The organism is Dysgonomonas sp. 216 (genome assembly GCF_010501065.1).
GTDB lineage: Bacteria > Bacteroidota > Bacteroidia > Bacteroidales > Dysgonomonadaceae > QVMM01.
The window spans coordinates 1-57,671 of record NZ_QVMM01000020.1; the positions used below are offsets into that span (position 1 = coordinate 1).

At 36.8% G+C, this 57,671-nt stretch carries 51 protein-coding genes and 1 pseudogene (1 of these 52 running past the window's edge); 21 read left to right on the plus strand and 31 right to left on the minus strand.

The annotated features are described in order from the left end of the window. Nucleotides 1–139: 139 nt before the first annotated feature. Nucleotides 140–1,201, minus strand: a complete 1,062-nt coding sequence (locus D0T53_RS11235) for a hypothetical protein (RefSeq protein ID WP_163267925.1) — start codon at nucleotides 1,199–1,201, stop codon at nucleotides 140–142. A gap of 287 nt (nucleotides 1,202–1,488) precedes the next feature. Here D0T53_RS11235 and D0T53_RS11240 point away from each other — a divergent pair, with 287 nt between their 5' ends. Next, nucleotides 1,489–2,355: an energy transducer TonB gene (locus D0T53_RS11240; protein ID WP_163267927.1), complete on the plus strand. Its 867-nt coding sequence runs from the start codon at nucleotides 1,489–1,491 to the stop codon at nucleotides 2,353–2,355. Between the two features lie 73 nt (nucleotides 2,356–2,428). Here the strand turns inward: D0T53_RS11240 and D0T53_RS11245 are convergent, their stop codons facing one another. Both D0T53_RS11245 and tsaB read right to left on the minus strand, forming a co-directional pair. Then, nucleotides 2,429–2,623 carry a CDGSH iron-sulfur domain-containing protein gene (locus D0T53_RS11245; RefSeq protein WP_163267929.1) on the minus strand — a complete coding sequence of 65 codons (195 nt, stop codon included), beginning with the start codon at nucleotides 2,621–2,623 and terminating at the stop codon, nucleotides 2,429–2,431. Nucleotides 2,624–2,705: 82 nt separating this feature from the next. After that, nucleotides 2,706–3,398, minus strand: coding sequence for a tRNA (adenosine(37)-N6)-threonylcarbamoyltransferase complex dimerization subunit type 1 TsaB (gene tsaB, locus D0T53_RS11250; RefSeq protein WP_163267931.1), 693 nt, complete (start codon nucleotides 3,396–3,398; stop codon nucleotides 2,706–2,708). A gap of 167 nt (nucleotides 3,399–3,565) precedes the next feature. On the opposite strand from tsaB, the gene D0T53_RS11255 reads away from it, so the two are divergent. The 7 genes from D0T53_RS11255 to tpx all read left to right on the plus strand — a co-directional run bounded on the left by D0T53_RS11255 (nucleotide 3,566) and on the right by tpx (nucleotide 11,817). Then, nucleotides 3,566–4,741 carry a Xaa-Pro peptidase family protein gene (locus D0T53_RS11255; protein WP_163267933.1) on the plus strand — a complete coding sequence of 392 codons (1,176 nt, stop codon included), beginning with the start codon at nucleotides 3,566–3,568 and terminating at the stop codon, nucleotides 4,739–4,741. A gap of 11 nt (nucleotides 4,742–4,752) precedes the next feature. Further along, nucleotides 4,753–5,595: a dihydropteroate synthase gene (folP, locus tag D0T53_RS11260; RefSeq protein WP_163267935.1), complete on the plus strand. Its 843-nt coding sequence runs from the start codon at nucleotides 4,753–4,755 to the stop codon at nucleotides 5,593–5,595. Nucleotides 5,596–5,614: 19 nt separating this feature from the next. Next, nucleotides 5,615–6,397 (plus strand): diadenylate cyclase CdaA, encoded by a 783-nt coding sequence (gene cdaA, locus D0T53_RS11265; RefSeq protein ID WP_163267937.1) that lies wholly within the window; start codon nucleotides 5,615–5,617, stop codon nucleotides 6,395–6,397. Nucleotides 6,398–6,536: 139 nt separating this feature from the next. Continuing rightward, nucleotides 6,537–7,184, plus strand: a complete 648-nt coding sequence (locus D0T53_RS11270) for a hypothetical protein (RefSeq protein ID WP_163267939.1) — start codon at nucleotides 6,537–6,539, stop codon at nucleotides 7,182–7,184. A gap of 198 nt (nucleotides 7,185–7,382) precedes the next feature. Next, nucleotides 7,383–8,363 (plus strand): lytic transglycosylase domain-containing protein, encoded by a 981-nt coding sequence (locus D0T53_RS11275; protein WP_163267941.1) that lies wholly within the window; start codon nucleotides 7,383–7,385, stop codon nucleotides 8,361–8,363. Nucleotides 8,364–8,381: 18 nt separating this feature from the next. Further along, nucleotides 8,382–11,210, plus strand: a complete 2,829-nt coding sequence (gene uvrA, locus D0T53_RS11280) for an excinuclease ABC subunit UvrA (RefSeq protein ID WP_163267943.1) — start codon at nucleotides 8,382–8,384, stop codon at nucleotides 11,208–11,210. A 106-nt stretch (nucleotides 11,211–11,316) separates the two neighbouring features. Beyond that, on the plus strand, nucleotides 11,317–11,817 hold the full coding sequence (tpx, locus tag D0T53_RS11285) for a thiol peroxidase (protein WP_163267945.1): 501 nt from the start codon (nucleotides 11,317–11,319) through the stop codon (nucleotides 11,815–11,817). Between the two features lie 252 nt (nucleotides 11,818–12,069). Here tpx and D0T53_RS11290 read toward each other — a convergent pair whose 3' ends face one another. Together D0T53_RS11290 and recJ are read right to left on the minus strand one after the other, a co-directional pair. Then, nucleotides 12,070–12,471, minus strand: a complete 402-nt coding sequence (locus tag D0T53_RS11290) for a thioesterase family protein (RefSeq protein ID WP_163267947.1) — start codon at nucleotides 12,469–12,471, stop codon at nucleotides 12,070–12,072. 12 nt (nucleotides 12,472–12,483) lie between these two features. Continuing rightward, nucleotides 12,484–14,205, minus strand: a complete 1,722-nt coding sequence (recJ, locus tag D0T53_RS11295; RefSeq protein ID WP_163267949.1) for a single-stranded-DNA-specific exonuclease RecJ — start codon at nucleotides 14,203–14,205, stop codon at nucleotides 12,484–12,486. A gap of 411 nt (nucleotides 14,206–14,616) precedes the next feature. Between recJ and D0T53_RS11300 the strand changes: the two genes are divergently transcribed. Then, nucleotides 14,617–15,333 carry a pirin family protein gene (locus D0T53_RS11300; RefSeq protein WP_163267951.1) on the plus strand — a complete coding sequence of 239 codons (717 nt, stop codon included), beginning with the start codon at nucleotides 14,617–14,619 and terminating at the stop codon, nucleotides 15,331–15,333. A 102-nt stretch (nucleotides 15,334–15,435) separates the two neighbouring features. Here the strand turns inward: D0T53_RS11300 and D0T53_RS11305 are convergent, their stop codons facing one another. Continuing rightward, on the minus strand, nucleotides 15,436–16,707 hold the full coding sequence (locus D0T53_RS11305; protein ID WP_163267952.1) for a DUF2851 family protein: 1,272 nt from the start codon (nucleotides 16,705–16,707) through the stop codon (nucleotides 15,436–15,438). Nucleotides 16,708–16,954: 247 nt separating this feature from the next. On the opposite strand from D0T53_RS11305, the gene D0T53_RS11310 reads away from it, so the two are divergent. Next, nucleotides 16,955–17,608 (plus strand): YceI family protein, encoded by a 654-nt coding sequence (locus D0T53_RS11310; RefSeq protein WP_163267954.1) that lies wholly within the window; start codon nucleotides 16,955–16,957, stop codon nucleotides 17,606–17,608. 213 nt (nucleotides 17,609–17,821) lie between these two features. Here D0T53_RS11310 and D0T53_RS11315 read toward each other — a convergent pair whose 3' ends face one another. The 23 genes and pseudogenes from D0T53_RS11315 to D0T53_RS11420 all read right to left on the minus strand — a co-directional run bounded on the left by D0T53_RS11315 (nucleotide 17,822) and on the right by D0T53_RS11420 (nucleotide 39,556). Next, a complete protein-coding gene (locus D0T53_RS11315; protein ID WP_163267956.1) occupies nucleotides 17,822–18,454 on the minus strand; it encodes a peroxiredoxin in 633 nt (210 codons plus the stop codon). A 120-nt stretch (nucleotides 18,455–18,574) separates the two neighbouring features. Then, nucleotides 18,575–19,222, minus strand: a complete 648-nt coding sequence (locus D0T53_RS11320) for a trimeric intracellular cation channel family protein (RefSeq protein ID WP_163267958.1) — start codon at nucleotides 19,220–19,222, stop codon at nucleotides 18,575–18,577. Nucleotides 19,223–19,263: 41 nt separating this feature from the next. Continuing rightward, on the minus strand, nucleotides 19,264–20,343 hold the full coding sequence (gene mnmA / locus D0T53_RS11325) for a tRNA 2-thiouridine(34) synthase MnmA (protein ID WP_163267960.1): 1,080 nt from the start codon (nucleotides 20,341–20,343) through the stop codon (nucleotides 19,264–19,266). Between the two features lie 26 nt (nucleotides 20,344–20,369). Further along, nucleotides 20,370–20,873, minus strand: coding sequence for a hypothetical protein (locus D0T53_RS11330; protein WP_163267962.1), 504 nt, complete (start codon nucleotides 20,871–20,873; stop codon nucleotides 20,370–20,372). 240 nt (nucleotides 20,874–21,113) lie between these two features. Next, nucleotides 21,114–21,941 carry an ion transporter gene (locus tag D0T53_RS11335; protein ID WP_163267964.1) on the minus strand — a complete coding sequence of 276 codons (828 nt, stop codon included), beginning with the start codon at nucleotides 21,939–21,941 and terminating at the stop codon, nucleotides 21,114–21,116. Nucleotides 21,942–22,211: 270 nt separating this feature from the next. After that, nucleotides 22,212–23,537, minus strand: a complete 1,326-nt coding sequence (locus D0T53_RS11340) for an MATE family efflux transporter (protein WP_163267966.1) — start codon at nucleotides 23,535–23,537, stop codon at nucleotides 22,212–22,214. Nucleotides 23,538–23,595: 58 nt separating this feature from the next. Further along, complete coding sequence (locus tag D0T53_RS11345) at nucleotides 23,596–24,156, minus strand: YcxB family protein (RefSeq protein ID WP_163267968.1); 561 nt, start codon at nucleotides 24,154–24,156, stop codon at nucleotides 23,596–23,598. Nucleotides 24,157–24,171: 15 nt separating this feature from the next. Continuing rightward, nucleotides 24,172–24,522, minus strand: coding sequence for an aspartate 1-decarboxylase (gene panD, locus D0T53_RS11350; protein WP_163267970.1), 351 nt, complete (start codon nucleotides 24,520–24,522; stop codon nucleotides 24,172–24,174). A 65-nt stretch (nucleotides 24,523–24,587) separates the two neighbouring features. Beyond that, nucleotides 24,588–25,433 (minus strand): pantoate--beta-alanine ligase, encoded by an 846-nt coding sequence (gene panC, locus D0T53_RS11355; RefSeq protein WP_163267972.1) that lies wholly within the window; start codon nucleotides 25,431–25,433, stop codon nucleotides 24,588–24,590. Between the two features lie 147 nt (nucleotides 25,434–25,580). Continuing rightward, a complete protein-coding gene (locus tag D0T53_RS11360; RefSeq protein WP_163267973.1) occupies nucleotides 25,581–26,525 on the minus strand; it encodes a phospholipase A in 945 nt (314 codons plus the stop codon). 34 nt (nucleotides 26,526–26,559) lie between these two features. Further along, nucleotides 26,560–27,051, minus strand: coding sequence for a YkgJ family cysteine cluster protein (locus D0T53_RS11365; RefSeq protein ID WP_255489441.1), 492 nt, complete (start codon nucleotides 27,049–27,051; stop codon nucleotides 26,560–26,562). Then, the gene (locus D0T53_RS11370; RefSeq protein ID WP_163267975.1) at nucleotides 27,035–28,087 is read right to left on the minus strand and encodes an asparaginase; all 1,053 of its coding nucleotides are present in this window, start codon (nucleotides 28,085–28,087) and stop codon (nucleotides 27,035–27,037) included. The genes D0T53_RS11365 and D0T53_RS11370 overlap by 17 nt, the downstream gene beginning before the upstream one ends. Before the next feature lie 91 nt (nucleotides 28,088–28,178). After that, on the minus strand, nucleotides 28,179–28,640 hold the full coding sequence (pyrI, locus tag D0T53_RS11375) for an aspartate carbamoyltransferase regulatory subunit (RefSeq protein ID WP_163267977.1): 462 nt from the start codon (nucleotides 28,638–28,640) through the stop codon (nucleotides 28,179–28,181). Nucleotides 28,641–28,651: 11 nt separating this feature from the next. Then, nucleotides 28,652–29,569, minus strand: a complete 918-nt coding sequence (pyrB, locus tag D0T53_RS11380) for an aspartate carbamoyltransferase (protein ID WP_163267979.1) — start codon at nucleotides 29,567–29,569, stop codon at nucleotides 28,652–28,654. A 206-nt stretch (nucleotides 29,570–29,775) separates the two neighbouring features. Continuing rightward, the gene (locus tag D0T53_RS11385) at nucleotides 29,776–30,456 is read right to left on the minus strand and encodes a TatD family hydrolase (RefSeq protein ID WP_163267981.1); all 681 of its coding nucleotides are present in this window, start codon (nucleotides 30,454–30,456) and stop codon (nucleotides 29,776–29,778) included. A gap of 308 nt (nucleotides 30,457–30,764) precedes the next feature. Further along, nucleotides 30,765–31,577: an arsenite methyltransferase gene (arsM, locus tag D0T53_RS11390; protein ID WP_221411535.1), complete on the minus strand. Its 813-nt coding sequence runs from the start codon at nucleotides 31,575–31,577 to the stop codon at nucleotides 30,765–30,767. A gap of 15 nt (nucleotides 31,578–31,592) precedes the next feature. Next, nucleotides 31,593–31,805, minus strand: a pseudogene (locus D0T53_RS13760) (thioredoxin family protein); the annotation flags it as partial. A 40-nt stretch (nucleotides 31,806–31,845) separates the two neighbouring features. After that, a complete protein-coding gene (locus tag D0T53_RS11395) occupies nucleotides 31,846–32,544 on the minus strand; it encodes an aromatic aminobenezylarsenical efflux permease ArsG family transporter (protein ID WP_163267985.1) in 699 nt (232 codons plus the stop codon). After that, nucleotides 32,544–32,975, minus strand: coding sequence for a nitrophenyl compound nitroreductase subunit ArsF family protein (locus D0T53_RS11400; protein ID WP_163267987.1), 432 nt, complete (start codon nucleotides 32,973–32,975; stop codon nucleotides 32,544–32,546). The genes D0T53_RS11395 and D0T53_RS11400 overlap by 1 nt, the downstream gene beginning before the upstream one ends. A 53-nt stretch (nucleotides 32,976–33,028) precedes the next feature. Then, nucleotides 33,029–33,355: a helix-turn-helix transcriptional regulator gene (locus tag D0T53_RS11405; RefSeq protein WP_163267989.1), complete on the minus strand. Its 327-nt coding sequence runs from the start codon at nucleotides 33,353–33,355 to the stop codon at nucleotides 33,029–33,031. A gap of 191 nt (nucleotides 33,356–33,546) precedes the next feature. Continuing rightward, nucleotides 33,547–35,571 carry a pitrilysin family protein gene (locus D0T53_RS11410; protein WP_163267991.1) on the minus strand — a complete coding sequence of 675 codons (2,025 nt, stop codon included), beginning with the start codon at nucleotides 35,569–35,571 and terminating at the stop codon, nucleotides 33,547–33,549. 30 nt (nucleotides 35,572–35,601) lie between these two features. Next, complete coding sequence (locus D0T53_RS11415; protein WP_163267993.1) at nucleotides 35,602–36,927, minus strand: pitrilysin family protein; 1,326 nt, start codon at nucleotides 36,925–36,927, stop codon at nucleotides 35,602–35,604. Nucleotides 36,928–37,015: 88 nt separating this feature from the next. Beyond that, nucleotides 37,016–39,556 (minus strand): S9 family peptidase, encoded by a 2,541-nt coding sequence (locus D0T53_RS11420; RefSeq protein ID WP_163267995.1) that lies wholly within the window; start codon nucleotides 39,554–39,556, stop codon nucleotides 37,016–37,018. A 303-nt stretch (nucleotides 39,557–39,859) separates the two neighbouring features. Here D0T53_RS11420 and D0T53_RS11425 point away from each other — a divergent pair, with 303 nt between their 5' ends. Together D0T53_RS11425 and kdsB are read left to right on the plus strand one after the other, a co-directional pair. After that, nucleotides 39,860–41,245: a nodulation protein NfeD gene (locus D0T53_RS11425; protein ID WP_163267997.1), complete on the plus strand. Its 1,386-nt coding sequence runs from the start codon at nucleotides 39,860–39,862 to the stop codon at nucleotides 41,243–41,245. A gap of 18 nt (nucleotides 41,246–41,263) precedes the next feature. Further along, nucleotides 41,264–42,013, plus strand: a complete 750-nt coding sequence (gene kdsB / locus D0T53_RS11430; protein ID WP_163267999.1) for a 3-deoxy-manno-octulosonate cytidylyltransferase — start codon at nucleotides 41,264–41,266, stop codon at nucleotides 42,011–42,013. A gap of 23 nt (nucleotides 42,014–42,036) precedes the next feature. Here kdsB and D0T53_RS11435 read toward each other — a convergent pair whose 3' ends face one another. Next, entirely contained in the window at nucleotides 42,037–42,792 is a 756-nt protein-coding gene (locus D0T53_RS11435) for an exosortase/archaeosortase family protein (RefSeq protein ID WP_163268001.1), read from the minus strand. A gap of 291 nt (nucleotides 42,793–43,083) precedes the next feature. Between D0T53_RS11435 and D0T53_RS11440 the strand changes: the two genes are divergently transcribed. The 4 genes from D0T53_RS11440 (at nucleotide 43,084) to D0T53_RS11455 (ending at nucleotide 49,351) form a co-directional block, all read left to right on the plus strand. Continuing rightward, nucleotides 43,084–44,382, plus strand: coding sequence for a hypothetical protein (locus D0T53_RS11440; protein ID WP_163268003.1), 1,299 nt, complete (start codon nucleotides 43,084–43,086; stop codon nucleotides 44,380–44,382). 21 nt (nucleotides 44,383–44,403) lie between these two features. Next, nucleotides 44,404–45,060 (plus strand): LPS export ABC transporter periplasmic protein LptC, encoded by a 657-nt coding sequence (locus tag D0T53_RS11445; protein WP_185152998.1) that lies wholly within the window; start codon nucleotides 44,404–44,406, stop codon nucleotides 45,058–45,060. 126 nt (nucleotides 45,061–45,186) lie between these two features. Next, nucleotides 45,187–47,313 (plus strand): peptidylprolyl isomerase, encoded by a 2,127-nt coding sequence (locus D0T53_RS11450; protein ID WP_163268005.1) that lies wholly within the window; start codon nucleotides 45,187–45,189, stop codon nucleotides 47,311–47,313. Nucleotides 47,314–47,440: 127 nt separating this feature from the next. Further along, complete coding sequence (locus tag D0T53_RS11455; RefSeq protein ID WP_163268007.1) at nucleotides 47,441–49,351, plus strand: ATP-dependent DNA helicase RecQ; 1,911 nt, start codon at nucleotides 47,441–47,443, stop codon at nucleotides 49,349–49,351. 86 nt (nucleotides 49,352–49,437) lie between these two features. Here D0T53_RS11455 and secDF read toward each other — a convergent pair whose 3' ends face one another. Next, nucleotides 49,438–52,371: a protein translocase subunit SecDF gene (gene secDF, locus D0T53_RS11460; RefSeq protein WP_163268009.1), complete on the minus strand. Its 2,934-nt coding sequence runs from the start codon at nucleotides 52,369–52,371 to the stop codon at nucleotides 49,438–49,440. Nucleotides 52,372–52,633: 262 nt separating this feature from the next. Between secDF and crcB the strand changes: the two genes are divergently transcribed. The 5 genes from crcB to D0T53_RS11485 form a co-directional block, all read left to right on the plus strand. Next, complete coding sequence (gene crcB / locus D0T53_RS11465) at nucleotides 52,634–53,011, plus strand: fluoride efflux transporter CrcB (protein WP_163268011.1); 378 nt, start codon at nucleotides 52,634–52,636, stop codon at nucleotides 53,009–53,011. 363 nt (nucleotides 53,012–53,374) lie between these two features. Further along, nucleotides 53,375–54,568 (plus strand): tryptophan synthase subunit beta, encoded by a 1,194-nt coding sequence (trpB, locus tag D0T53_RS11470; protein ID WP_163268013.1) that lies wholly within the window; start codon nucleotides 53,375–53,377, stop codon nucleotides 54,566–54,568. Between the two features lies 1 nt (nucleotide 54,569). Further along, nucleotides 54,570–55,970 (plus strand): anthranilate synthase component I family protein, encoded by a 1,401-nt coding sequence (locus tag D0T53_RS11475; protein ID WP_163268015.1) that lies wholly within the window; start codon nucleotides 54,570–54,572, stop codon nucleotides 55,968–55,970. 13 nt (nucleotides 55,971–55,983) lie between these two features. After that, entirely contained in the window at nucleotides 55,984–56,553 is a 570-nt protein-coding gene (locus D0T53_RS11480) for an aminodeoxychorismate/anthranilate synthase component II (RefSeq protein ID WP_163268017.1), read from the plus strand. A gap of 15 nt (nucleotides 56,554–56,568) precedes the next feature. Then, a protein-coding gene (locus D0T53_RS11485) for a TrpB-like pyridoxal phosphate-dependent enzyme (RefSeq protein WP_163268019.1) crosses the window boundary here: on the plus strand, nucleotides 56,569–57,671 show its 5' portion. It continues 259 nt past the right edge of the window; 1,103 of the gene's 1,362 nt are visible here — the first part of the coding sequence; the start codon lies at nucleotides 56,569–56,571; the stop codon falls past the right edge of the window.

Genomic DNA, 57,671 nt, shown 5'->3' on the forward strand with positions numbered 1-57,671 from the left:
TATACAAAAAAATAACGGAGGGTTTGCAAACCCTCCGTTATTCCTATTTACACAGTTTTTGGGATACTGCCATTTAATAATCAAATCCTGGCTTTCTATTTATAGTACTTATTATTATTTGTAATATGCCTACTTAGCTTTATCCGTTATCTTTCATCGCTTCGTCTGCCATATTTACGATTTCTCTGATCGTTTTGAGAGGATGTTCTCTGTCGAGTATATAAAATACATAGAATCCTCTAAGATAGCCATTCGCTAGTTCGCTATATCCTGCAGGCACAGTTTCTTCCAAACCTAATTTAAGAATATTGGTTCTTTCTGCATTTATAAATAATTTGTATCCGAGTTCTTTATCCGATAGTTTTCTACACCACCTAACATTTAACCAATGCCATAATTTGCCTTCTTTACAATCAACAAAATCATGAACTGATACGGTTTTAGAATTATCGGCAGCCCATCTTACAGCTTCGTAAAACATATAAAAATCTCCGGTTGATCCTACATAATCATGACAGTCCTCATTTCCTTGAAAACAAAGTCCCCAATCGGTTTTTGTGTGAAAACGTGCACCACCAGGCATTAAATTAAATTCGTATCTGTTGGTATTACGGCTAGAAAACCAATATGATTCGGGGATGGGTATTGCTACCGGATTTTCGTATGGCTTACATGATAAGGCAAAACGTATAGAACTAGTTGTAACTTCTCCACACATGGCAAATAATTGGCGGAAGTCGTTATCAGCAGGTAAGCCCCAAGCTCTTATCGAATCGCCAGGTGTTCCGGTCGATTGTCTAACAATAACCCTGTCCTTGCCTTCGAACATTACACACGATCCGGCGTGTCCGTATAAATGTTCAACCTCCATTCTGTTATAATACAACCCAAAGTATTTTGTGAAGTCGTCCATATTAACTTGAAATGAACTCACTTTTCTACGGTATATCTCCAACACTTTGTTCAATTGTGCTCTTGTTGGTGTGTTATACCTGTCGTTTGATAAATAGTGATTGAAATTCCGATTCATCCACAAGTATTCGCCTATCCTTACAGCCTGATAATCCGCTTTTACATTATAAAACGAGTCTTCGAAATAAAGAGGAATTTTAACAATTGTGTCTGCCGGGGTAGGGTTATCGTCATCATCAGAGTCTGAATTCGAATCACTTCCACATGCACTAAATAATAACAATGCCATAATGCATTGCATAAATAGATTTTTCTTGATCATTACGTTTTTAAATTGATTTTCGGGCTCAAATGTAAGTAAAGCGAGGCAGTAACCCAAATTAAGGATTAAGAAAAAGTAAATAAAGCTAAAAAAAATAATGTTTCGTGAAATATATCTAAATGTTTGTACTTTTTACAAGTACAAAATAAATAGTAAAAATTATTTATGAAAATATATTTATGGATTTATGATTAAAGTTTACTCTATAGGGTAAAAGAGAGAAACTAATTATTAACCTATAAATATTAAATGTCATGACACGCAACATTAATTTAAATTCGAGCGATTGGTGCAACTTGATATTCGATGGAAAGAATAAAGAATATGGTGCTTATGAGATGCGGCTTACATCATCAAAAAGACATGTGTGGGCTTTTGTTGTTACTCTGATGGTAGTATCCTTATTTGTGTTTGTTCCACAATTGATAAATGCTGTAACTACAGTAGAAACTGATGATGGATTAACAGGATATGGTGGTACTATTGAATTAATGAATATGAAAGACAAAGCTGAAAAGAAAATTGAAGAGCCCATTGTTATTGAGCCTCAGATGTCGTCGCCTCCTCCTCCGCTTATCCGAACAGAGTCGTTTACCCCTCCTGTTATAACTAACGATGACGATGTGGTATCTGAAAGGGAAATGCGCGATCAGCTTGATTTGTTGGAATCAACAGGAGTGATTTCGGTTTATAATCACGAAACAGATAATACAGAAGGTGTTGATCCCGCCGATGTGTTACGTGAGCATTGGGACATTGCCGGAACAGGAGATGGTAGCGGCAATGGTACGGGAACAGGAGATGGAATACTTGAATCGGTAGAGGTTATGCCCGATTTTCCGGGAGGACGGAGAGAGTTGATGAAGTTTTTGCAGAAAAATCTTAAATACCCTGCTATGGCTGCCGAAAACGGAATTGAGGGACGTGTAATTGTAAGATTTGTTGTGAGTAAAACAGGTGCAATCTCGAATGCACAGGTAATAAAAGGTTTTGATCCTGCTTGCGATAACGAAGCTGTGCGAGTAGTGAATGAAATGCCTAATTGGATTCCCGGTTCGCAAAATGGGCAATCAGTTGCAGTTTATTTTACATTACCAGTTCATTTTAAATTGAATAAATAGTATATCTATAATAAATAAACCCTGCAATAATAACTTGCAGGGTTTATTATGTTTTGTGTTGCTTAGGTGCTAATTATCCTTTAAAACCTATTTTTACATGCGAACCATCGCAGTATGGTTTGTTGTTTGATGCACCACAACGGCATAAGTGTAGTTTGTCTTTTTCAACAACTGTTCCGTCTGACAATGTTAATTCTACTTTTCCGTCTACAAGAATAGGGCCGTTGGGCAAAATTCTTACTTTCAACAAAGAATCTTTTGCTTCCATAACTATAATTTTTTAGTTGATCTTTGTTATTCTAAACAATGAATCGCAGAAAAAGTTCGGAAACATGAAGAATATGGCTATTTTAAAGTATTTTGTTTTTAGGTGTAGTTGCGATAAATTCTTTCAGGTAGAAAGGTTCAAAGTATGCAACATCTTCGAAAGTTTTATTCTCGAAAGCTGTTATGGCTAAAGACGACATATCTGATGCTGTAGGGTAAATATTTTCGAGAAAAACGGCATTAGGGTGTTTTATTGCGTCCTTACATTTAGCAGACCCATTGCCGAAGAATGTTATTTTACTTGCTTGCAAAAAGGATGCATATGTGTTTTCGTCAACAATGTCGGCCTGAATATCTCTTACTATATTCAAATTTAAATCATAAATAGCTGCATATACCTCCATTCGTCTGGCATCAATCATAGGGCATAGTAAGCTTTCATTATCGATTGTAGCGTTTTTACTAACTTTCGATGCCATTATTTTTAAGGTATTCAAAGCTATAAGGGGTATGTTTAAGCCATAACACAATCCTTTCGCCTCAGATACCCCTATGCGCAGACCTGTGTACGATCCGGGACCACAACTGACAGCAACAGCATCCAAAGCCATGCCATTTTCTTGGATATAATCTACAGCTTCCTGTACAAAAACTCCGAGTAGCGTTGCGTGAGAAGGGCCATCGATATTTTCTTTCTCAAATATATTTTTTCCGTCAATAGCTACAGCAACAGAACATACATTGGTTGAAGTTTCAATACTTAATATACAAGGCATTGGGAATCTCCTATTATAGGGTTATAAATTTTAGAATACAAAAATACACTAACTTATTTAATTTAAGATATCACTATCAATTCTTTTATAAAATTAAAGTACTCGATAGGCTTTTACTCTTTTCTCTTTTTAGTAAATTTGTCCGGAAAAGTTTTAATCAAAGAATTATGAACTATCAGAAAGAGTTGGCGACAGATTTGTTGTTGCGCCAAAATAAGATACAATCAGTTATACGAGATTTGGGTGTTGATGCATGTTTATTAAATACCTCAGTGAATATCTTTTATGCAATAGGTATGGTGTATAACGGATATTATTATTTACCGGCAGAAGGTGACCCTGTTCATTTTGTAAAAAGGCCGAACGGAATATTTTTACCTAATACTGTGTATATAAGAAAACCGGAACAAATTGTGGAGGAATTAAAAGAGCGTGGAATGCCAATTCCAGCAAAAGTACTAGCCGAAGTTGATGTTATGTCGTACTCCGAATGTTTAAGGTTGCAAAAATCGTTACAAGTAGAAGAATTTTCAAACGCATCGACAATGATGCGTAAACTAAGGAGCATAAAGTCGCAATTCGAGGTAGAGCAAGTGAGGTTATGTGCAAAAAAGCATGCAGCTGTATATAAAGAAATACCGTCGTTGTTTAAAATTGGCATGACAGATATTGAACTACAAATAGAGATTGAACAGGTCATGCGCAAGCATGGATCGTTAGGCATATTTCGCAGTTATGGCGAAAATATGGATATCTTTATGGGGAGTTTACTATCAGGCGAAAATGCAGAAGCTCCATCGCCGTTCGATTATGCGTTGGGTGGGGCAGGAACATCACCTGTTCTTCCGCTTGGAGCGTCCGGTTCGAAAATATTGAAAGGGCAAACCATAATGGTAGATATGGCAGGAAATTATACTCCTTGGATGACAGATATGACAAGGGTCTATTCATTGGGAAAAACACTGGACTTAGCGTATCGAGCACATCAGGTTTCGATTGATATTCATAATTTATTGATTGATATTTCGAAACCGGGCGTCGAATGTTCTCGCTTGTATAATATGGCAATGGAAATAGTTGACAAACAAAATTTGGGCGCATACTTTATGGGTACAAAACAACAAGCCAAATTTATAGGGCATGGGGTTGGTCTCGAAATAAACGAACCGCCTGTGCTTACGCCACGTTCGAAAGAATTATTAGAAGAAAATACAATTTTTGCTTTGGAACCTAAATTTGTAATACCCGAAGTTGGTGCTGTAGGGATAGAAAATACTTATTTGGTGACGGCTTCCGGAGTAGAAAAGTTAACTGTATTTGAGGAAGATATAATAGAATTGTAATAATAGGAAAAATGCGTCATTATACAATAAACGTAAAAGGGCAATTATTCGATCTGTCTTCGCCTGTAGTTATGGGTATACTTAATGTTACCCCCGACTCGTTTTACGAAGGTAGCCGAATGCAAACAACCGATCAGATTATAAGCAGGACTCAAGAAATATTGATGGAAGGGGGAGCTATAATTGATATTGGTGCGCAATCGACAAGACCTACATCTAAATTACTAACGGCAGATGAAGAAATAGAACGTCTTGATTTTGCTTTAGATATAATAATAAAAGAGTATCCTGATGCTGTGTTATCCGTTGATACTTTTTACGCATCAGTTGCTAAATTTTGTGTCGAAAAGTATAATGTTGCAATTATAAATGATATTTCGGGAGGGCAGATCGATTCTAATATGTTTGAAGTTGTATCAAAATTAAATGTTCCATACATTTTGATGCATATGCGAGGTACGCCTCAAACAATGAAGGATCTGATCGATTATAATAATTACCCTGAAGATATTTACCGTTATTTTGCAGAGAAGATAGCATTATTACGTCGGTACGGTGTAAATGATATTATACTTGATCCCGGCTTTGGTTTTAGTAAAAATCTGGATCAGAATTATGAATTAATGTCGAGGCTTACAGATTTTGATATTTTTGAATTACCTTTGCTTGTCGGGGTATCCCGCAAGTCGATGATATATAATCTGCTTGGAGGATCGCCGATTGAGAGTTTAAACGGCACAACTGTTTTAAATACTTATGCTCTACTAAATGGTGCAAACATTTTGAGGGTTCACGATGTTAAACATGCGGTTGAAGCAGTGAAAATTGTTGAGAAGCTAAAACAAACCAAATAAAAGTAATATTGTAAGGCTTATGCTCGAGCCCTTTGGTATAAAAGATATTATAGATATATTATTGGTAGCCTTTGGGTTATACAAGTTATACTATCTTGTTCAAAAATCAGGAGCTAATGCTATTGTTAAAGGTATAATTGCTTTTATAATTATCTGGATTTTAGTATCGAAAGTATTTGAAATGCGCCTGTTAGGAAGTATTTTAGATACATTGAAAAATCTGGGTTTTTTGGTTATCATCCTTTTATTCCAAGACGAAATACGGAGATTTCTTATGTCGTTAGGTTCTAACAGGACTTTTAAGTTTGTGTCAAAACTTTTCGGGTTGAAGAAAGGTAAAAATGCGACAGCAGAGGAGGTTACTCCAATAGTTTTGGCTTGTTTAAATATGGCTAAAACGAAAACAGGGGCGTTAATAGTGTTAGAACAAGAAATAGATTTAAGCTTTATTGAAGAAACCGGAGAGGTAATAAATGCAGATATGAGTACCCGACTCATTGAAAATATATTTTTTAAAAATAGCCCGTTACATGATGGGGCAATGATAATATCGAAAGGTAAAATAACAGCCGCAGGTTGTATTCTTCCGGTTTCTCAGAATCCGAGTATCCCAAAGCAGTTTGGATTGCGTCACAGAGCTGCATTGGGTATAGCAGAAGAAACCGATGCTAAGGTAATAGTTGTATCAGAGGAACGGGGGAAAATATCATTTGTAGATAAAGGAGAACTAAAAGCAAATGTTTCGCCCGAAAAACTACAAGAATTACTTATTGCTTCCATATTATCTTCTTCGAAAGAATAATGGTTCTTGTTTGTTGATAGAGGAGGGGATTTTATAGATATTTTCGATTTCATAATACTTCTATTGATGTTTTATCGTTTATATATTCATTTTTTATAAATTTGCGAGAATTTATATCTTAATCTTAATTTTTATTATTATGGAACAATCAGTATTATTACGGTGGCAGGAAACTACAAAACAAATTTATCAAGGAGTTTTATTGTATACACTTGCAAATTTGTTGTATTCTATCTTCGATTCTATTAACAGTTTAGTTAGTGGTGCGTCTAATTTAATGTCGTTTGCTGAAAGTGGAACAGTTGACACAGGTATCGGATTTTTAGATGTAATTTGTTGGATATTTTTAGCAGGGTTAATCTATGGTTATTATCTATTTCTAAAAGGGTTAGATAAGTTTAAACCTATGTTATCGGTAGCGGATGCAGAGGCTGTAGGTAAAATTCGTCTTGCAGTTATATTGGCGATTGTAGCAGCGGTTGTCGATTTTATTCCATTTTTAGGATGGGTAGGAACAATTATAAATATTGTTTCGTTTATAATGATGATGATAGGATATTCGGCATTGAAAAATTCTCCAACATTCCCGAATAAAGCTCGCAATGGGGCATCTAAATTGTTTACAGCTATGATATTAATGATTGTGGCAGCTGTATTTGGTTTTATTCCTTTTATAGGTTGGGTTTTTGCTCTTGTTTTGGATATAATCGTATTCTTCATGATTTTGTCTGGTTGGGCAACTATTAAAAATTCAACGCCTGATACAATTGAAACTCAGCAAGTATAAAATTTGAATATATTGAAAAATAGGAGATCCGGGTTGTGTTTACAATCCGGATTTTTTATCTGTATACTAGTCAGAAATATTAACTAAGTTAACGCTTGCTTTAATCAATCTTAATTCTTCTTTAAAGAACGACCGAGGTTTTATAACTCCTAAACAAATCCTTATCTTTGTGGATTAATTAATTTGATATTTGGCAATATGAAAAAGTATATATATATAATTGTTCCCGCAGTCATTGTTTGCTTGTTGGGATTTTTCTTTTTATCATCAGAGAGTTCTAAAAATGCTCCGACTGATCGTCGGGCTCCGGTTGTTGCATCAATGACAGTTTCGGTAGAGGTGCCGGACGAAGTTTTTTTTGCAGATGAAAAGTTCGAAATGTCTCGTTACGACATGCACGAGAGATTCGATCGCGAAATAAATAGTTTTACTTATTGGCATTCTTCCACCTTGTTACTGATAAAGCGTGCAAATCGTTATTTCCCTATCATAGAACCTATATTGGCAAAAAACGGTATTCCAGACGATTTTAAATATTTAGCAGTAATCGAAAGCTCGCTTAACCCCAGAGCAATGTCGTCGGCTAAGGCTTCGGGAATGTGGCAATTTATACAAAGTGCTGCAAAAATATATGGGTTGGAAGTAGGTTCGGAAGTAGATGAGAGGTATAATGTTGAAAAATCGACAGAGGCGGCATGTAAATATCTGAATGATGCTTACCGAAAATATCAGAGTTGGTCGAGTGCTGCATTATCTTACAATGCAGGTCAAGGACGGATAACGAACGAATTAAGTTCTCAGCAAGCGGAGGACGGACTTGATTTATGGCTGGTTGAGGAAACTTCGCGTTATTTTTTTCGTATAATGGCTGCTAAAAGTATTTTCGAAAATCCGTATAAGTATGGATTTGTATTAAAGGCAGATCAATTATATAAACCTATTAAGTTTAAACAAGTGGAAGTTAAAGAAAGCATTTCGGACTTGGCTGCATTTGCACAAACTTATGACATAACATATGCACAGCTTAAAGACTTTAATTCGTGGTTACGCGACCGTAAGCTTACAATAAGTACGAAGTCTCCAAAAAGTTATACGCTTCTTATACCCGAAAAGGAATCGTTATATTACAAAAAAGGAGAAAAAATTAAGGTTCATGATAAAAGGTGGATAACCGAATAATAGCTACTGAAAAAAATAATGAAAGATTATATTGAAGATACCGAAAAAATAAACGTTTTCGGAGCCCGTGTACACAATCTTAAAAATATAGATGTAGAGATACCGCGTAATTCACTGGTAGTTATTACAGGATTAAGCGGAAGTGGAAAGTCATCTCTGGCATTTGATACTATTTTTGCCGAAGGGCAACGGCGTTATATCGAAACCTTTTCGGCTTATGCCCGCCATTTTCTGGGAGGAATGGAACGTCCGGATGTCGATAAGATAACAGGGCTTAGTCCGGTTATATCAATCGAGCAAAAAACAACAAACAGAAATCCCCGGTCGACTGTGGGTACTACAACCGAGATTTACGATTTTCTTCGTTTGCTTTATGCACGTGCAGGAGAAGCATATTCATACTTGTCGGGTGAGAAGATGGTTAGATATACCGAAGAGCAAATTCTGGAGTTGATAATGACTCGTTATATTGGTAAAAAGATATATTTGCTTGCTCCTGTAGTGAGGAACAGAAAAGGACATTACAAGGAGCTGTTTGAGCAAATACGAAAAAAAGGCTACCTGACAGTACGTGTTGACGGAGAAATTAGGGAAATACTTCCGGGAATGCGAGTTGATAGGTACAAAAACCATAGCATCGAAATACTTGTTGATAAACTGGTGGTTTCGAACCAGTTTGAGGCAAAACTAAAAGCGAGTGTCCGTACAGGAATGAAACAGGGCGAAGGACTGATTATGATTCAGGATGTAGAGACGGGTGATGTTCGTCATTATAGTAGCCAAATGATGGATCCTGCATCGGGATTGTCGTATAGTGAGCCTGCTCCTCATAGTTTCTCGTTCAATTCTCCTTATGGAGCCTGCCCAAAATGTAAAGGGCTTGGAGAAGTGAATCAGATTGATATGACTAAAATAATACCTAAGCCCGAACTAAGTATATATGCCGGTGGAATAGCTCCATTAGGTAAATACAAAAATTCTTTATTTTTCTGGCAAATAGAGGCTATCTGCGAAAAATATGATGTGACTATTAAAACTCCATTGAAAGATGTACCCGAAGAGGCTCTGAATGACATAATGTTCGGAACGGATGATCGGTTACAGATAAAAAACGAATCGTTGGGTAATTCCAATTATCTTGTTGCATTCGACGGAGTGGTTAAATATATAAATATGCAACAAGAGTCGGACGCTTCGGCTTCGGCTCAAAAATGGGCAGGACAGTTTGTTAAAACCGCTGTTTGTCCAGATTGTAATGGCCAACGGCTTAATATAGAAGCACTACATTATAAAATAAATGGAAAAAATATAGCTGAACTTTCAGTAATGGACATCCAACAGTTTTATGAGTGGATGCAGGATTTAGATAACCATATTTCGGACAAACAAAGGCATATAGCTACTGAAATAAATAAAGAAATACTTTCCCGTACATCGTTTTTATTGGACGTCGGATTAAGTTACCTTTCTTTAAACAGGGGATCTGCTACATTGTCAGGGGGCGAAAGCCAGCGTATACGTTTAGCAACGCAAATAGGTTCGCAGTTGGTAAATGTATTGTATATATTGGATGAGCCGAGTATAGGTTTGCATCAACGGGATAATGTGAGGCTTATTAAGTCGCTTGAGAAATTGCGGGATTCGGGTAATTCGGTAGTCGTGGTTGAGCACGACAAGGATATGATGCTTGAGGCAGATTATGTTGTAGATATGGGGCCTTATGCCGGTCGTAAGGGGGGCGAGGTTGTATTTGCCGGAACACCTAAAGAGATGTTAAAAGCAAATACATTAACAGCCGATTATATTAATGGGACTCTTGAAATTAAATACCCGAAACAAAGAAGAAAAGGAACTGGCAATAAAATAACCTTGAAAGGTGCAACAGGGCATAATCTTAAAAATGTGAATGTGAAATTCCCTCTTGGTACATTTATTTGTGTAACCGGTGTTTCGGGAAGCGGGAAGTCAAGCTTAGTGAATGGTACTTTGCAACCTATATTAAGCCAGCATTTTTATCGTTCGCTAACAGATCCGTTGCCCTATAAGTCGATAGAAGGTATAGAGCATGTAGATAAGGTGATTAGTGTAGATCAGTCTCCTATAGGACGCACCCCACGGTCTAATCCGGCGACATATACAGGTATATTTTCCGACATAAGAAATTTATTTGTGAATCTGCCGGAGGCAAAAATACGGGGATATAAGCCCGGGCGTTTTTCTTTTAATGTAAAAGGAGGACGTTGCGAAACCTGTAGTGGAAACGGATATAAGACAATTGAAATGAACTTTTTGCCCGATGTATTTGTTCCATGTGAAGTGTGTCATGGAAAACGGTATAACCGGGAAACTTTAGAGGTACGCTTTAAAGGAAAATCTATAGCCGACGTGCTTGATATGACTATTAATATGGCTGTTGAATTTTTCGAAAATACGCCAACTATATTAAATAAGGTTAAAGTATTACAGGAGGTAGGTTTAGGATATATAAAACTTGGACAGCCATCGACTACCTTGTCAGGGGGAGAGTCGCAACGGGTAAAACTAGCTACAGAGTTGGCAAGAATAGATACAGGCAATACTTTATATATTTTAGATGAACCAACAACAGGGTTGCATTTCGAAGATATAAGAGTCCTGCTCGAAGTTCTTAACAAATTGGTAGAGAGAGGTAATACAGTTGTTGTGATAGAACATAATCTTGATATTATTAAATGTGCAGATTATGTAATTGACATGGGGCCTGAAGGTGGAGCCGGAGGCGGAACAGTTGTTTGCGAAGGGACTCCCGAAAAGATAGTAAAAGATGGCAAAGGTTTTACTTCCGGTTTTTTAAAAGAGGAATTATAGTTAAAGATATTCTTTTTACGTAAATGTGACACAATGGTAGTATTTAAATAAAAAAAATGTTTTATATTTGTCCCCGATAATTATAGGGGCAGTAAATTTTACAATTATGTCAAAAATTACATTTAAAGGAAACACTGTTAATACATCGGGTGAACTTCCAAAAGCAGGATCTCCTGCTCCTGTATTTTCGTTAGTGAAAAATGACTTGTCGGAAGTTAAGTTGTCGGATTTGAAAGGTAAAAATATTGTACTTAATATTTTTCCAAGTTTAGATACCAGCGTTTGTGCTGCATCTGTTCGCCGATTTAACAAGGAGGCAGCTAATATGCCAAATACAATAGTATTGGCCGTTTCGGCAGATTTACCTTTTGCAAGTGCACGTTTTTGTACAGCCGAAGGAATTGAAAATGTTGTTCCGGCATCGGTTTTTCGAAACCCTGAGTTTGCTAAAGATTATGGAGTATTAATGACAGACGGACCATTGAAAGGTTTATTAGCCAGATCAATAGTTGTTATTAATCCCGAAGGAAATATATCGTACACCGAGTTAGTTTCTGAGGTTACGCAAGAGCCTAACTATCAGGCTACAATTAACTCAATTGTGTAGTTTTGTAAAGTTTGTGTTAAGAAAGAAAGTCTGCGAAGAGATTTCGCGGGCTTTTTTGTTTTTATTAAAGTTTAGCAGATTTGTTTTGCTATAATGTTACTTCTTTTTGTAACACTATTTCGGTATTAGGCAGACATTTTGTAATAAAAAAGAGAATGTAAAATACATTCTCTTTACTTCCTTTTAAGCATATTTACTAGCAGAAGACTTAGAATTCAGCCCCATATAATTTATCTAAATATGCAATATAGATTATAGGTATTTAGCAAATGCTTTGTCGAAAAAGTCGGGACGCGATAATTTTCCGTTTATTAAAGTAACGACTTCTATCACGGCTTCTGAGCATAATTTCTCGTCCGATGTTCTGATTATTTGCTGTTTAAATAAATACCTGACCCCTTTTTTTTCGAAATCGACAGTACAGATAAACTCTTCACCTCCGTATAACGAGTTTTTATATTTTATGGTAACCTGAGATACAACAGCATCTATGCCTTGTTGGTGAAGTTTGAAGAAATTAAGTCCTAAGGAGTCTAAAAACTCATGACGGGCAACTTCGTAATAGTGCTGATAGTTTGCGTTATTAACAATGCCTTGTGCATCGCATTCGTAATCGCGAACTTTCATCTTGTATTGAAAAATTGGTTTATCCATTCTTTTTAGAATTTATAGTTGTCCTTTATCAATGTCTTTAACGTATAATTGTATATTGGTTTTGCCATGGTGAACATTCTCTTCCAGAGTGTAACAAATGTCGAAGTATCCGTTTTTTACTATAGCGAAGTTCGATTTCTGGCGGAATGCTATACCATGTAATAATTGAACCGAAGATTTATCCATCACTTCCAATTTTATGTGTTCGGCATGTTTACCCACCAGTTTACTTGTGCCGTAGTCTACGATATCGGAACTGGCAAATATAGGATTGGTGTTTTCAGGGCCAAACGGAGCAAAATTCAGAAGGTCGCCAATAAATTTATTATCAATATCCTTGAACGAAAGCAGTGCATCTACATTAATTTGTGGACGCATCATTTCGGGAGCTATCATTTGTGTCGAAAGTGCTTCGAACCGTCTTTTAAATTCAAGTAGGTTTTCTTCTCTTAACGATAAGCCTGCGGCGTATGTATGTCCTCCAAAGTTTTCGAGTATGTCTTTACACGATTCAATTGCTTTGTATACATCAAAACCCATAACGGAACGAGCCGATCCGGTTATAAGTCCGTTCGATTTGGTAAGCACAACTGCCGGACGATGGTACTTCTCGGTCAATCGTGATGCTACAATCCCGATAACACCTTTGTGCCAATGCTCGTTGTATATAACTATACTTTTTTGCTCACCTATATCAATGCTTTCATCAATAAATGTGTTAGCTTCATCAGTCATGCGTTTATCTAGCTCACGCCTGTTATCGTTATAATGATCGATATTATGGCTTTTGGCTAAAGCTTCTTCTATGCTGCCGGCAAGTAGCAGGTCTACTGCTTCTTTACCATTCATCATACGACCCGAAGCGTTAATTCTGGGACCTATTTTAAAAACAATATCGCTTACGGTAATAGTTTTATTGTTGAGTCCGCAAATATCAATAATGCCTTTTAGTCCAAGGCTGGGATTCGAGTTCAGATGTTTCAGACCATAGTAGGTTAGAATTCTGTTTTCTCCGGTAACCGGAACTATGTCGGAAGCAACGCTTACTGCAACTAAATCGAGCAGGTCGTATAGTTCCGAGAACTTTATCTTATTGTTTTGAGCAAATGCCTGAACAAGCTTAAAACCAACACCGCAGCCCGAAAGATGTTCGTATGGGTATGTCGAGTCGGTTCGTTTGGCATCTACTACTGCTATTGCATTAGGAAGTGTATCGTCAGGCATGTGGTGGTCGCAGATAATGAAATCTATACCTTTGCTCTTTGCATACTCAATTTTTTCTATAGCTTTTATACCGCAATCGAGCGCTATAATAAGTTTAACATCTGTAGAAGATGCATAGTCGATACCTTGTTCTGAAATTCCATATCCTTCATCGTAACGATCGGGGATATAGTAGTCGAGATTTGTTGTAAATCGTCGTAAAAATTTATACACAAGTGCTACAGCTGTAGTACCATCTACATCATAATCCCCATATACAAGAATCCGTTCTTTATTACCTAAAGCCTTTTCTATTCTTCTGACGGCTTTATCCATATCGGGTAAAAGAAACGGATCGTGCAAATCCCTCAAGTCGGGACGAAAAAACTTTCTAGCTTCTTCGGTTGAAGTAATTCCCCTTTGAATAAGTAATTGACATAAAATAGGGTTTATACTTAACTCTTTTGCTAAACTATCTCTTTTCTCTGTTTCTTGCTTTGTTAGGGGTTGATAATTCCATTTGTAAATCATTATATATTGTTTTTCTTTCTTCTTGCTTCGTGGCTCTTTATAAAAAGAACTGAAAAAAACGCATAATTTACCTCTTATGTGAGATTTGAAACAAAGCTATTGAAATTTGCTTCTTGATATGCGGAAAATACGATCATATTGCTATGTTCTAGTTTGGTAAAGATAATATTAATATACGAGAACTTTATTTCCTTTTTCAGTTTTTTTATTATTTATTTCACTCGTGTTGGGTATGTTGTAATGTATCAATATGTTATAATTTAAAGCGTGTTATTGTGTTAAAAAATAGTATGTGATTTGACATATTTTTTTGATTAAACCCTAATACTCTATAATTATCAGATATAGATAAAACAAAAAGATATGCCTTAATGTTATATGATAAACAATTAAAATATAAGGGTATAGGTTATGAAAACAGAATTATATGCTGCCGCTTCGCGCGGGCATAAAAATCATGGGTGGTTAGATACTTATCATACTTTTAGTTTTGCAACTTATTATAATCCGGATCGTGTACACTTCGGAGCTTTGAGGGTTATAAACGATGATGTTGTTGAAGCTGGTCAAGGATTCGGAACTCATCCTCACGATAATATGGAAATAGTGTCGATCCCGCTTTATGGCGATTTGGAACATCGTGATAGTATGGGACATACCAGTGTTATTAGTGCAGGAGAAGTTCAGGTAATGAGTGCTGGTACGGGATTGATGCATAGCGAATATAATTCGAGTGAAGATAAGCCGTTGAATTTTTTACAGATATGGGTATTTCCGCGTGAACAGGACGTGAAACCCCGTTACGACCAGAAGAGTTTTGATTTTATACACGATAAAGGTCGTTTTATACCGATTGTATCGCCCGATTCGAAGGATGATAGCTTATGGCTCAACCAAGATGTTTGGTTTAGTATTGCAACACTAGATCGTGACACTGAGCTTGAATATAAGATAAAGAAAAGAGGTAATGGGGTTTTTGCGATGGTTATAGAAGGCCAATTTACTGTTGCCGGAAAAAATCTTAATCATAGAGATGGTCTGGGAATTTGGGAAACTAGTAGTGTAAGTGTGAAAGCAAATACCGACAATGCACGTATATTAATTATAGATGTGCCTATGAAGGTATAATTCGAAGTGTTTTAGTAGTTTGTTAGTTTTCTTAAACCGGTACTCCTGTGAGGGCGTGCCGGTTTTTCTATTTAAAGAGGATTATATTTATAACAAAAATATTTACTTTTTATTCTCTGACAACATGCGGTAACCTATACGGCAAAATAAACATTTTTTCTTTTCGCAATATTCGCGTCTGAGCTGAATTTGGGCTTGGGAGTCATAAGCATTTTTCGCTTCGATTTTCAATGCGGCAAAATCTTTGGTTATAAAGTTCGATTCGGGTTTTATCTGTTCAAGATATCGGAACGACCTTTCGCATAGGGCCTCATTTCCTGTCGCTTTTCCGTATGCAAATAATATTGGAACCACCGTATTAATCAAAATAATATCGAGTGATGAGTTTCCCGGATATTTCGATTTGCGGGGCGATTCTTCGCCCAACAAATAATGAGTTTGCCAATATTCCGATGTGTTTTGATGAAAAAGCAAACGTATTTGCCCGATATCTTCCGATTTTAATATTTTGGAAAATAATCCGTGTGCGTTATATAAAAGTGCTGCCAGCTGGGCTATTCGTATATGTGGCGACCCCGACGGGCGCACTCGCATCTTCCTGAATAGATAAGAGTCGATAGGGGTAAGACTGTATTTGTTCCGTAAAAAGTTATATTCTTTTTTTAATTTCTTCGAATATTCGTCGGGTTGTTCTTCGTCCTCCAGTAATCCGGCCTGACCGAAAAGCAAAGCTTCTATTTGTGTTATATTGTCTCCTTGTTTTTGAATAAAACGCAGAGGTAGACTCAAAGCAAGTCGTTCGAAAGAATCGGAGTTAAGACCAAATCCAAAATTACGGCTCAGTAGTATGTAAAAAACTTCTTCCCACGATCCATTACTGTGTTGTAGATGCTTGTTTATGTCGTTCGATTTTCGTTCAAGCCGCTCAATAAGCAATGTATTTAACCAACTGTTAAGATGAATTTGGGGAACTGTGCTTATATACTTGTAACAAGGTATATTTACATCGGCATTAAGCAAGTATTCAACATTATCTTTTAAATATTGTGGGCAATTAATCTGGCATTGCACAATATTCCGATTAGCCTGATTTATAATTTCCCGGTTGTTTACTTCAACAACGTGTAAAATTATTGAATTGTATGCAGGGTTAGTGTCGTGCTTATGAGCATACCAATCGCTCGAATGCTTATGTATTTCGATGTTTCCTATCCATATTTTACCATCTATTTTTATTTTAGCATTAAAAAAATCAGGACCTTCGTCGGTGTTTGCTATGCCTGTATCTAAAACCTCGATGGGTAAGCCATCGGTAGTTTTCAGGTCGTTTTGAAATAGACGATGTTTCCAGATATAATGCAATAATTGTTCCATTTTTCAAACAAGTTTTCTTTTTTAATAGCTGGCCGGATATTATTATGTTCTCGGTTTAATACTGTATTATTTTTATTCTCAAAGTTAAAATTTTATTCCTGTATTTGTTAAAAAAAATACAGCGAAAATAATTTTAAATATCTTCAAAATAGTATCGGAAAAATAAGTGTCTGTAAACAAAACCAAAGATCGATTGTTTAATACCAAGATATAGATAAATTATTATAAACAATATTACAATTTGTGTATGAAACTTTATTATTATGCGTTATTATTCGCAGTGTTGTTTTTAGGTGCTTGTAATAATTCGGGCAAAAACAAAATTGATGCGGCCGAAGCTCAAGATGCTTTGTCGGGCGCAGGAAAAACATTAGTTGTAGATTCTTTGCAATCGGAGGTTATGTGGAAGGGGTTTAAACCCGGAGGTAGCCATGTTGGAACTTTAGCCATACAAAGCGGAACTTTGGTTGTGGACAGTTCTACAATTAAAGAGGGACATTTTGTTTTTGACTTAAACAAGATTGTTAATCTGGACTTGACTGATGAAAGTATGAATAAGATGCTGGTTGATCATCTGAAGAGTGCCGATTTTTTTGATGTGGCTAAGTTTCCGGTAGGGGAGTTTGTTGTAACAAAAACAGAACCGATAGTAAATGATACAGTAAACTATCTGATAAGCGGAAATTTGAAGCTTAAGGATGTGACTAAGAATATAACCTTTGGGGCAAAGGTTACAAAAGAAGGAAACCTTTATAAAGCCAAAACACAGGTGTTTACTATCGATCGTACCCAATGGGGAGTAAATTATGGGTCGAAAAATGTATTTGCCGATTTGAAGGATAAGTTTATAAATGATGATATTGAACTACAAGTTACTATTATAGCTAAAGTTGCCGAATAACGACAATCTGTTTTCGATATATATTGTTAAATAACGAAACGGGGCATTTCGAAACGAAGTGTCCCGTTTTTTCTTTATGCTCGAACGATGTGTGCGTTTTCTCCTTTTTTTGTTTCAAGAGAGCTTAACACCAAATGTGGTATCCTGTCACAGGATACCACATTCTTCTAATTTAAAACTACATCTCTACTACTAACAGCTGAACTGTTCTATTTATTTCTTCGACAGATAATCCGAAATGCCTTCTTGTGTTGCTTTCAATCCTGCTTTACCTTTCTTCCAGTTTGCCGGGCAAACTTCTCCGTGTACTTCGGTAAATTGAAGTGCATCTACCAAACGCAATACTTCTTCTACATTACGGCCTAATGGCATATCGTTTACTACCTGATGGCGAACAATTCCGTCTTTATCAATAAGGAATAGTCCCCTGTAGGCTTGAGGAACTCCTTCGAAATACTCTTCACCTTGGTCGTTATATTCGAGCGATCCGGCCAAAACATCGTAGTTTGTCGAGATCATAAGAGTTTGATCTGCGATGATCGGATATTTCACACCTTTTATACCTCCTTCGTTTTGTGGTGTTTGTAGCCATTTCCAATGCGAGAAAGCCGAGTCGGTAGATGCTCCGACTACTGCTACATTACGAGCTTCAAATTCGGCTATTTGATCTTGGAAAGCAATTAACTCGGTAGGGCATACAAAGGTGAAATCGGCTGGGTAGAAGAAAAATACTACATATTTTTTACCCAAATACTGATCTAACGAAAAATTTTCGACTATTTCGTTACCGTTTATAACTGCATTTGTTTTAAACACTGGTGCTTTTTTTCCAACAAGTACTGACATAATATTTATCTTTTAGTTTTTGATTTATATATATTTAAAGCAAAGGTAAGTGCTTGGGGTATATAAATCAAATAGATAATTATTACGAGGTATAGATAAAAGCTATATGTGTTTTTACAGCTAATCCACGTCTTTGAGTGTAGGAAGCTTTAACTGAAATTTTGTTGCCAGAATGCGAACAATGAATACGGATATTGCTGTTATAATTTCGCAAACATTTAGTGTTACGCCAAAGTATATAAGTGTGCAGAATATAATACCACCAATAATGCACGCAACAGCATACAATTCTTGCGTAAAAATAATAGGAACTTCGTTTATAAGTATATCTCGTATAATTCCGCCAAAAATACCAGTTATAGTACCCATCAGAACTATAATCCATACGGGATGATTCAATTCCATTGCTTTTTCAACGCCCACTACAACAAATAAGCCCAACCCGATACTATCGAACCAGAAGAATGTATTGTTGAGGTGTACCAAATATTTTTTGAATAGAATAACAAAAAATAATGCCAGTACCGTACACCAAAGATATACACTCGATAGCATCCAGAACGGTGTGACTCCCAATAATAGATCGCGTAAAGTACCACCACCTATTGCGGTAACATAACCAACAACCAAAGCACCAAACCAATCGAACTGTTTTGCCGAAGCCAAACGTATACCGCTTATTGCAAATGCAAATGTTCCTGCAAATTCTATAATGTCGACAAATTCTATATCGTTAAAGAAACTGAAGAAATCAAGAAAGAAATCCATAACCCAATGCTTTGATTATATATTTCGAAAAACAAAATCAATTATTCACTTGCTTCGTTAGCAATCATTCCGCTGCCTATGCATAGCTGCGACTCGGAATCGTATACAACCCCGAATTGTCCTGCTGCTATACCTTGTATTTTGTCGTCGGAATGAATTCGGTATAAATCGCCTATTTTCTCTATCCGCCCTGTTGTAAATTCGGGCGTATGGCGTACTTTAAAGGTTACATCTCTTGTTCCCGAAAAATCGCCCCATATATCTTGTGTAATAAAAGAGAATCCGGCAAGGTCTACAATTTTTCCGTATTGGGTTTCGGGGTCGTATCCGTTCGATACGTATACGATGTTTCGTTTAATATCTTTTTTTATAACAAACCACGGACCTCCGCTAAGCCCTAAGCCTTTACGCTGTCCAATAGTATGAAACCAGTAACCTTTATGTTTTCCTATTACTTTGCCGGTTTCCAGTTCCACTATTTTGCCGGGGCGTTCGCCCAGATATCTGCCAATGAAATCGTTGTAGTTTATTTTTCCGAGAAAACAAATGCCCTGACTGTCTTTACGTTGTGCCGAGGGTAACTTTTGCTCGGCGGCAATAGTCCGTACTTCGCTTTTCAACAGGTTTCCGATAGGAAACATAAGTTTCGATATTTGCATATAGCTTATTTGCCCCAAAAAATATGTTTGGTCTTTTACCATATCTTTGGCAGTCGATAGCCATGTTTGGCCGTCTATATCGGTAGTTGTAGCATAGTGACCTGTTGCTATTTTATCGAATTCGTGTCCCCATTTTTGTTCAAAGCAACCAAACTTTATCAGTTTGTTACACATCATGTCGGGATTTGGAGTTAATCCCCTCTTGACTGCATCTATTGTGTAACTTACAACGTTTTCCCAATATTCTTCGTGTAAAGAAACGATTTCGAATTTGCAGCCGTATTTTTTTGCTATATATGTTGTTATTTCAATGTCTTCTTCCGATGGGCAATCAATATACCCATCTTTATCTTCCATCCCTATCCGGATGTAAAATATTGTAGGGTCGTATCCTTGTTCTTTTAGTTGATGTACCACAACCGAGCTATCGACACCTCCCGATACAAGAGCAGCTATTTTCATAAATTTAATGTCCTTTCAAGTCTAAATTACCAAATCTGGGTTTTTGCAAACGATTTAAATATGCCCATTCCCAAAGATATTCCGGCTCGTACAAAAAACTGATTTCGTCCGTTTATTACATCAAAATCGTATCCGGCTTTCACAAAAAAGAACTTATAATCGGCATATAAGTTGGGTGTTATTAATATACCGTCTTTGCTTCTTCTTCTGAAATCGAACAGGTAACCACCATCGACACTAAGTAATAGAGTTACTTTGCTGGTGCTGAAAAAACGTTCTCCGAAAAACGTTGTAAACTGTACGGGCTTTATGTTTAAACCGCTCATTTTTGCACCGCCCGGTGTGGAATATTCCAACCCTGACGAAATATATGCGTTCAGCTTGTTTTTTTTGTGGTATGCCGGAAACGAAAGGTTAGTAACAAACTGCCCGTCACTGTCCGGTGTGTATTGTCCTGCAAATCCTAAAAACTGACTATAACAAAACAACGGAAATACCCACAAAATGAATAAAAACTTTAAACGTCCCATTTTATATTTTTTCTTGAGAATGATTACCTGATTTTCCGCAGGCAAAGATATTCAAATTATGGGTAACCTTTAATATCTAATTCTTTAAAAAACTGACAAACCTGACAGTTTTTTTATTATGCAATATTTTATGACTATTCTACTTGTGTATAATTTTAGCCTTGCCTTAATACTGCCCAACACATGTTTGTCATAAAACCTGACACTTCTGACAGTTTGAACGTTTTTTTTATGGTTTACTCAACTACCCGAGTTTATCTTGGCTTTGTTTTCTTCCATTATTACCTGATAGTTGTTTACAATTGCACCTACTACTAAGTTTAACAGTAAGAATGCGGCTAAAATAAACCACAGTACATGAAAACTTGTAATAATAATAGGAGGGGTGTTAACCAGTTTATACTCGTAAGCTTTTACCAAATTATAGCGCAAGTCGGTCCAGTCTTCGCCTGTTAAAGCCCTGAACAAAGTAAACATCGATTCGGCCAATGTTCCGTATGGGTCGGGCGAGCATTCGGGGCTGTTGGGTGCTACTGCCATTAATCGTTCGTAACGGCTTGCTGCATCTTTGTCGAGGTTTTCGACAGAGGGCATGCGGAACAATGTAGTACCTATAATTGCAAATAGATACAGAAATATAAAGAAGAACACTCCGTTGTAAAACAGTGCACTGAACGATTTGGAAAGTACGGCTATAATAAGCTTAATTTCGCTCGAAGTACGTAATAAACGTAATACTCTGAATATCCGCAGAATACGTACAACCATTATAGTGGAACTACCTTCAAATAAATCTTCGGGTATGTAACTGATAAGCACAAGAAAAAGATCGAAGTTGTTCCATCCCGATTTGAAAAACGATTTGATATCTTGACGGGCAATAAAACGGAGAACGATTTCGATAGTAAAAATACACAGAATAATATTCTGAATAAATTTTATTGTAGTATTGTGGGTGTATGTTTCGACTCCTATTAGAAATGAATTGATGAGGATAACGCCTACAATTATCAGTTCGAACCACTTTTTTGCAATAATGTTTCGAGAAAAATCTTTAAATTTCGACATATTGTTTTGTGTTGGTTTGGTTAATTATTTAATTGTTTTCTGTTTCAAGTTAAATATTTATTCCTGTTTTTTTGCACAAAATAATGCATGTTCCTGTAAGGAGCATAATAAGAGGCTGAACAAAAAAAGGATGGACAAAGATACATATTTAGCTTCTAGTTACAAACCACAAAACCTGACATATCTGACAAGTTTTATTATTTCGGCACTCCTTCTTTTTCTTTGCAGTTACTCTTGTATACTTCCCTGATGTATAGATAAATCTAACTTTTATACTTCCTTGGCTTGCCAGTTTCCCTTTTTCAAATAAATATAGGATAAAATAAGCAGGGGACCCCAGTAAAAATATTCGACAGTCCAGCAAACCGCAACCGACGATTGATAATAGATAACAATAACAAACATTGATGTTACATAAGCAGCCATTGTTATCATCTCCAGAATGAGGGCCATACGTGTATTTCCTGTTCCTGAAATAGCATTGAATGCTACCGTGCTAAAACTGCATATGGGCAGCGCTGCTATTATAACCAACAATGGGGCAACAGCTTCCTGCACAAGCGATATACTTTTGTCCGAAGCCAGTAACGATATCCAGAATTGGGGTGCTATAGCCACAACAACTCCCATTGCTACAACTATAATCATATTCAAAAAACCAATCCGCTTTATTAAGGGTATAACTGTATTTAAGTTTCCTGCCCCCATGGTGTTACCTACCAATGTATTTGCTGTTGTAGCAAGTGCATTCATGGGTATGAAGAACACCATGTAGAAGCTACGCACAATATTGGTTATAGCTAAGGCTCTTTCGCCATGATTTTCTATTGCCAGAAAAAAGATAAACCATGTTGACATGGAAACCAGATATTGCACCATTGTAAAAACAGATATGTTCAGTATACGGCGAATTACGTCGAAATTGAATTTAGGTTTTGCAAATCCGTATTTTTTAAGGTTTACTCTTTTGTAAGTATATATAACGAAAAACAAAACTGATGCTAATTCTGACAGAACTGAAGCCATTCCTGCTCCGGCAATACCCAATTCGGGGCAACCAAGTTTTCCGAAAATGAGAGCGTAGTCGCCTATAATATTTACAATAGCCATAACTACAGCATTGAGGGTAAGCACCGATGTGCGGGCAATTCCCACATAAAATGCACGAAACATAACGTTTATAAACGAGAAAAAGAACCCGAAAGAACGCCATTCAAGATAATCGGATGCAGCGGTATATACCGCAGGCGATTTGATTAGTGACGAAAGCAACGACTCCTGAAAAAAAGATGACAGGAAATATAATGCAAGTGCAAAAAATTGCAGGAATAGTATTCCTTGTATTACTATGCTTCCAATTTGTCCGTATTCGCGTTCTCCGTTTCGGCGGCTTATCATTATTTGTCCGCCTATACTGAATCCGAATCCCAGCATAAAAAAAGCAATATAATAGATTCCGGCTAGTCCTGCGGCTCCAAATTCTACTTCGCCCACTCTTCCTAAAAATATGGTGTCGGTTATTTGTATAACATTTTGGGCTAATAATCCTAATACAATAGGAAAGCTAACTTTCCATATGTCTCTATATGAATACATAAATGTAAATGATTTTGGTTTGTGTATGTTTTACCTCAACAAATACTAACGGGTAAAACTAGTTGTAATTTGTAAGGATACTGTTTTTCCGAATTTCGCCTAAAAATGACTTTAGTTCGTATAATTCGTTAAGCGATCCGATGTACCTTCGCGGTAAAATAAATGCTGCTTGTTGGGTATGGTAAAAATATAAAGCATTTCGGGTTTCATCTATTTTTATTATTTGATCCCAGACGACTGCAAATGTACTACTCTCATTTTGTATCTGGATGCCTCTGTTGTTGATTAATATTTCGGCTTCTTTAAACTTGACTCGCTGCTTATAGTTTATTCTGCTTAAGAGATTAGCTAAAAGCTTTGAGCTAAATTTTATGATGAAATATACACCCCAAACAAAACCGCTAACAAATACGGCAATAAAAAGGAATAAGAATACTTTGAATCCGATTGTGTCGTATTTCAGCTCGGTATTTATTCCTGCAAGATAGATGAGTATGGTAAACAAAAATGCAGCCCCCCATATAAATAAGGGCTTTATCTTGAATTTGGTGCTATGATTTGCACAAAATTCAGTATAATCGGCCATTGAGACTGATATTTGTTTTCCGAATTCGAACATCCCAAGAACACAGTTTTATACTAGTTTGTTGGTTTTGGTATCGGGGAATACAACCCAGGGTTTAAAAGTTTTGGCTTCTTCAAAGTCGAGAATAGCGTACGATATAATAATTATAATGTCGCCCGGATGAGCTTTGCGTGCAGCGGCACCGTTCAAACAAATCATACCCGATCCTCGCTCGCCTTTTATTACATAGGTTTCGAGGCGTTCGCCGTTATTATTATTCACGATATACACTTTTTCACCTTCAATAATATTGGCTGCGTCCATCAAATCTTCATCAATAGTAATACTTCCAATATAATTTAGGTTGGCTTCGGTTATTGTAACCCTGTGTATTTTCGATTTTAAAACTTCAATTTTCATTTTTCTGACAATTTAGACTCTGATTATCGAGTCTTGTTCTTCTTTGAAAAACGTAATAATAAAAATTAATTTGTTCTTTTGTATGTTATGTTGTCAATCAGCCTTACATTTCCACAAAAAACAGCAATACAGCCCACTATATAATCTGTACTGTTCCAGTCGGTTATTGGCTGCAAGGTGTTTCCGTCAACAATATCAAAATACTCAACTTCCAGATGCTTTGCATCATTTATACCTTCGGTTACATACTTTATTGTTTCTTCAATATTATGATCCGACGAATATTTTAAGCTTTCGGACAATTGTTTATATATAATTGCAGCTTCAGCTCTTTCTTCGGCTGTAAGTCTTTCGTTCCGGCTGCTCATAGCCAAACCGCTTTGTTCGCGCATTATGGGCATTCCTACTATCTCTAATGGTAAATTCAATTGTTTTACCATTGTTCTTATTATAGCAAGCTGCTGAAAGTCTTTCTCGCCAAAATAGGCTTTATTGGGTTTAACAATATCAAAAAGCTTACTTACAACTTGAGCTACACCATTAAAATGACCGGGACGAAATTTTCCTTCCATTACTTTATCCAGCATCCCGAAGTCGAACTTACGTGTATCGGGTTCGGGGTAGATTTCCTTTTCGGTAGGTGCAAATATAATATCTACTCCTACTTTTTCGAGAAGGCTTGCGTCTTGTTCAAGGGTACGTGGATATTTCTGAAAATCGTTTTTATCGTTAAATTGTGTCGGGTTTACAAATATGCTAACTACAGTAATATCGTTTTCTTCAATGCTTTTCTTTACCAACGATATATGTCCTTGATGCAATGCTCCCATTGTAGGAACAAAACCAATCGATAATTTTTTTATCGAATCGAGCCTGCTTTGTAAATCTACAATTGTACTAACAACAACCATTTTGCTATATTTTATGATCTTTTCTTAAAGATTGCTTAGAAAAAACATGCAAAGCAACTAAATAAATACGAAACACGAAAATAAAATGCTATAAATAAGCTGAAATAAAACCGGATTTAACCAACTGCAAACAGCACAAAATTGAACTTAATATATATGGAAAAAACTTGGACTTATAACAAATCCTATACGTAGCATGTGCCTGTAGCGTTTGTAGTCGAGTAAGTTTTCGCCATATCCATTATAATATTCAAGAAACAGATACTGATTTTCGTTTTTAAACAGGCGTAACGAGTAATTGGCTGTGATATTGGCGTCGAAAAATCCTCCTCCTCTTTTTGTTATCAGCAGCCCGAAATTGTATTTGTTTTTATAATTGTAATCGGATGCTATGTGTCCCCATCCTTTATACCTGACAATGTTAGGGTTGTTTTCGCCATCAACTATGGGAATCCACATTTTAGATTGAACGGTCCAGAACCGGTTTATTTTAAATATACCCGAAAAACTTATTTTGTTCCAGCTTCTCGATTCGTCTTCGTCTCTACCGTTCGACTCATGTTCGAATTGCATGGATACTGTTCCCAAAAATCTGTTTTTGTATGTTAAGGCTTTACCTACACCTATGGTAGGGTTATAATTTATATCGCCAAAGGGAAAAGATTTTTGATATACGTTCCAATAGGCTAATTGGGTATACGTAAGAATTAGATAAGTACGGAACGGTAGCACACTGTTTGTTAACCTTTGCGATACACTTATCTGGAATTTTGCATCCGAATTGTAGCGGGTTGGTTCTTCGTTGAGGGCTGTACCGGTAACTATATAATTGTTTTTATATATCCCGAAGCTAGGTAAATTGTCAAAAACCTTGATAATACTATCTGCGTTATTTAGTACAGGTTCGTCTTGCCTGAAAACAGTAGTTAGAACATCCTGCGCCCTTCTCGAAAATTGAGAGTGCTTCGCCGAGTCGCCCCTGTGTATGTGTTTGGAGTTGTGTATGTGTATTGAGTCGGAATGTTGAGCAGCGAGCTGCAAGGTATAACTTGTAGCTAATGAAATGAAGAAAAAGGCCAGTGTTTTTTTCATTTTTCAGATGACTAATATGTTGTTATAATATTGGTTACTTGTTTAATAATCCGGTTAAAACCTCGTATGCAACAGGGCATGTACTCGCATTTTTTACTGTCAGTTTATATATCTGACTGAACTTTTTTCGGTCGGTATGCGGATATTCCCTGCACGCTTTGGGTCTGGCTTCGTATATCGAACAATAATTGTCGGGCATAAGAAAAGGGCAAGGCATTGTTTTAAATACATAATCGCCGTCTTCGTCCACCTGCAAATATTGCTCAACAAAAGTCGAAGGTTTCATCTTCACGGCTTTTGCCATTCGTTCAATATCCCTGTCGTATATGGCAGGACCTAGTGTGCGACAACAATTCGCACATTCCAAACAATCGATTTTCTCGAATGCTTCGTTGTGTAAAATGTGCACAACCGTGTCCATTTTAGCTAAACGGCTTTTGTTCTTTTTGAAATATGACAAAAAAGAAGGCGTTGCTTTTTCTGTCATAAGTTTCAAATCGGCATACTTGTTAAATTTCCCTTTCATCTAAACGAGTTATTTCTCCTACTAAGGGTACCCGCATCCTTACTGTTATTTCTTCCTTCGAATAACGATGCCCTATAAGGAACATCAGTTTTGTTATCGCGGCTTCAACTGTAAGGTCGAAACCACTTATTACTCCTGCTTTTAACAATTCTCTTCCTGTTTCGTAGCGTTGCATTTCTACGCTTCCCTCGGCACATTGTGTTATATTAACTACTAAAAGTCCTCGTTTTACAGCATCCTTCAATGCGTCTATAAACCATGGTATTCTTGGTGCATTCCCCGATCCGTACGTTTCGAGAATTACAGCTTTCAAATTTTTCGTTTGTAGAACACTGTCGACTACTAATTTGTTTATTCCGGGGAAAAGTTTTAAAATAGCAATATGGCTATCCATCTGGTAATGAAACTTTACTTTTTTTTCAGGAAGGGGCAATATATTATTCCTGTCGTACCGGATATGTATTCCCGATTTTGCCAGATATGGATAATTATATGACCGGAAAGCATTAAAATTGTCGGCATTTGCTTTTGTTGTACGGTTACCTCTGAACAGATAGTTCTGAAAAAATATACAAACTTCGGGAACTATGGGGCTGCCTGTTATATCTTTGTCGGCAGCTATTTCCATAGCTGTTATAAGATTTTCTTTAGCATCGGTACGTAGTTTACCAATCGGGAGCTGGGCTCCGGTAAGTACAACGGGCTTATTCAGGTTTTCGAGCATAAAACTCAGTGCCGAAGCCGTGAACGCCATAGTGTCGGTTCCGTGTAGTATAACAAAACCGTCGTGCGAATGGTAATTGTCTTCAATTATTTTCACTAAATCTACCCAATGTTTAGTAGAAACATCGGACGAGTCGATAACCGGATCGAAAACAATTGTATTTATGGTAAAATTCAAACGCTGCAATTCGGGTATGTGGCTTGTTAGATGACTGAAATTGAAAGCCTCTAACGAACCGGTTTCGCTATTTTCTACCATACCGATTGTACCTCCGGTATAAATTAACAGGATATTAGCGTTAGAATCTATCATATTGAAAACCTAAAACACAAAGATAGCGTATTAATTAGACTAACCTCCTTACAAATCGTCGTTTTTTTGACGAAAATATGTATATTTTACATTACTTGAGGATTATGTCCTCTTTTTGTATTTTTATATCACAGTAATGGCAATTTAAAACAATTTTTTTGGCATCCACTACATCAAAACGTGTGAGCATCGGTTCGTTATTTGTAATACATTTAGGATTGTTGCATTTAACAATACCTGTTATTGTTTGTGGCAGTGCAACCCTCCGTTTTTCAACTACCTGATAGTCGCGTATAATATTTAATACTACATTGGGGGCAACAAGAGATATTCTGTTGACTTCTTCTTCTGCAAAAAACTTATCTTGGATTTTGATAATGCCTTTTGTGCCCATTTTTTTGCTTTCGAGGTTGTTTCCTATTGTTATTCGGTTTTGAAGGCTTTGTAATCTCAATAACGAAACAACTTTAAATACCTGATCTGATGGTATATGATCTATTGCAGTGCCATTGCATAATGCTGCAACTTGCAGTTCTTTTCTTTTTTCTGACATAACTTTCTGTTTTAGTCGACGTTAATACCTAGCGAATCGCAAATAATTGCCTGACGGGTAAACATTCCGTTTTTTGCTTGTTCAAAGTAGTAAGCTTTTGGGCTGTCGTCTACATTTTGCTGTATCTCGTTAACGCGGGGTAGGGGATGCAGTATCCGAAGATTGTCGCGCGAATTATCGAGCATCGATTTTTTCAGGATATATACATTTTTTACTTTTTCGTATTCCATTAAATCGGTAAAACGTTCGCGTTGAACGCGTGTCATATACAGTATGTCGGCATTATCTATTACTTCGGGGCTGAAATCGGTATGCTCTGTGTATTTTATGCCTTGTTTGTCACAAAATACTTTGTAGGTATCGGGAAGCATTAACTCCTCCGGAGCAACAAAGTTGAATGTAGGGTTAAAATGCGACATGCCTATAATGAGCGAATGCACTGTGCGCCCGTATTTTAAGTCGCCAACAATTGTTATTGTCAGGTTTTCGAGTGTACCTTGCGTTTTATAAATCGAATATATATCGAGCATGGTTTGTGTTGGATGCTGGTTAGCACCGTCTCCGGCATTTATGACCGGAACACCCGAAACTTCCGATGCATAACGGGCTGCTCCTTCGAGGTGATGCCTCATTATAACAAGGTCGGCATAATTGCTTACCATTAATATTGTATCTTTTAATGTTTCGCCTTTAGTGGAGCTTGTGGTTGATGCATCCGAAAAGCCGATAACCCGTCCTCCCAAACGATTGACTGCTGTTTCGAAACTTAAGCGGGTACGGGTCGACGGTTCGAAGAACAGAGTGGCGCATACTTTGCCTTTTAGTAAATCCCGGTTAGGATCTTTGTCGAATTTCTCGGTCAATTTCAGAATTCTCAGAATATCTTCTTTCTGATAATCGGTAATTGATACTAAACTTCTCTTATTCATACTCTATATATGTTTTTTTATTGTTTTTGTGTAAAAAAAATCCTCAAAAAAGAATTCTTTTCTTGAGGATATTTTTGAGATTAGTTATGTTATTTTCAAACAAAAAGTATGCATATATTATTCTGATACTATTGATTATGCTTACACGAAAATGCTGTATAGCCATCGTTTATTTTATTTCCACGAAATTAGTTATTTTTCGGTTATCACGAAACATTTACAGTAATTAATTGAGGAAAAGTACGTGCTATATTATTTTCTAATTTTTCGGTCAGGTTTTCGATCGGCATTTCCAATGCATCGGCAAGAATTTCGTATACCGATTCTATGGATATGTCGTGAGTATCGGTTTCGCAAAACATCATATTTAATGGTATTACTTTTACCGAATCGATATTAAATTTATCGTTTACCGAAAACATAAAACCATGCGCCAATAGTTGTTTTGTTAGTTCGGGCTTTCCTTTATAGCCATGTATAATCCAAGCTTGTTTAGGGTTGAACTTCTTTTTTGAGGCTATTAACTCGTCCCATGCTTTTACGCAATGTATAATCAGCGGTTTTTTTAGTTTTTCGGATAAACTTATTTGGTATTCAAAAACATGTTGCTGAATCGATAACTCAGGTCCTTTCAATTTGTCGTAACCGGCTTCGCCTATTGCAACTATGCGGGAATCTCCTGCAATTTCGCTTAAAAATTTTAACTGGGGTTCGGCGTTTTCAGAATACCAAGGGTGTACACCGCACGAAAAACTGCAACCTAATAACGCGTCTTTCGCATCTTCGAAACCAAGGGGGTATACATTTAAAATATACGGGTGACTCGGCTCACCCTCGTCAGCTGAAGTGCTGCTGCTGTCATGAGTGTGTATGTCGTATAAGTCCATAAAAAATTAATTGTTCACTTTTGCAAAATAAGTAAATCTTTTCCACTATATCAAAGTTATGACCTGCAAAAAAACGTAAAAAGGCTTGTTTCTACTAGTATAACATCTTAAACTTTTTAATATTTGTTAAAACCATTTACTTTTAGCAGATTGACTAAGATATATAGTTGTATTTGCAATAGTTGTTAGAGAGGTATGGAGGAATGTTCGACAAATATGTTTTGCCTGTAAATATGGTGTAGCTATAATGCAAGTATGAACCGGATAGTGTAATTCGGTTCATACTTTGTGTGTGATATTGGTAGTATTTATTGTCGTACTCCTGTAACCGTAATCGAATAAATACCAACATTGCCTGCTTTATATTTTTCGATTGTCGACTTATCTAAGTGCTCTTCTAAAACTTCGTCGGGTATAAGTACCGTTTTTGTCCGTTCAATTTTAATGTTTACAAAGTTCGCTTTTTCTATTTCACCCAAATAATCTTCCCTTTGTATGGCGCTGGCTATACAGCCTGCATACATAGAAGCATTGTCGGTAAATTCTTTCGGAAACGTACCATTCAGTACAACGTCCGAAATGCAGAAGTGACCACCTTTTTTCAGTACCCTGTATATTTCGCTGAATATTTTATCTTTTTGGGGTAATAGATTTAATACACAGTTACTTACCACTATGTCGACCGAACTGTCGGGGAGAGGCATATTTTCAATATCGCCCTCAATAAACTCAATATTGGTATAGCCTCGCTTAATAGCGTTTTTTCGTGCTTTTTCTATCATTTGCGGCGAAAAGTCGATACCGATAATTTTACCTGTTTCACCCACTTCGGCTCTGGCAATAAAACAATCGTTACCTGCCCCCGATCCCAAATCTAAAACCGTATCGCCCTCTTTTATTCCTGCATATTGGGTTGGTAGTCCGCAGCCTACGCCTAAATCGGCATCGGCTTCATAGCCTTTTAAGTTGGTATAGTCTTCGCTCATAATGGTATAGACTTTTTTTGATGGTGTGGCGGGATTTGTGCCACAGCAACATTTGCCTTTTAATTCGTCAGAGTTCAAAGCTAATTCGCTATAACGTTGTTTTACAAGCTCTTTTTTTGCTTCGTTTTCATTCAGAGTCAGAGCATCCAGTATTTCTGTCTCGCTCGGAACTTTTCCTTGTATCAGAACATTACCGTTGATAACAACGGCTGGGGTGGAGAGAACATTATATTTCATTATCTCCATTATATCCTCTTCTTTTTTTACATCGGCTGCAATATTGGACTCTTCTACAACCTTTTTCACTCTATTGTAAACGTCTTTACATTTGGCACAACCTGTGCCCAATATTATAATTTCCATATCTGTTTTATTTTAATTTGGCTATAAAAAGAACTTTAAGCTAAATATTGATTACTATATAATATATTCCAACTACAATAAACACAGCCGACACAATACGCCTAAACCATATTTCGAGGTTTTTCATCCTGTTATAAAACCTGCCTACATTCGACATGCTATAAGCAATCAGATAAGCGATAATAATAACAGGCAGACCTGTTGCTATAGCAAATACGGGAGGCAAAAGTAAGCCCGATGCACTACTGATTGTCATAGGAATAAGTACTCCAAAGTACAATACGCCGCTATATGGACAGAATGCCAGTGCAAACAATACACCTAAAAGAAAAGCGTTTAGGTAGTTTTTTCTCATTTTCTTTTCGCTGACTTTTGATGTAATTTTGTTTAATGCGGGAATATTGAATTTTATAACATCGAGCATCAGAATGCCAATGATAATTAAAGCTATACCCAAGTATAAACCGCTGATGTTTTGCAATAATTTGGCTACCTGAAATTTACTTGCCCCGAAATAGAATATCAATCCTAAGGCTGTATAGCTAAAGGTACGTCCAAGTGTATAAAATATACCATTGAGCAGTACGCGTTTTTTATCGGCTATATTTTTACTCAGGTATGCTGTTGCCGTAATGTTGGTGGCTAATGGGCAAGGACTTATAGCAGTCATTAATCCCAATATAAAAGCTGTAAGTAAAGGAATATCCGAATTATCTACTATTTGTTGAAGCAACTCCATTAGTCAACACGTTTATCAACTTCTTCTTTGATTAAGTTGGTTAATACATCGGGCGAGTTTAGGGCGTTGGCAAAAGCCTGTTCGGTAATATCTACAGAGTTATCGCCTTTAGAGATAATTAGAGCGTTCCACGATACTTCATACTTGTTTACCAATTCTTCAAACTGTTTATTGCTTGTATCTACTTCAGTAAATTTTACTTTTTCGTTACCTGCATAAACTTTTGCAATAGTCTTTTTTGCTAAGTCGCCCACCGCGATACAGGTTTTACAACGTTGTTTGCCGTGAAAATAATAGACATTTATAACCGAGGCATCTGCCATTGTAATGGTTGGTTCCTGCGCTTGGTTTTCCGTCTGTTTGTTTTCGGTTTTATTACTACAGGAAAATAGAAATGTAGTTAATAATGAGAGTAGGATTAATTTTTTCATGTTATATATTTTAATAGTTGTTCGCAAAAAAACGAATTAAGTAGCTAAATTTTTTATTTATTATTACAAGTGTCTTCGTTGCAAATAGTTACAAAGAAAGATGAAAACATATTTTTTGCTTTTTTCCAATTATCCTGATTTATACAGTATTTTACAGTAGGTAGTGTTATTGTTCCCTGTATCAGCCCTGCATCTTTCAATTCGTTCAAATGTTGCGACAATGTACTTTTTGCAATAGGCAGTATTTCCGACATATCGCCATGATAACAACACGACTGATTGGCAAGCATTTCTAATATAGCTATACGGATAGGGTGTCCTAATGCTTTAGCGAAGCGCGCAAGCTGTTCTTGTTCGGCTGTTAGTTCTTTCTTTGGCATATTGTTTATATTTATTGTTCGCAAATATACGAATAGATTTTTAATTCGCAAGTTTACGAACGATTAAATTAAGTAAAATATTTAATAATGTATTTACATAAAAAGATGTAAACGAATAAAGAAAACGTTACCTTCCTTTGGTGTGGAGAATAACGTTTTCGTATTTATTGTTGAGATGAATAAATTTCTATTTACTCAAAGTCGGCATCGGTAACACCTTCATTTATTTTTACATCTGCTATTCTAAATTCAACTTTCATGCCCATTATATCCATCGATAACAGATGAGGTATTTGAACGTGATTAACCAAACGATAATCTCCTATATTCACTCTTTGAGTATGAAGCTGATCGTTCATTTCTTTGGTAACTTCTTCTGCTATTTTTAAGCCTGTTGTTTTATCGTAAAAATATTTATGATCGTTATTAAGTGCAAGTATATATGCATTGTCTTCTTCTCCGACATATTTTATGTCTTCATTTATTAAAATAAGTTCAGAAAAGGTTGACGCGTTATATTTAAGGGCTTTGATCTCCGACTCAGGTATATCATTTTTTTGTCCCATGGCTTCAATGTAACCTTTGCCATTGTTATAAACAACTTTCATCATGGTTTGTCCTGCTACTTGCATTTCCTGATAGTATTTACCATCATTAGTGACTTTTTGAATCATTGTTAATGCATTGCCCTGAACTTCTCCTGTGGCTGTTGTAACAATACTCTTAACCTCTAGCATTGCTTTTCGGCCTCCAACGGCGATCATATAATCTTCCAATACTTTTTTTACATCAACATTCTTCAATATGGGTTTATCAACTTTGTTTCCGTAGTTGTCGTAATAATTGATTGGAATACCTAATTTTTCGAGCGAAGGCAATACTTCTGTTGCTTTGCCTGCAATAATAATGCGCGATGCATTATGAAGCATATATTTGTTTGCAGCTTCCTTCACTTGTTCTAAAGTAACAGCATTAATGCTTTTTATGTAGTTTTCGTAATAATCGGCAGGTAACGACTGCGTTTTTTCACGTAGGGCAAACGAAGCTATGGTTTGTGGTTTCTCGGCATTCATAACAAAACTTCCTATATATACGGCTTTTGCTAAATCCAGAGCCTCTTGTGTAGCTTCTGTAGTTCCTATTCGTTTAATTTCGCTCATCATTTCAACAATGGCACTGTCGGTTACAGCATTACGTACGGCCGCTGTGGCTGCAAAATTCGAGGTGTATTTGCTACCCGAAATGCGGGAATAAGAGCCGTATGTCCAACCATGTGTTTCGCGTAGGTTTTGGAATAAGTATCCGTCGCCGCCGCCACCTAATATTTGATTAGCCATTAATACAGCAAAATAATCGGGATCGGTCATTTTAAGGTTAGTAATATTACATATGGCTATTTCAGACTGAACAGCAGTAGGCACGTCTATAAAATCTATTTGGGTTTGTTGTATGTTAACCGGTTCGGTGTATGTTGATACAGGAGCTTGTGCTTTTTTCCACGATGAGAAGTTTTTTTCTACCAGTTTCTTCACATCTTTAAATTTCACATCGCCTACAATTATTAGGTATGCATTTTCGGGAACGCAATATTTAGAATAGTAGTCTTTTACATCGCTAAGTTTTATATTTGCGACAGATTCGGGTGTAATATATTCCCCACTTGGGTGATTTTTTCCGTATAATAATACCCGACGGACACGCGAAGCGATAGTTTTAATATTCTTTTCGTTGGCTTTCATATCGTCCAGTAACTTAGCCCGTTCACTATCAAGTTCTTCCTGATTAAATAATGGATCTAACATTCCCTGAGCAGTCAGTTCAAGTATTTCAGGAAAATATCTGGAAAGTGCCGAACCATTTACATTATGCACACTGAAATAGATCCCCGATCCATAGTACTCAGTCCTTTTATTGAATTCTTCTTTACTGATTTTACTTGTCCCATTGCCCATCATGCTACTGGCAATGTTATCTACTCCTTTTAGCTCCCCTTCGAGCGATGGTTTATTGTCTATTGTTAGGGTAAACGAAACTCTTGGCAGTTTGTGGTTTTCCACAACAATAACTTTCAATCCATTCGGTAACTCAAAGCTTTTAGGTTTACCGAGGTTTACTTTTGGTGCAGAACCCGGTTTGGGCTGAACCGATCTGTCTACCTGTGCCTGAAGCGACAATGTAAGCAACAGGCTTAATGATATATATAGTAATTTTTTCATATTATTCGATAGTCTAAATTTGTTATATTATTATTCCTGAGCTGTTGTAGCGGCAGGTACATAATCAAGCACTAAACGCTGATTGTTGTTCAGGTATTTGTTCGCAACGTCTCTTATTTCTTCGCGAGTGATAGAACGGTAAATATCAAGAACTTTATTGATAAGGTTTACGTCCTTATATAACATATAATACGAAGCAAGGCTACTTGCTACGTTTTCGACAGTAGAGTTTTGATTGATAAACTCGTTCTCGAATTGATTTTGAAGTTTCTGATAGTCTTCTTCCGAAATCAGTTCGGTTTGTATCTTTTTCACTTCCTCGTCTATACTGGCTAACATTTCTTCGTTAGTTTTTCCCGACATGGGTATTCCTAAAATAAAGTAAGTACTGTAATCTTCTTGGCTAAAGTTGAAAGAGCCTACTTCCAATGCTATTTTTTCATCGTCTACAAGTTTTTTATAAAGGCGCGAACTTTTTCCGCCACTAAGCACCGATGCTATCATTTCCAGAACATAAGCATCGCGATCTTTCATCGAAGGTGTACGATAGGCAGTCAATAACATTGGTAATTGAATGTTAGGATCTTCGAATACAGCGTTACGTTGTTTTGTGATAGGAGTTTCTTCGTATTTTGTTTTTACAACATCCGTGCCTTTAGGTATAGAACCGAAGTACATTTCTATCCATTTTTTAGCTTGGGCTTTGTCAAAGTCTCCGGCTATTACCAGTACGGCATTGTTAGGTATGTAAAATTTATCGTGAAAAGCTATAAACTCGTCAAGTGTAGCGGCATTTAGGTGCTCGATAGACCCGATAGTTTGCCAACGGTAAGGATGTTTTTCGAATAAATTGTTTTTTACCGCCAGTAATAATTGACCGTATGGCACATTTTCGTAACGCATACGCTTCTCTTCTTTTACAACTTCGCGCTGAGTATCTACTCCTATCTGATTGATTACAGGATGTAACATACGTTCCGACTCCATCCATATTGCAAGCTCAAGGTTGTTTGAAGGGAATATTTCGTAATAGTAGGTGCGGTCGTCTGTAGTATTGGCATTTGATTGTCCTCCGTTCGAGCTTACAATTTTATCCCATTGTCCACGTCCTATATTTTGTGTGCCTTCAAACAACAAGTGCTCGAAAAAATGGGCAAATCCTGTGCGGTCGGGAGTTTCGTCTTTAGCACCCACGTGGTACATTACCGAGGTTGCAACCACAGGAGCCGATTTATCCTGATGTAGAATTACATGCAAGCCGTTACTGAGGTCGTATTCCTCAAACTCGACATGCTGAGCATAAGTTGCAGTTATGGCTGTAACTAAAAGCCCCAAAGAAAGCAAAGTCTTCTTCATAATTTCTGTTCGAATTTATTTTATTAAATATTCTCTTCGTATTTGTTTGTTATATGTCGGCTTTTGTTTCCAAAAGTCACATAATGATTTATTTTTTATTTTCAGGATATAGGCTATTCCACCATGTTTGATCGTCTTTCAGCCATTTAGCAAACCATGCATATATCGAGTAATTCCACTCGATGCGTCTTTTGTAGTTCGATATTCCATGGTTTTCATCTTTTACCTGAATAAACTCTACCGGTCGGCCGAGTACTTTAAGGGCTGTATACATTTGGATGCTTTCGCCAATGGGCACGTTGGTATCGTTCGTTCCGTGTAATAACAGTAGTGGCGTTTTTATTTTATCGGCGTTAAACAGCGGGCTCTGGTCTACATACATTTTTTTATTATTCCAAGGGTAGCTAAAAGCGCTTGCCCCCGAACTGTAGGTATATCCCCAATAGCCTTCGCCCCAATAGCTTGATATTGAACTGATGCCGGCATGCGAAACGGCGGCAGCAAACATGTCTGTTTGTGTTTGCAGATACATGGTCATAAATCCTCCGTACGAAGCTCCTATACAACCAATTTTTGATGCATCTATATAGGGGTGTTCTTCAATAAACTTTTTTGTACCTTCAATTATGTCATCGGCAGTACGTTTACCCCATGCATTAACATGCCGTGCCGAAAATTCTTGTCCGTACCCGATTGTTCCGCTAGGTTGTAAAACATATACAACATATCCCATAGCTGCATATACATGCATAGGGTAGGGGAAAACAAGAGTACGGGAAGTAGGCATAGTGCCACCATAGTAGTATACAATTGCCGGATATTTTTTCGATTTATCGAAATTTGGAGGTAAATAGTAGCGTCCCTCGATTGTGGTTCCGTCTGATGAAGTGAAGTTCCAGTCTTTGACTTCGCCCAGATTCAGATTATCTAGTTTTTCCTGCATTGGATTGGCTATAAGCGTTGATTTTCCTGTTTTCAGATCACAATAATATGCACGTGAAAAATTTGAAGTGCTTTCGCCTGTAATAACCGCATTTGTCGTCCCTCGCGACAGGCTGAATAGTTGTACTACTTCTTCCGGTAAATCTAAGCGTGTATATGAACCATTTTGTGGATTGTAGCGATAAACCGACTCGTAATCACGATCGGTAACCCGCATATAAATCATTTTATCGGAGTTGTTCCAACGCATCGAACTTACCGAAGGATTGAAATCCTTTGTGATGGCTTTTATATCTTTTGTTTTTAAATCCATAATGTAAGCCTGTCCGTCGTAACTGTTTGGTATTTCGTCTTTGGGGACATTCAAACCAATACCAGCAAATGCTTCGGGTGCACCTCCTATAAGTATTTTTGTGCCGTCGGGCGAGAATAAAGCCGAATGGGCAAAAGCTTCGTCTTTCCATATTGTATCGAGAGCCAAAGTATTTACATCCAACTTATACATAGATATATTGCGGAATGGCCGTTCGGTTGTGGTTTCCTTGGTTGTGGAGAATAGTAAATAACGCGAGTCGGCACTTATGTCGTTTATATATGTGGAATGTTTGCCGAATGTCAGGCGTTGTTTTAACCCGCTGTTCAGATCGTATTTATAAATGAAATAACGATCGAGATAACCCGGTTGTCGGTCTTCGGGCGAAAGCAGGCGTTTTAAATCACCTTTCTGTTCGTTCCCCGATTCTTTATCTGTGTAATATAAACTCTTTTCGTCAGGCGATATGTAAAAACCTCCGCTAGGTATATCTGTAGCTACTATTGTTTCGGTAAGTACTTCAGGGTCGAGAGTAATGAAATGTAATTTACCGTTTCGGCTTTCTGTGTAATAAATTTTATTCGAAGTAGGCATCCAATTTGGATATTTAGAGCCTAAATTTACCCTGCGATTAGTTTGAATATCTAAAATTTGGGAGTAATCCGAAGATTTTCCTTCCTTATCATATATTCTGTAGCGTAGTAAAACAAAGCGTCCGTTAGGAGATATGCGGGCATCGGTTACTCTGTCTGCCCGGGCAATATCTTGTATTGTTATCAGCTGTTTACCTGTGGGTTGTACTTTAAAAACGGTAATACTGTCGTCCTTTTCTGATTCTATAGCTATTTTTACACCTTCGTCTTCAAGTTTTGATGAAGATAAACTCATGTACTTAATAAAAAATGTTGTTGTTCCGGGAGTAGTTGTAAACTCCTTATCCATAACTTTGGCATTTTTGAGGCTATCTTCGATAGAAGTTTTTGTGATTTCTTTCTTTTCGTTAATATAGGCTTCAAACATTCCGGGCGATGTCACTTTTAACCTAGCTTTGCAATAGCGGTCGGCATTTAATTGGAAAGAGAGCAGATGAAAACGTGCCCCCGACTGAGGTTTGGAAAAAAAGAAATAATCGCGCGTAACTTCGGACGAAAGTGGTTCGGTAAATGCGTTTTGAGGTGGTATACTAATGAAGGTTTCGAGCAGGTTCTTGTTTTCGAATTTTTCTCCTTTCAAATTTGTTGAGTCCAACATTACCGGCATAACAACATCGATAGGTTTTGTTGTGTATACCCTATCGACCGATATTTTGCGCTGAGCGAATAAAGCTGCAGAAAATACAATAAGTATAGAAAATAAAATACCTCTTATAGTCATAGTTAAAATCTTTTATTCAGAAATTTTATAGAGTTTAATTACATACAAAAGTAAAGTAAAATCATCAGAAAAGCACTAAAAGTAAAAAGGGATATTTAGAAATGGTCTAAATATACCCCTTTTTATAATCATATTATTATATAAGGTAGCTTCTCTGTTTATTATTTGGTAGTAATATTGTCGGATAAGCAAATATTTTTCTTTATATATAAGCCTTAAAAGGTCAGTTAAAAACCATAATGATTGTCGGTCTGTAATCCGACAATTTAATTACCTTTGTTTTTGATTCAATACAAAATAGCAATGAATAAATTTTTCTCGTTATTACTGTTATTGGTTTTAGCCTTTCAGTTGAAAGCCGAGACTGATAAGAAGCTGGTTTATAAGATTAACATAAAGCAGGAAATAGGCAGTACATCATTAATCCATTTACAGAATGGATTGCATCATGCAACAAAAGAGAATGCCGACTATGTTCTTTTAGATATGAATACGTATGGTGGGGCTGTAATGGAAGCCGATTCTATGCGTACTGCAATTTTAAATTTTCATATTCCGGTATATGTATTTATTAATAATAATGCAGCATCGGCAGGAGCTTTAATTTCGATAGCCTGCGATAAAATATTTATGACTTTGAGTGCCAATATAGGTGCTGCAACGGTTGTAGATGGAGGAACGGGCGAAAAGGCTCCCGACAAATATCAGTCGTATATGAGATCATTGATTCGTTCTACGGCCGAAAGTCATGGGCGTGATACTATAATTGAACAAAAAGGGGATACTGTTTATAAATGGAAACGCGACCCGCGTATAGCCGAAGCCATGGTTGACGAACGTGTGGTTGTGCCGGGTATAATAGATTCTACAAAGGTTCTGACACTTACCGCTAACGAGGCTTTGGAACTTGGGTATTGCGATGGAATAGCGCAAAATGTAAACGAAGTAATAACTAAGCATATAGGGCTAAGTGATTACGAAATAAAAACTTATAATCCTACCACATTCGATAATATAAAAGGGTTTCTTATGAATGGCGCCGTTCAGGCATTCCTTATTATGTTTATAATAGGTGGAATATATTTTGAACTGAAAACGCCCGGATTTGGGTTGCCTTCGGCTGTAGCTGTTACGGCTGCAATACTGTATTTTACACCTTTGTATATGGATGGATTTGCTCAAAATTGGGAGATTCTTATTTTTGTTGTAGGTTTAATTCTCATTGCTTTCGAAATATTTGTCATACCGGGATTTGGTTTTGCCGGAATTGCCGGAATTGTGTTTGCTGTTGTCGGGTTGTTCCTTAGCCTGATTGGTAATATCGATTTTAACTTCGAAGGTGTTTCGTTAGGTAATGTTACAGGAGCTGTGTTGACGGTTTCGGGGGGAGTTATTATGTCGGCTGTGCTGATTGTGTATTTGGCCAGCAGGATAGGAAAAGACGGAATATTCAGAAATGTAGCACTTAATACCGATCAGGAAGGTTTTATATCTGTGTCCGAAGCTCCAAGGCAACTTATTGGTAAAATAGGCATAGCGGCAACAGTGTTGCGCCCTTCGGGCAGAGTTATTATTGATGACGAGTATTACGATGCCGTGTCAAATGGCGGATTTATAGAGAAAGGTCAGGCTATAAAGGTTATGAAATATGAGAATTCGCAGGTATATGTTTCAGTTATAAAGGAATAAATAAGGAAAAATTCGGATATGAAATTTATAGGAATAATCCCAGCCAGATATGCTTCAACTCGTTTTCCGGGTAAGCCATTAGCCGATATGGCAGGCAAACCAATGATTCAGCGTGTTTATGAACAAGTAAAGTTGGTGTTAGATGATGTTTGGGTGGCAACCGACGACGAACGTATATTTAATGTAGTTGAAGCTTTTGGAGGAAATGTGGTTATGACTTCGCCGGATCATCAGAGCGGAACCGACAGGTGTTACGAGGCTTGCCAAAAAGTAGGAAATAATTGTAATGTTGTTATCAATATTCAAGGCGATGAGCCTTTTATACAACCAGCACAGATTGAAGCTCTGAAAGCATGTTTTACAGGTGATGAAGTGCAAATTGCAACTCTAGTGAAACCATTCAGGAAAGAAGACGGTTTTGATGCATTGTTTAATCCTAATTCGCCCAAAGTGGTGATTAACAAAATGCAGGAAGCTGTTTATTTCAGCCGTTCTATAGTTCCTTATATAAGAAATGCGCATCATACCGAATGGCTCGACAGGCATACTTTTTATAAACATATAGGAATGTATGCTTATCGTGTTGATGTATTGGGAGAGATTACACGTTTAGATGTTTCGTCGCTCGAAAAAGCCGAATCGCTAGAGCAGCTTCGGTGGATAGAGAATGGTTATAAAATAAAAGTAGGCTTTACAGACATAGAGACTATCGGTATCGATACACCGGATGACATGGATAAGGCTTTACAATTGCTCAACCTAAAATAGCTTAACCCTCATAATACAAATAATCAGGCATCTTTGTTGTTAACAGAGGTGTCTGTTTTTTCTGTTGTAGCTGTTATATTCAGGTTATCCTTAATATTTGCACTTTTCTTTCTTTGGTAAGGCAGGTTTATCTTTTCTTGCCAGAATAGCCATAGGAGGAATATTCCGGCCAGATAATAAAGCCAACCGAAAATATCGTGATGAAAAAATTCGAACCAATCTATTTGAAATAAGCGGTGAGTTTCTACGCTGGAATCCCATACCCTTCCATTATACCATTCGTTAAAACCTATAAACCATTTAGGATAAAAATCTTTTGTAATAATTGCTATTGCCGATATGCGAAAAACATTCAGTACATACAGGAATATAATAGATGATGGGATAAACCATAGCTTCTTTTTCCATGGACCATAAAAGAATAACATAATGAATGTAAACATCAGTATTTGTTTGCCACCGGTGCATCCCCAAATAATGCGGAGCTTTAAGAATGCGCCTTCGAAACGAATAGCAATATCATCATAGAGGAAATTGTCGTACCCGAAAAGTACACTAGTAACCCAATGCACCGATTTTGCTACCATAATGCACAATGGTTTTACTGCTTCGGAGTAGTCTTTTCCAAAAATGAACAAAGAATCGTGGTTCTCGCCTTCGGATGTACATAATTTCCAAACAAAGTCGAAAAAGAAAAATAAAGCCAAAAAACAAAGGATATCCTTGTTTTGCTTAATCAGTTTGCGTATAGAGTCTATATTTGTGTTAACTGAACCCATTATTTAGTTCACAAAAATAGAAAAACTTATCAGTATTTCAATATAAAAAGAAATTATATATAATAACAAATGTCTGGTATATTAAGTTTTTAATTTACTTTGCAGCGGTTTATTGGTACATCTGTTCCTTATTAATAATTGATGAATATAAGTTAAGATATACAAATTTGCGGTAATTTTAATTGATGATAAGCCGATTTGGTAAAAACTCAAGCAAAAAATAATATTTTTGTAATCGAAAATCTTTAGAGAATCGGAAAAATAACCAAACACTCGAATATTGAATATATAATGTCAGGAAATAAAAAACTATTACTGGTTGCCATTTTAGCCTTTGCTGTATTTTACGTAAATGCTCAAAACACAACCTCACCTTACAGCCGCCACGGTTACGGAATGTTGAAAGATAAAGCTATCGGAACCTCGAAAGGTATGGGTGGTATATCGTACGGAGTTAGAGGACAGAGCACAAATCCCGGTAATCCGGCATCATATTCGGCGGTCGATTCTCTTACTTTTATATTTGATATGGGAGTGTCTTTTTCTCAAAACAAATTGAGTGATGGAAGTGGTTCTCAATCGGATGATAACGGAGGACTTGATTATATAACCATGCTTTTTCCTGTGTCGAGAAAGATGGGGGTGAGCTTTGGTATATTGCCTTACTCGTCTACCGGCTACAGTTTTAAAGAAACAGTGACGGCTGATGGTATTACCGAGGTGCATAATTATTCGGGTTCGGGAAATTTGAGTCAGGTATTCGGAGGGCTTTCGTACGAAATGCCAATAAAAGGGCTATCGGTTGGAGCTAATGTTTCGTATATGTTCGGTACATTGAAGCATAATATGGTTTTATCTTATTCGTCTGTGTCGTCAACAAATAGTAGGGGGCGTTATCAGCAAATGTCTATTCATGCTCTTAAATTCGATATAGGTGCACAATATGAGATGAACTTACCTAATAATAAAAGTTTAGTATTGGGTGCGGTCTTTTCACCTCAATTAAGTCCTAAAACAAGGGTTACTTGGCGAAATATATTATCATCAGGGATTGTAGTTGATTCACTTCCCGGTACAAATGTTGATGCACAACTACCAGCAACCTATGGGTTGGGTTTTACATACTCCGATAAAAAGCACTTATTGTTTGGTGCGGATGTTACATATCAAAAGTGGTCGGATCTTGATTATCCGGGAGATGAGGAATATTTGAACGATGGATTGACAAAATCGGAGCGCTTTAATGACAGAATACGTGTAAATGCAGGGATTGAATATGTAAAAGACCCTTTAGACCGAAATTTCTTTAAGCGTTTAAGGTTGCGTGGAGGTTTAAACTACAGCAATTCGTACATGAATGTAAAATCGAATGGTGTGGTGGATGGATATAAAGAATATGGAGCAACAATAGGTTTTGGTATACCTATATCGCGCGATATGTATTCGCAACGAGTTTCGTTCATAAATCTGAGTTTTGAGTATACGAAGATTAAGCCGGATAATAGCGCAATGGTTAAAGAAGACTACTTTGGAGTATCGCTAAACATGAATATCAATGAACTATGGTTCATGAAAAATAAGTTTAGATAAATTGAAGGCAAAAAGAGCAAAATGTTTGAGCCAATAAATATTTTAAAAAGAAGCGTAGTTGCAGGTATTGTTATGGTACTTGCAACTACGTTTTTTATTTCGTGTGGAGGTGACAACACAAACTATGTGGACGTACCTTTTGATAAAGAGACAATTCCATCAATGGCGGTAGACAGTGTTACCGAGCTGATTTCTGATTCGGGGCTGATACGTTATAAAGTTATAACCAAAACATGGCTGTTTTTTGAAGAGGTTTCGGAACCATATTGGTACTTTCCAAATGGATTGTATGTGGAGAAGTTTGATACAGCATTTAATATCGAAACAACTATAATAGCCGATACTGTTTGGAATTTTAAATCGAAAAGGCTGTGGAAATTAAAGGGAAATGTTTTTGTTCGCAATTCTAAAAACGAAACGTTTTTTACTCACGAAATGTTTTGGGATGAACGTTTAGGCAGAATATACTCTGACAAATATATAGAAATAAACCAACCGGAGAAGTTAACCTTAAAAGGAATAGGTTTTGTTTCTAATCAGAGTATGACCGAATATACAGTAAGAAAGCCCTTCGATAGTGAATTATATTATAATGAGAATGAAGCTCAGGTGCAGAAAGCTGATTCTACTGCTGTTCAGGTTACCGATAGTGTCAATACATTGGCAAGGAAACCTTAATATATAAGTGTAGATACATTTTTTTATAAATTGAATTGTTTTACACCTTAAAATTATTATCTTCGTGCCCTGATAAAACTGTGAAATTAATAAACAAATAAACATATAATAAATAGTTTGAATTAAATGGCTGCATTACAGAAAATTAGAGATAAGTCGGGCCTTTTGGTCGGTGTTATAGCTGTGGCTCTTTTGGCTTTTGTTATTCCATGGAACGAAGTCATGGCGTTTTTCAATGAATCTCCGAATAAAGCATTTGTTGTAGATGGAGAGTCTGTTACACCTCTAGAATATCAAAAAAGAGTGAATGAGCTTGTTGATTTTCAGGAAATGATGGGCAAACCTGTTGATGAAGCTACAAGAAACCAGATCTACGAGTATGTTTTCGAACAGATGGTAAAAGAAAAGATGCTGGATAGACAAGCTGAACTTTTGGGACTGGCTGTAACTCAGGATGAAATGAACGACATGGTTAATGGAGAAGATATTTCTCCGGTATTGACAGGTATGGGTTTGTTTAACGATCCTCAGACCGGACAATTTAACCGTGAAGGAATGCTTAATTTTATCAATTTTGCGCAAACCGACATTAAATCGGTTCCTGCTGAGCAAAGAGAGCAATTGCAAATGATACAAAGGCAATGGGCTATGCTAAAAAATATGATGAAGTATAACCGTTTGGAAGAGAAATATATTGCTCTTGTTGCTGTTGCTGGATTAGTAAATGATGTAGATGCAAAAGAAAATTTCCAAGATTCGAAATATCGTTCGAATGTAGCTTATGTAATGGAGCATTATAATTCAATACCAGATTCTACTATATCCGTAAGTCAAAAAGAAATAGATAATTTATACAAGCAACGTAAGAACAACTATAAAACGGATTATGATTCCAGAAAGGTTTCATACTTTGTTAAAAATATTTATCCAAGTGCCGATGATATTGCCAAAGCTCAAAAAGAGATTGATGCAGTATACGAAAATTTGAAAACTACAACAAATCCGGCTTTATTAGCTGCCGATTATCCGGAAGTACCATATTATGATGTATTCTTATCGGAACAATCTTTAGGAAATGAGGAGAAGGAATTTGTTAAGACTGCTGAAGTTGGCGATGTTAAAGCTCCTGTTAAAAGATCGGATGCATTCAAAGTAATGAAGTTAGTTGATAACACTGTGGCTCCAGACTCGGTTAAGTTACAGATGATAGTTTTACCAGAGGGTGAAGATAAAACTTTAGCTGAGGTAAGAACTGACAGTCTTTTAAATGTGCTTAAAGGAGGAAAAGATTTTGCTACAGTAGCAAACGAAATTAATCCGCAAGCAAATGGAGGAAATATTGGTTGGGTTACTGAACAGATGTTAGCTTCGGCTGATGACGAACTTCTGAAAAAATGTTTCGAAACACCTAAAGGTGAAATAGCGAAACTTAATTTTAGAGGAATGATTCAGATTCTGAAAGTAGAAGACAGAACACGTCCTGTAACTAAATATAAAGTTGCTACAATTCAGGTGCCTATTGAGATTAGCGAAAAAACTCAAAATATTGTAGATTCTGAAATTAATCAGTTTATCGCAGAGAATGCTGATGGAAAAGAATTTGCTAAAAATGCAACAGAAAAAGGGTATAATTTAATATCAGATGCAACTGTATCGCCTCGTAGTTACAATATAGGTTCGATTGCTGATTCTAGACAAATTGTACAATGGGCTTTCAGAGAAGAAGTTGGTTCTATAAAGAAATTTGAAATAACAGCTAATAAGTCAAATCTTCGTGTTGTTGCACGTATCAACAGCAAAATAGATAAAGGATATATTCCGGTTTCTGAGGTTAACGATGCATTGAAAGCAGAGTTGATTAAAGATAAAAAAGCAGAGAAGATAATTACTGACCTTAAAGCTAAAAATATAACAAGTCTTGATGGATATGTTCAGGCTATAGGTGCAGCAAGAGTTGATACTGTTAATTTCCTTAATTTCTCAACAGCTTCTATTTCAAAAGTTGGTCGTGAGCCTATTCTGAATGCTTATTCAGGTGTTGCTCCTGTTAATCAATTGGTAGGACCTGTAAAAGGAAATATTGGAGTATACATTCTGAAAGTATTGGATCGTACCGAACAAGATACAGAATATGATGCATTGGCCATTAAACAAGGTTTGGATCAAAATCGTATCTATAGTATGATGGGACAAATATTTAATGTGCTGAAAGAAAAAATGGAGGTTGAAGATTATCGTATAAGAATGTTTTAAGCATTATATCATCTATAAAGAAAATATTTGAGTAATAAAACCCGTAGGATTTCAAACCCTACGGGTTTTGTTTTATCCTTTTTTAATTAACTTCGTCATTGGGTTTTAGAAACAACAACTGACACAGATGCAGGATATATATCACAAAATATTATATAAATATTGGGGATACACATCTTTTCGGCCTTTGCAGGAGGATATAATACATTCTATTGCTGAAGGTTATGACACGTTAGGGCTTATGCCAACCGGAGGAGGAAAATCTCTTACATTTCAGGTTCCTGCCATGGCAAAGCAGGGTATTTGTATTGTTATAACTCCCTTGATTGCTCTTATGAAAGATCAGGTTGATAATCTGAAAGCCAGAGGGATAAAAGCATTGGCTGTTTATTCAGGAATGACTCGTCAGGAAATTATAACCACATTGGAAAATGCTATTCTTGGCGATTACAAATTTTTATATATATCACCGGAACGATTAGGCACAGATTTGTTTTTATCGAAACTTAAAAGTATGGATGTTTGTATGCTGGTGGTTGACGAAGCTCACTGTATATCTCAATGGGGATACGATTTTCGTCCATCATATATGAACATTGTAGATATCCGTAATTATTTTCCTGAAATACCTATATTAGCTTTAACTGCGACGGCTACACCGGAGGTGGTGACAGATATACAGAAAAGCTTAAAATTTAGAAAAGAGAATGTATTCAGAAAGAGCTTTTTAAGGTCTAATCTTGCTTATATTGTTTATAACACCGAAAATAAGATCGGTGCATTAATGAAAATTCTGAATAAATATCAGGGATCGTCTATTGTGTATGTTCGTAGCAGGCAGCGAACAAAGGAATTTGCTCAGGATTTGCAAAAGGCGGGTTATTCGGCCGATTTTTATCATGCAGGCTTAAGCGGAGAAGAGAAAAGCAGAAAACAAAATGCTTGGAAAAACAATATGTGTCGTATAATGGTCACAACCAATGCTTTTGGAATGGGAATAGATAAGCCGGATGTACGGTTAGTTGTTCATATGGATTTGCCTAATGCAATTGAAGAATATTTTCAGGAAGCGGGTAGGGCAGGTCGGGATGAAGAAGATTCTTATGCTGTTATACTCTATTCGCGTCCTGATTCTACAAAACTGAAGAAGCGGATAGCAGACGAATTTCCTGAGCGAGATTTCATTTTACAAGTATATGAACATCTTGCATATTTTCTACAAGTTGCAGAGGGTGCAGGATTTGATAGGGTATTCGATTTTAATCTACATCAGTTTTGTCATGTTTATAAGTATCCCATACTTCCTACTCATAATGCATTGAAAATTCTCGATTTGGCAGGATATATTGAATATACTGAAGAAATAGATAATCGATCGAGGCTTATTTTTACAGTATATCGGGACGAACTGTATAATATAGAGCTTGAAAAAGGGTATGACTTGTTAATAAATACAATTTTACGTTTATATACTGGCCTTTTTACGGATTATGCAACAATTGATGAAGCTGCAGTTGCCGTTAGAATGGGTAAAGACAGAAAAGATGTTTATGAAATGCTGAAAATTCTGTCGAAACGAAAAATTATAGATTATATTCCTCATAAGAAAACTCCATTAATTGTATACACTTCTCCACGAGTTGATATTCGTCATGTGAGTATTCCGAAAAAAGTATACGAAGACCGAAAAAGCAGATTTAAACTTCGTATTGAGGCTATGACCGAATATGTAGAGCGTATGGATGTCTGCAGGAGCAGGTTGTTGCTTAATTATTTTGGAGAAGAAAATTCAATTGACTGCGGACGATGCGATGTTTGCTTATCTCGTCGTAGAACAATATTGGACGAAAATGAGTTTGTTGCTATTCGGACAGAGATTACAAATATACTGTTGCAAGAGGATATGACCTTGAACAAATTGCTTGAGCTAATTAATACATTTGAGGTTTCGAAGGTAAAGGATGTTTTACGTTTGCTTATTGACGAAAAATATATTGTTATTAGCCTTGATAAACTTAGCTTGAAAGCAGACCGATAACTGATTATATATACTTAAGAATCTATAGAAAAAAAATAGGGTGAACTCGTTATGGTTCACCCTATTTTTATAATATACCAGTATATTTATTTTTTATCCTCTTTGTGATCTTTCTTTGCCAACATTTTGTAAGCAATAGGGCTTGCAATGAATAGCGAAGAATAGCTACCTAAGAAAATACCGATAAACAATGCGAAGGTAAAACTACGGATTGTTTCGCCACCTAAGATGAAGATACATAATACAACAATCATAGAACTTAGAGTTGTATTTAATGTACGTGTGATGGTAGTATTCAACGATTCGTTCATTATACTGAATGAGTCGCGTTTTGGGTATAGTTTTCTAAATTCACGAACACGGTCGAAAATTACAACCTTATCGTTAATCGAATAACCCACAACCGTAAGTACTGCAGCTATAAATGTTTGGTCTACCTCCATAGAGAATGGCATTATCTTATGGAAGAATGAGTAGATAAATATAACTATTGCAGCATCGTGCGCAACAGCAGCAAATGTACCTATAGAGAATGCAAGGTCGCGGAAACGGATAAGGATGTATAAAGCCATACAGATAATTGCAGCAATAACAGCAAACGTTGCATCAACTTGCATATCTTTAGCCATACTAGCTTCAACTTTCTGAGAACTTTGAATATGCTCGTCAATAGAAGCTCCCGGTTTCATATAACCTTTAAGTGCGCTGTTTAATTTTTCTCTTATTTCAAGTTCAACATCCTCGCCTTTATCATCAATTTTGTAGTTGGTTGTAATACGAACCTGATTGCTTGATCCTATTGTAATAACACGAACAGTAGCTCCTTCGAACGATGGTATAAGTGTTTGCTCCATCTGAGCTGTTTTAATAGGCTCGTCAAAGCGTACTACATAGTTACGTCCACCAGTGAAATCAATACCTTGGTTAAGCCCTAAAGTAAATATAGAGGCTATTCCGGCAACGATAACGGCTAGCGAAATGATAATAGCTTTCTTACTTGCTTTTAAGAAGTTGTATTTAGTGTCAACCAGCAGGTTTTTAGTAATGGATGTACAGAAAGTTAAGTTTGTAAATTTACCTTTCGAGAATCCCCATTCGTAAACCAAACGAGTCATAAATACAGCAGTAAAGAACGATGCAGAAATACCTATAATTAAAGTGGTTGCAAAACCTCTTATTGGTCCTGTACCGAAATATATAAGTATAGCAGCAGTTATGATTGAAGTAAGGTTGGCATCGAAAATTGCAGAGAAAGCATGTTTGTAACCATCCATCACTGCAGCACGAATACTTTTACCTCCTCTTATTTCCTCTCTGGTACGTTCGTAAATAAGTACATTCGCGTCAACAGCCATAGCTAAAGTAAGTACAAGACCGGCAATACCGGGCAATGTCATTACAGCATGGAACGATGCAAGTATACCCATCGTAAAGAATAGGTTAAGAATCAATGCGCCGTTGGCAATCATACCCGGAATAAATCCGTAAGCCAAGCACATGTATATCATTAGTACAATAAGAGCAATAATAAAGGATATAACACCCGAGTTGATAGCTTCTTGTCCAAGTGATGGACCAACTATATCTTCTTGTATGATGCGGATTCCTGCTTTCATTTTACCCGATTTCAATACATTCTCCAAGTCTTTAGCTTCTTGGACAGTAAAGTTTCCGGTAATTTGAGAATTTCCTCCCTCAATTTTGTTTTGAACACTAGGTGCAGAGTATACCGATCCGTCAAGTACGATTGCTATAGCTCCCGGCTGACCTAAGTTAGGATCGTTTTTCTTCTTGGCTTCAATATCTGTGATGTTAGCCCATCTTTTAGCACCGGTAGAGTTCATTTGCATGCTAACACCCCAGGCCGAACCTCCGTCAGCAACTTGGTCTGCTTTAGCCGAAACAATAACATCGCCATCTAAAGCCGGACCTTTTTTAGTTCCGTCGCCACGTAAAGTGTAAAGTTGGAAGTAAGTTTCTTTTTTATCGGTTGGTTTAAAGCCCCATTTAAATTTCAAATCGCTGGGATATGCATCTTTAAAACGAGCGATGATAGCATTAACGGCTGCAGTATCATTTTTATGAACTAAAGCGAATGCTGCTCCTCCTACTGCATATTCTTTCTTCGGATCTTGCAATTGTTCAGGTTTAGCAAAGTAAGCCTGAATATTTTTATTAAATCCTAAATCTTTTACAGACTGAACTTTAATAGAATCTGTTTGAGTAGAATCGGATACCGATTTGTTTGCCAATATTAAAAGCTCTCCCGACTTTATATCCAGATTGGTTATATACTGTTGGGCCTCTGATTGGCTATATGTTTTCCAGAATTCGAGATTTGCACTTCCCTGAAGTAGTTTTTTTACACGTTCGGGGTCTTTTATACCCGGAAGCTCAATGAGAATACGGTCAGACCTGTTTTGTAGTTTTTGAATATTAGGAGCAACAACACCAAATCCGTCGATACGCGTACGAAGTACATTCACCGAATTGTCAGTTACACCTTTGAGCTCTCTTTCCAGAACATCTTTAACTTTGTTGTTATCGTCAGTAGATTCAATATCGGCTACTTTCGAGCTAAATACGTTAGCTAAACGTGCATTGCTGTTTATCGCTTGATATTTTTCTACAAAAAGAGTAAGGAAATCTTTGCTACTACCTTTTTGGTTTTCAGCCGAAGCTTCTTGCAAAGCCTGAATGAACTGAGGGTCGTCTTCGTTACCTAGCGAGCGTAATACTGCCGAAGCATCTACTTCGAGAATAACGTTCATACCACCTTTAAGATCCAGTCCTAAACCGATTTCTTTATCTCTACACTCATTTAAAGTGTAACCGAAAATAGGGTATACAACTTCCGTTGCTAACGAGTCAAGATATTGACTCTCTGCCTTCAGGTCGCCGTTGGCATATTCTTTGGCTTTGTTTTCATAGTGTCTGGTTACAAAAGTAAAAGACAAGTAATAAAGACAAACCAACGTCAATAAAACGGCAAAAACCTTTACAAATCCTTTGTTTTGCATTTTAGATTTTACTTTATTATTTTAATGGTTATTATTTGTTTAATTTACAATATTTTGCTTTAAACATTACCCGATGCTGCATATTGGCGATTGACACATAAGAAGTGGTTGTTTTCCATATACACAAGCTTCCGAGCCTGCAAATATAATCTTTTATCTTTTAAATATTGCAAATAAGTCAGATATTTTGGTAAGTTTGTATACATTACTATTACATAAAGTGAGGTTTTAGTCAGATATTGATAATTGTTGATATAAAGAGATGTTAAAACAGGTATTGTTTGTTGGTTTGGGGGGTGGTATTGGAAGTATTTTGCGCTATATAGTGTCTTTTTATACTGCAAAATTTTATGTTGGTAGTTTTCCCATAGCTACATTTTTCGTTAATATATTAGGATGCTTTCTGATAGGGCTTTTGTCGGGGCTATTGGCAGGACACTTTCCTGTAAATGCAAATCTGAAATTGTTATTAATAACAGGTTTTTGTGGTGGTTATACAACTTTCTCTACATTTGCGTTGGAGAATCTGAATTTGCTCGAATACAATCATATCGCAACAATGGTTATATATATATTGGCGAGTGTTGTTTTAGGCATAACAGCAGTATGGCTTGGTATTTATTGGGGTAGTGCATTATAATATATGCATGAAGTGGCAGGGTAATGAGTAAGATATTGTGACTGAGGTACGAGTGTTGTGAAAATGCAAAGGTTAACGAGAGTATAGTTTTACGGAATAAAGATTGTAGAATAAAATAAAAAATATTCAGCTATTTATTTGTATGTTCTGATTTTTTTTTAATTTTGCATTATCAAAAAGATACAGGAAATGAATTTTCAATTGACAAATACATATTGGTGGTGGTGCTTACAACTTCAAAAGTCGTGAGCCGTTCTAGGTATGTATAAAAAAGAAAGTTTATTATAATAATACATAAAGCCTATCGTTCTCACGGTAGGCTTTTTCTTTTTTAGTGTGGCAAAAAATAAAAGAAATATATAAATGGAAAAATTTAGAGTAGACGAAAACGGTTTTTACGGAGAATTTGGGGGTGCATATATTCCTGAAATATTATACGATAATGTTGAGAATTTGAAAAATGCATATCTGAAAATATTGGATGATGAATTGTTTCAAAAAGAATATAACGATTTATTACGCGATTATGTAGGACGTCCGACTCCTTTGTATTTAACCCGAAGGTTATCGGATAAATACGGATGCAAAATATATTTAAAGCGGGAAGACTTGAACCACACGGGGGCACACAAAATAAATAATACAATTGGGCAAATATTATTAGCACGTCGTATGGGTAAAACCCGTATTATTGCCGAAACCGGAGCCGGACAACATGGCGTTGCAACAGCTACAGTTTGTGCACTGATGAATATGGAATGTGTGGTGTATATGGGAAAAACTGATATTGAACGTCAACATCTGAATGTTCAGAAAATGGAAATGTTGGGAGCTACAGTAATACCTGTTACCAGTGGAAATATGACTCTGAAAGATGCAACTAATGAAGCAATTCGCGACTGGTGTTGTAATCCGTCGGATACTTATTATATTATTGGCTCAGTAGTCGGACCTCATCCGTACCCCGATATGGTGGCACGCCTGCAATCGGTTATTAGCGAAGAAACTCGTAAGCAACTTCTTGAAAAAGAAGGGCGTGAAACACCAGACTATGTGATAGCATGTGTTGGAGGTGGCAGTAATGCTGCCGGAATGGTATATCATTTTTTGGATGAACCTAATGTAAAAATAATTCTAGCCGAAGCCGGAGGAAAGGGCGTAAATTCAGGCGAGTCGGCTGCTACTATACAGCTTGGCAAAAAGGGAATTATACATGGTAGTAAAACACTGATAATGCAGTCGGAAGACGGACAAATTGAAGAACCTTATTCAATATCGGCAGGTTTGGATTATCCGGGAATAGGGCCTATGCATGCGCATCTTGTAAAATCGGGGCGCTCGGAGGTATTAGCTATTGATGACGATGAAGCTATCGAAGCTGCTTTTGAATTGACAGCCTTGGAGGGTATTATTCCTGCTATAGAATCGGCTCATGCTTTAGGAGTTTTAAAGAAGAAAACATTTAAGCCCGATGACGTTGTAGTACTTTGTCTTTCGGGGCGTGGCGATAAGGACATGGAAACTTATGTTCGTTTAAAAGAAGAAGGAGGCTTTTAAAATGGGTTACAAAATAAATGTAAATACAAAGACTTTACTTGCCGACCTTCAAACTCCTGTGGGTATCTATTTAAAAATAAGAGATATTTATCCCGAATCGGCTCTGTTGGAAAGTTCGGATTTCCATTCCGAAGATAATGGATATTCTTTTATTGCGCTCGATCCTATTGCTCGTTTTACTGTGAATAACAAAAGGGTAAACAAACAATATCCTGATGGAAAATCAGATGAGTATATATTGAAAAATTCGGATAGGCTGACGGATATATTCCAACAGTATATTAACAATTTCGATATACAGGGCGAAAACCCTACAGGCATGAATGGGTTCTTTGGTTATACATCGTACGATGCAATTCGTTACTTTGAAGATGTAACTCCTGATAACAATAAATTAGAGAATGCCGATGTTCCCGAATTCTATTATATTCTTTATAAATTTATTATTGTAGTTAACCATCTGAAAAACGAACTGGTTATAGTTGAAAATATTCCGGATGGAGAAGTTTCGGAATTGGACGATTTAGAAACCGTTTTACTTAATAACAATATAGCTGTATATCCGTTCGCTAGCATTGGTAGCGAATACTCAAACATAACAGATGAGCAACATATCGAAATGATAAAACAAGGAATTTCGCACTGTAGGCGTGGCGATGTATTCCAAATTGTATTATCGCGTTGTTTTAGCCAACAGTTTAAGGGGGACGAGTTTAATGTATATAGGGCTTTACGCTCCATTAATCCATCGCCTTATTTGTTTTTTTTCGATTTTGGCTCGTTCCGTGTATTTGGATCTTCGCCCGAAACTCATTGTAAAGTATCGAAGGGGAAAGCTTTTATCGATCCTATTGCAGGAACATATTTCCGTACAGGTGACGATGAAAAAGACCGCATATTATCGGAAAAACTGCTAAAAGACGAAAAAGAAAATGCCGAACATGTTATGCTAGTCGATCTGGCACGTAACGATTTGAGCCGTAATTGTCATAACGTAAAATTGGAGTTTTATAAGAATGTACAATTCTATTCTCATGTAATTCATTTGGTGTCGCGTGTTAGTGGTACTGTAGATAAAGGAACGAGCAGTATAAAGGTTTTTGCCGATACATTTCCGGCAGGTACATTATCGGGTGCGCCAAAGGTAAGGGCTATGCAGCTTATCGATGATATAGAAGGTGACATGCGCGGCGTTTATGGTGGATGTATAGGTTTTATAGGGTTCAACGGCGATTTAAATCAGGCCATAACAATTCGCACATTCTTGAGTAAAAACAATACTCTTTACTATCAGGCGGGCGGTGGTATTGTAGCCAAATCGAATCCCGAAACAGAAGTGATGGAAGTGAAAAATAAGCTGGGTGCTTTGAAAAAAGCCATAGATTTTGCAGAAAAGATATAAGAAGCTTAATGATATGAAAATTCTGATTTTTGACAACTACGATTCGTTTACATATAACCTTGTTCATTTAGTTAAAGAACTTGGTTACACTGAGGTAGATGTTTTCAGAAACGATAGAATTTCGTTGTCTGATGTGGAAAAATACGATAAAATAATACTGTCGCCCGGTCCGGGTGTTCCGTCCGAAGCGGGATTGTTATTACCTTTGATAAAACAATATGCCGAAACGAAATCCATATTGGGTGTATGTCTTGGGCATCAGGCAATAGGGGTGGCTTTCGGGGCGAATTTGATAAATCTCGAAGATGTTCATCATGGTATATCGTCAACTTCTGACATTATGGGCAATGATTATATTTTTGATGGTTTGGAAAAACAACAGGAAATAGGACGCTATCATTCGTGGATAGTCGATTCGAAGGACTTACCCGATTGTTTTGAAATAACAGCAGTTGATGCAAACGGACAGATAATGGCGATGAAGCATAAGAAGTACGATGTGCATGGTGTACAGTTTCATCCTGAATCTGTGTTGACACCCGACGGCAAAACGATATTAAAAAATTTTCTAACAAATAATTAAATAATAACTAGCACTATGAACAAAAAGATTCTTTTAAGCGAAAACGAAATTCCTGAGAAATGGTATAACATTGTGGCCGATATGGCAAACAAGCCTTTGCGTCCACTTCATCCCGCAACAAAGAAACCCTTAGAGGTAAGCGATCTTGAGCCAATATTTGCAACCGAATTGGCAAAACAAGAGTTAAATTATACCGATCGTTGGATTGAAATTCCTGAACCAATACGCGAACTGTATAAAAATTATCGTCCAACCCCATTGGTACGTGCTTACGGACTAGAAAAAGCTCTGGATACTCCGGCTCATATCTACTTTAAGAACGAAAGTGTTAGTCCTGTGGGTTCGCACAAACTGAATTCGGCAATAGCACAAGCATATTATTGCAAAGAGCAGGGTATAACAAATATCACTACCGAAACCGGTGCAGGACAGTGGGGGGCTGCTCTGTCGTATGCTGCAAACCATTTTGGTTTGGATCTGGCTGTTTATATGGTAAAAATCAGCTACCATCAAAAGCCTTATCGTCGTTCAATCATGCAAACATACGGAGCCGAAGTTATAGCCTCGCCAAGTATGAGTACGAAAGCCGGACGTAAAATTATCACAGAAAATCCTAACTATCAGGGAAGTTTAGGTACAGCTATTTCGGAAGCGATAGAATTGGCAATGAATACACCAAACTGTAAATACACGCTGGGTAGTGTGTTGAATCATGTTGCACTTCATCAGACTATTATAGGATTGGAAGCCGAAAAACAAATGGAAATGGCAGGCGAATATCCCGATGTTGTAATCGGTTGCTTTGGTGGAGGATCTAACTTCGCAGGAATAAGCTTTCCGTTCCTTCGTCATAAATTGACCGAAGGAAGAGATGTGCGCCTTGTTGCTGCCGAACCGGCATCGTGTCCTAAATTGACTCGCGGTAAGTTTGAATATGACTTTGGTGACGAAGCCGGGTATACACCTCTTTTGCCAATGTTTACACTGGGGCATAATTTTGCACCGGCCAATATTCATGCAGGTGGACTTCGCTACCATGGTGCAGGAACTATTGTCAGCCAACTGAAAAGAGATGGATATATAGAAGCTGTGGATGTGAAACAACTCGACACATTCGA

What these genes read in the sequence shown, in the direction of transcription:
- D0T53_RS11245 (WP_163267929.1), bottom strand. Translation starts at nt 2,623, where the DNA reads ATGGAAGCAAAAGATTCTTTGTTGAAAGTAAGAATTTTGCCCAACGGC.
- D0T53_RS11335 (WP_163267964.1), bottom strand. Translation starts at nt 21,941, where the DNA reads ATGTCGAAATTTAAAGATTTTTCTCGAAACATTATTGCAAAAAAGTGG.
- D0T53_RS11455 (WP_163268007.1), top strand. Translation starts at nt 47,441, where the DNA reads ATGCAGGATATATATCACAAAATATTATATAAATATTGGGGATACACA.
- secDF (WP_163268009.1), bottom strand. Translation starts at nt 52,371, where the DNA reads ATGCAAAACAAAGGATTTGTAAAGGTTTTTGCCGTTTTATTGACGTTG.
- D0T53_RS11385 (WP_163267981.1), bottom strand. Translation starts at nt 30,456, where the DNA reads ATGGACTTATACGACATACACACTCATGACAGCAGCAGCACTTCAGCT.
- uvrA (WP_163267943.1), top strand. Translation starts at nt 8,382, where the DNA reads ATGAAAGATTATATTGAAGATACCGAAAAAATAAACGTTTTCGGAGCC.
- D0T53_RS11425 (WP_163267997.1), top strand. Translation starts at nt 39,860, where the DNA reads ATGAATAAATTTTTCTCGTTATTACTGTTATTGGTTTTAGCCTTTCAG.
- D0T53_RS11420 (WP_163267995.1), bottom strand. Translation starts at nt 39,556, where the DNA reads ATGACTATAAGAGGTATTTTATTTTCTATACTTATTGTATTTTCTGCA.
- D0T53_RS11275 (WP_163267941.1), top strand. Translation starts at nt 7,383, where the DNA reads ATGAAAAAGTATATATATATAATTGTTCCCGCAGTCATTGTTTGCTTG.
- D0T53_RS11440 (WP_163268003.1), top strand. Translation starts at nt 43,084, where the DNA reads ATGTCAGGAAATAAAAAACTATTACTGGTTGCCATTTTAGCCTTTGCT.
- D0T53_RS11360 (WP_163267973.1), bottom strand. Translation starts at nt 26,525, where the DNA reads ATGAAAAAAACACTGGCCTTTTTCTTCATTTCATTAGCTACAAGTTAT.
- D0T53_RS11410 (WP_163267991.1), bottom strand. Translation starts at nt 35,571, where the DNA reads ATGAAAAAATTACTATATATATCATTAAGCCTGTTGCTTACATTGTCG.
- D0T53_RS11450 (WP_163268005.1), top strand. Translation starts at nt 45,187, where the DNA reads ATGGCTGCATTACAGAAAATTAGAGATAAGTCGGGCCTTTTGGTCGGT.
- pyrI (WP_163267977.1), bottom strand. Translation starts at nt 28,640, where the DNA reads ATGTCAGAAAAAAGAAAAGAACTGCAAGTTGCAGCATTATGCAATGGC.
- D0T53_RS11400 (WP_163267987.1), bottom strand. Translation starts at nt 32,975, where the DNA reads ATGAAAAAATTAATCCTACTCTCATTATTAACTACATTTCTATTTTCC.
- trpB (WP_163268013.1), top strand. Translation starts at nt 53,375, where the DNA reads ATGGAAAAATTTAGAGTAGACGAAAACGGTTTTTACGGAGAATTTGGG.
- D0T53_RS11315 (WP_163267956.1), bottom strand. Translation starts at nt 18,454, where the DNA reads ATGTCAGTACTTGTTGGAAAAAAAGCACCAGTGTTTAAAACAAATGCA.
- pyrB (WP_163267979.1), bottom strand. Translation starts at nt 29,569, where the DNA reads ATGAATAAGAGAAGTTTAGTATCAATTACCGATTATCAGAAAGAAGAT.
- D0T53_RS11330 (WP_163267962.1), bottom strand. Translation starts at nt 20,873, where the DNA reads ATGGGACGTTTAAAGTTTTTATTCATTTTGTGGGTATTTCCGTTGTTT.
- D0T53_RS11340 (WP_163267966.1), bottom strand. Translation starts at nt 23,537, where the DNA reads ATGTATTCATATAGAGACATATGGAAAGTTAGCTTTCCTATTGTATTA.
- D0T53_RS11435 (WP_163268001.1), bottom strand. Translation starts at nt 42,792, where the DNA reads ATGGGTTCAGTTAACACAAATATAGACTCTATACGCAAACTGATTAAG.
- folP (WP_163267935.1), top strand. Translation starts at nt 4,753, where the DNA reads ATGCGTCATTATACAATAAACGTAAAAGGGCAATTATTCGATCTGTCT.
- D0T53_RS11270 (WP_163267939.1), top strand. Translation starts at nt 6,537, where the DNA reads ATGGAACAATCAGTATTATTACGGTGGCAGGAAACTACAAAACAAATT.
- D0T53_RS11310 (WP_163267954.1), top strand. Translation starts at nt 16,955, where the DNA reads ATGAAACTTTATTATTATGCGTTATTATTCGCAGTGTTGTTTTTAGGT.
- D0T53_RS11415 (WP_163267993.1), bottom strand. Translation starts at nt 36,927, where the DNA reads ATGAAGAAGACTTTGCTTTCTTTGGGGCTTTTAGTTACAGCCATAACT.
- D0T53_RS11480 (WP_163268017.1), top strand. Translation starts at nt 55,984, where the DNA reads ATGAAAATTCTGATTTTTGACAACTACGATTCGTTTACATATAACCTT.
- D0T53_RS11370 (WP_163267975.1), bottom strand. Translation starts at nt 28,087, where the DNA reads ATGATAGATTCTAACGCTAATATCCTGTTAATTTATACCGGAGGTACA.
- kdsB (WP_163267999.1), top strand. Translation starts at nt 41,264, where the DNA reads ATGAAATTTATAGGAATAATCCCAGCCAGATATGCTTCAACTCGTTTT.
- D0T53_RS11300 (WP_163267951.1), top strand. Translation starts at nt 14,617, where the DNA reads ATGAAAACAGAATTATATGCTGCCGCTTCGCGCGGGCATAAAAATCAT.
- D0T53_RS11255 (WP_163267933.1), top strand. Translation starts at nt 3,566, where the DNA reads ATGAACTATCAGAAAGAGTTGGCGACAGATTTGTTGTTGCGCCAAAAT.
- D0T53_RS11395 (WP_163267985.1), bottom strand. Translation starts at nt 32,544, where the DNA reads ATGGAGTTGCTTCAACAAATAGTAGATAATTCGGATATTCCTTTACTT.
- D0T53_RS11405 (WP_163267989.1), bottom strand. Translation starts at nt 33,355, where the DNA reads ATGCCAAAGAAAGAACTAACAGCCGAACAAGAACAGCTTGCGCGCTTC.
- D0T53_RS11320 (WP_163267958.1), bottom strand. Translation starts at nt 19,222, where the DNA reads ATGGATTTCTTTCTTGATTTCTTCAGTTTCTTTAACGATATAGAATTT.
- D0T53_RS11305 (WP_163267952.1), bottom strand. Translation starts at nt 16,707, where the DNA reads ATGGAACAATTATTGCATTATATCTGGAAACATCGTCTATTTCAAAAC.
- D0T53_RS11475 (WP_163268015.1), top strand. Translation starts at nt 54,570, where the DNA reads ATGGGTTACAAAATAAATGTAAATACAAAGACTTTACTTGCCGACCTT.
- D0T53_RS11235 (WP_163267925.1), bottom strand. Translation starts at nt 1,201, where the DNA reads ATGGCATTGTTATTATTTAGTGCATGTGGAAGTGATTCGAATTCAGAC.
- D0T53_RS11240 (WP_163267927.1), top strand. Translation starts at nt 1,489, where the DNA reads ATGACACGCAACATTAATTTAAATTCGAGCGATTGGTGCAACTTGATA.
- mnmA (WP_163267960.1), bottom strand. Translation starts at nt 20,343, where the DNA reads ATGAAAATAGCTGCTCTTGTATCGGGAGGTGTCGATAGCTCGGTTGTG.
- panD (WP_163267970.1), bottom strand. Translation starts at nt 24,522, where the DNA reads ATGAAAATTGAAGTTTTAAAATCGAAAATACACAGGGTTACAATAACC.
- tsaB (WP_163267931.1), bottom strand. Translation starts at nt 3,398, where the DNA reads ATGCCTTGTATATTAAGTATTGAAACTTCAACCAATGTATGTTCTGTT.
- D0T53_RS11345 (WP_163267968.1), bottom strand. Translation starts at nt 24,156, where the DNA reads ATGTTCGAATTCGGAAAACAAATATCAGTCTCAATGGCCGATTATACT.
- D0T53_RS11365 (WP_255489441.1), bottom strand. Translation starts at nt 27,051, where the DNA reads ATGAAAGGGAAATTTAACAAGTATGCCGATTTGAAACTTATGACAGAA.
- tpx (WP_163267945.1), top strand. Translation starts at nt 11,317, where the DNA reads ATGTCAAAAATTACATTTAAAGGAAACACTGTTAATACATCGGGTGAA.
- D0T53_RS11290 (WP_163267947.1), bottom strand. Translation starts at nt 12,471, where the DNA reads ATGGATAAACCAATTTTTCAATACAAGATGAAAGTTCGCGATTACGAA.
- panC (WP_163267972.1), bottom strand. Translation starts at nt 25,433, where the DNA reads ATGGTTGTTGTTAGTACAATTGTAGATTTACAAAGCAGGCTCGATTCG.
- crcB (WP_163268011.1), top strand. Translation starts at nt 52,634, where the DNA reads ATGTTAAAACAGGTATTGTTTGTTGGTTTGGGGGGTGGTATTGGAAGT.
- cdaA (WP_163267937.1), top strand. Translation starts at nt 5,615, where the DNA reads ATGCTCGAGCCCTTTGGTATAAAAGATATTATAGATATATTATTGGTA.
- D0T53_RS11445 (WP_185152998.1), top strand. Translation starts at nt 44,404, where the DNA reads ATGTTTGAGCCAATAAATATTTTAAAAAGAAGCGTAGTTGCAGGTATT.
- recJ (WP_163267949.1), bottom strand. Translation starts at nt 14,205, where the DNA reads ATGATTTACAAATGGAATTATCAACCCCTAACAAAGCAAGAAACAGAG.